Raw genomic sequence first — 57,671 nt, forward strand, 5'->3', positions numbered from 1 at the left:
CCCCCACCAGCTCGGCACAGTCCGCCAGTGAATGAGCACCATCGGGATGACGGCAGATATGGTTGCATACCCGCTGAACGATTAGGCGGGTGGATCGGGTGCGCAGGTCATGGCTGATTTCCTGGTACAGCGGGAACAGCACGCCGATGAACCAGTCATGCATTTCACGGGAGGTCTGGTTCTCCTTCAGCTGGTCGAACAGGTTACCCCCCAGCAGCTCCAGCACGCCGGGACCTTTCTCCTCCATCGACTGGACTATGGCCGAGAGCAGCACGTAATAGCTCTGGGAGGTCACGTTGTACGATTCCGACACCCGAATACGCCGGGAAAATTCATGAAGCGACGCCTCGGCCTGCGGAAGATCCCCGTTCCACAAATATTCGATCATCTCCGATTCGATATCCTTCGGATACATGAACACGGGATTACGCTCGATTCGGATCATGTCTTCATAAAACAGTACGGTATCCGCATCATGGAACAGGCGATATTGCAGAGCAAGCTGCGCCTCCTTATAGGATTCAGCCGCCCGGGGCAATGTTCCAGTATTGCCAATGCCGATGGACGCGGAAAATGAAAGATAGCGCGCCAGGGACTGGCTGACGGATTCCGCATAACATGCGAGGAGGTCGCGGAACTCCTGGGGGGAAGCCTCGGGCTCTCCCGGCCTCAGGATCGCCGCCGCTTCACGATCCTCCCGGTCCACCACGTAGCCCTCCAGCTGCCGGTTGTTTGCCAGCAGCTCAGACATGACGTTTTTGACCGCAAACACGATGACCGGACCTTCGTTAGGCAAGAATCGTTTTTTCACCGGATTCTCGACTTTCACCACCATCGTGGCATATGGTCCGCTCATCGGGATCTTGTGCTTCGCGCACCCCTCCTCCAGTGTGCCGGACCGCCATGAGCTTCCGGACAGCAGCAAACGCTGCAGAAACCGTTCCCGTAAATCCGGTTGAATTTTTCGAATGTAGCTGTTCAGGGATTCCGCCTGCTCGTTTAAGTAGCTGAGGGAGGAGCGGATGTATTCGATTTCATTCTCTTTGACGGAGCTCTCCACCCCGCTCCTGCCGTTTCTTCTCAAATGCTCCCCGTAACGAAGGAGCTGCTGAATCGGATTGTACGCGATTTTGGACGAGAACCAGGTGAGCAATACCGCGATCAGCATGAAGACGGTCACCGACATGACGATCAGGACGCGGATCCACCTCAATTGCTCGATCATCTCCCGCTCCGGCATCCGGGACACGTATAGACGGCCCATAGACGTCTTGTAAAAGGCGATCAGTTCCTTGCCGTCCTCCCCGGTCATGACGTCATGGCCGGACGTTTCCCCGTTCTCTACCAAAGATCCCAAAATGGGGTCTTCATCCGCGGTTTTGCCGATCATGCTGCGTCCATCCGTATGCAGCATGACCCGGCGATCGGAGTCCAGAATGGCCAGCGACTGCTCCTCCAGGGAAAGGGAATAATTGTTCAAAAGGCTGCGAAGCGATTCCTCTTTCACGTGTATTAGGATGGTGCCCCTCGGTTGGCCCTGCACCATAACGGGAAGATGGCGGACGTAAGAGACGTATCCGTTCTCCGACGACTTCGGGAGGTGCATCCACCTCGCTCCCCCTTCCTTCGCCAGGGCTTGCTCAATATCTTCTTTTCCTTTATACCCGTCCAGGTGGACCAGGCCATAGGAATGCGACAGCAGCAGCCGGTGCCGAACATCGTAAAACAGGATGTCTTCGATCAGGTTATTAGTATTTTTGTGCAGTTGAAACAGCTTGAGCATATCCAATTGCTGCATGTAGTCCGTCTCATATTCGGGATTTTCCAGCGCGCTGCGAATCAGCGGACCGCTGGCAAGCTGAAGCGATTCATGCTCGATGCTTGTTATGATATTTTCGACGCGGTCCTTCAGCTGCATCAAGGAAGCCATATTATTTTCCTGGAACTGGACCGTCAGCTTTTTCATGGAGAAATGGTAGTACGCGCTTCCGGCTAGGATCACCGGAATTACGGCCGACAGACATCCGAGCCAAATCAGACGCTTCAGATAGCGGTTCGCGGAGAACCAGCGGAGGAACGATGCCTGAATATGCTGCCAAAGAGACCTCACGATTTATCACCTCCGGTTCCCGCGGCAGGAACTGCCCTGCGGATCACTGTGCCATCCGCAACTCTCTACGGATGATCCTACACCTGTTATACTTCGTCCTCCCGCTTCCTCTATCCTTCAACAACAGCGTTAACGGTGGGATTCAGCGGAATCCGAATGCACTCCCAAACCTCCAGCCGCGGCAGGGTGAAGTTCAATTCGTCGTTCGCTGCGAATCCTTCTATACAGCCTCCGCCGATCAACATCTCCAGTTTAAAGACGCTCCCTGTAGGCCATCTAGTCCCCGGTCTCAGCCGGACCTCGATGTCGTGCAGAGGCAGCGCCACTGCAAGCGGCCGGCGGCCGGCTCCGTTCACGAAGTGGAGCAGCAGATCACTGCCGCTTCGGAACAGGGTCGTCTGCAGTCCGGGATACGAAGTCGTTACAGACAGCAGCGGCCTCCCGTCAAGCAGGTGGTCAATCGCGTTAGCCAGCAGCATCTCATGCTCGGGCAGCCTGAATTCGCGGAGCAGTGCGCCCAGCGAGAACGCGAAGTACATGGCGCGGCCCGATCCCCACGAATGCTCCAAAGCCAGCGGCAGATCGGTGCGGGAAACGGGCAGCGAAGCCCGCTCCGGAGGAGCTCCCACGCTTTCCGGCGGAGAAAACGGCGGTACGAGCGTCGCCAGTACCCGAACCGCTTCACTGTGCGGCTGAACATAAGCGACATGGCCGCGGTGAGCGATCAGCGCCGTCGTATCCATTCCCTGCTGAAGCGGGTTGATCTCGCACGGCAGCTCCTGAAACCGCAAATAGGAGGCAATCAGGTATTCGCTTTTGAAGGCTTCCTCCGAAATGCCTAGCAGCTCATGGAGCGGCTTGACGCCGGCGTCGGCTGCAGCGGAAGGAAGTGCCCCTTCCGTTAGCAGTTGTCCCCCACCATGTACGTACGAACGCAAGTCGTGGATCAAGGACGGGGTATATTCCGTTCCTTCGGGAATCATTACAACGCGGTAGCGGTCCAACTCCCAATCCTTCCTGCTCTGGGGAAGCAGCACGTCAAACGGGATTTGCCGGTTGATCATCGTTTCGGCCCAGCTCTGCGCCTCGCCGCGCTCGTTCCAGAGCAGGGCGGTTTCCGCAGCCGATACGGCTCCGTCCATATAGGCATCCAGCTTGGCGGCATGATGATTCAGCTCGGCTACGGTTTTCATAATCCGCTTGTCTTCGATCGTATCGGGTATGCCCGTGACGGAGTGCCAGATCTGACCGCCGTTGGCCGGAATTTGAGCCAGCCAGAAGCGGTATTCCGCTACCGGAAGCCCGGTATGGCGCCAATCCATGCCCGGGCAGGAATGCACGATGCCAAACGGAGCCGGCCTGCCCGGAACCGACCGCCCCACCTTGATGCTGAGAGCCGGCTTCCAGAATTCAGGGATCCGGGCATGGCCGAGCGAGAGTACGTCCTGCGGCTCCGTACACAGCATATCAGTGATCTGAACGCGCTTGGACAGATTGTCGCGGTGGAGGTTGTAGTATAGGATCATGGGCACCTCCGGCCTCTCCAGCTTGATCAGGTCATACATCGCTTCCATATTGTCATCGAAGCATCTCGCCGCGAAATCCGGCTCCAGCTCCCGCGAGGAATCCGGCAATTCCTTGCCGTACTGCTCAGCGTATTTACGCCTGCATCGCTCGCATCGGCAGAACACATAACCGGGGTTATTAAAAAAAATGCCATCGATCGGATACCGCGACAACGCTTCGCGGAGCACCGGAGCGGCGACATCCGCATTGCGGTAGCCGCCGTTGATGCAGGTGGACATCAAGAGCGGCCACGGTCCGGGCCGTTCAGCCCCGATGATCTCCGGGCGGCCGCCCTCCTTGCGGACGAACCATTCCGGCCTTCGGAGATACGCACTGTCATCCGCTTTGCTGAAGTCGAACCTGGCGATAAAGCGAAGGTCCTCACGGTGACAGGCCGTGATCAGTTCCCCGAGCAAATCGCGCCCCTCAGGGAGATATCCGTTCACGGTATGGTACGGAACCTGCGTGTCATACCAGGCATATATGCCGCCTGTATTGAAGACCATCGCATTCGCCCCCATCTCCTTCAGCTGCGCGGCAAGCCGGGGTGGGTCGATGCAGGCGGTATCCTGGACCTGCATATTGGGCTGTATGACGCGCAGCGGCTTGTGCCACCAGAAGCGTTCCTCATTAACCTTCGTCATTGCCTTACCTCCTTCTCATTTCAAACTGGCAACAAACGGGCGATTCGCAAGGCGGAGACAGCCGGTTTGAACAGAGGCTTCAACGATGCTGTCTCCTCCCGTTCTTCAACATATTCGCTCCAGAATGCGAGACCGCCCGAGCCGACTGTCCGTTACTCCCCGTTGAACTGCTTGTATGCTTCGGCCATTTGTTGGTACGCTTCCTGAATGTCCGGCTGGTTGTTCAGCTGATCAACATATGCGCGGAACTCCTCCATTGGAATATGCCCGACGATCGCCTTTGTCACCATGGAAGCATATTCGTCGCTGTATTTAGGCCATGTGCTGCGCCAGCCCTCGGACGTGATGACGCGATAGTGGTCGATTTTTCCGATCTCGTCGTAATTTTCCACCTCTTTGATTTTGGCATCGTTAAAGGCTTTATCGCCGGAAGCGCTGATCACCTTGCCCCACTTGGCATAAGCCAGTACGCCCGCTCCCTTGCTCGTCGTATTGACTTCTTTGACCCCTTGTTCCGTCAGCACCTTTTGCCCGTCCTTTTCGGTGTAATGGACGCCTTCAATGCCGTAATAGGCAAAATCGGTCATTTCCTGGGACGCCGTCTGGTCGAAATATTTGAGCAGCTGCTTCACCTTCTCCTCCGGCACCTTCTTGGAGATGTAGAACCCGCCGGCTACGCCGGTTTCCAGACCGACCGCATAATCCCCTTTCGGTCCCTTCAAGGTCACGTTCAGGATTTTGGCATCAGGCTGACCGGACTTCTTCATCGCCTGCTCCCATTCATGATCCCACCAGATCGGACGGCCATAGGAAGCGGCGCGGTTCGTCTTGAAGAGCTCCTCCGCCTGGCTTTCCTTCATGACCGCGTATTCCTTGGACATCAGGCCGTCCGCGTACAGTCCGCGCAGCCATTCCACCATCTCGACGTACTGAGGCGTAAGGGACGGGCTCATCAGCCCGCCATCATCGGTATAGGTCGGATTGTATACGCCGAAGCCGGCCTGGAATGATGCGGGCGGGTTATTGATATATAGGAGACCTACCGTATCCTTCTTCCCGTTGCCCTCCATATCGGCATCGACGATCTTCTTCAATGCTTCCTTGTATTCTTCGAAATCGGTCGGAACCTTGATGTTCAGCTTCTTCAGCCAGTCCTCGCGTATTTTCAGCCCACCGTCGATCCGCGAACGGGACCGCGGCACCGCATAGATGCTTCCCTCGACCGACAGATATTTCAAGGCATCCGGGGCCAGATTGTTTTTCAGATTCGGGTATTCGCTGAGATCCCCCAGGAACGGGGTCAAATCCCAAAACGCGCCGTTCTGGATAGCCGTAATCAGCGTAGGGCGGATCGGGTTCTGATAGGCCACGACTTCGGGCAGATCGCCGGAGGCCAGCAGCAAATCCAGCTTCGTGTCCAGATCCCCCGACGGCACCCATTCCACGTCCAGCTTGACATTGGTGCGGCGCTCCCATTCCTTCCAATAGTCATTGTTCATGTCGGGGATCTCGTTATAGAGCCCGGCAAACATTTTGATTGTCATCGGCTTGCCGTCATTGCCTTCTGCTTCCGATCCTCCGGCGTTCTGCGGTTTCTCGCCCGCCTGCCCCCCGCAGCCTGCCAGCATGACGACGGCCATGAGGGCCGCGAGCCAGGGCTTCCAGCTTCTATGCGAGCTCCCCTTCTTTGATGTGTTTTTCATGTAAACCCCTCCTTATGGATGCTCATCATCCATGTATTGTTCTTGAACAAAATCCTAACTCCTTCCCGTCATTCGCGGCGGGATAACGCTTTCAACCTAACCGATCGCATTTTGATCGCAATTCCGATGCGTAAGGGGATCGTTGCCGCATCCTTCCTCAACCTTTAATCGACCCGAGCATCACCCCTTTAGCAAAATGCTTTTGCAGAAATGGGTAAACAACCAAGATCGGTACCATCGCTAGTACAATTGAGGCCATCCGGATGGTCTCTTGCGGCACCACGTTTTCGTCGCTTGCCCCAGCCTGGGCCACCGCCACCGAATTGGAATCGATGACCAGCGTTTTAATCAACAGCTGAAGCGTCCACTTGCTGGAATCCGATAAGTAAATCAAGGCGTTAAAATAGGCGTTCCAATGCCCGACCGCAAAGAACAGGGTGAAGGTGGCGATCGCCGGCATCGACAGCGGGATTATCATTCGCAAAAAAACGCCCATATCCGAGCAGCCGTCCATTTTCGCGGAATCCTCCAATTCGGATGGAAGCGAATCCAAGAAGCTTTTGATAACGATCAAGCTCCAGGCGTTGGTCAGGCCCGGCCAGATCATGGACCAGTAGGAATTCAACAGGCCTAGTTCCTTGACCAGCAAGTAGTTGGGCACGATACCCGGGCTGAACACCAGCGTGAAGATGACGAGCCCCATTACCCAGCGATTCCCGGGCATGGACCGTTTCGTCAGCGCGTAGGCCATCGTAAAGGAAACGACGATGTTGAGCGCGGTACCGACGACCGTAATGAAAACGGTGCTTTTAAACGCATTCATAAAGCTGTTGGTCGATAGAATGTACTTGTAGGACTCCAGGGACCACTGCTCGGGAAACAAATAAAATTTAAGCGGAACATAGACCTCGGGATCCGTAAAGGAAACGCTGAACACGTATAGAAACGGAAACAAGCATGCGACCGAGAACAAGGTGATTAGACTGTAGTTGACCCAATCGAACAAGCTTAGCCCTTTTTTTCGGATAACGAAGCTCACGCGGAATTCCTCCTTTCGTTTAGCATAATGAGTATTCGGCAGACGCCTTTGGAGGCTTAATAAATGCCTTCATGGCCGAGCCGCTTTACGATTTTGTCGGCGGCCACGATCAGGACGAGCCCCACCAGTCCCTTGAACATGCCGACCGTCACCCCTACGCTGATTTTCCCTTGAAGAATGCCGTGCGTGTAGGAGTACGTATCGAACACCTCCGCCACCGAGCGCACCAGCGGATTCATCATCAGCAAAATCTGCTCGAAGCCAGTGTCCGCCATGCTGCCCAGCCGAAGAATAAGCAAAATGATGATCGTTGGCCGGATGGCCGGAAGCGTGATATGCCAGATCTGGCGGAACCTGCCCGCCCCGTCCACGATGGCGGCTTCGTAGCGCTGGGGATCCACGCCCGCCATGGCCGCCAGGAAGATAATCGTTCCCCATCCGGCCTCCTTCCACATGCTTTGCGCGGTCAGAAGTCCCCAGAAGTAATTGGGGTTGGACAGAAAGGAAACGGTATCCCTGCCGCTTTCGGCAATCAGTTTATTGACGATCCCCACGTCCGTCGACAACAGAAAGAACGTCATGCTGGCCACGACGACCCACGACAGGAAATGAGGCAGGTAAACTATGGACTGGTTCAGGCGCTTGAAGCTCTCATGCCGGATTTCATTCAGCATCAGGGCCAGCAGGATTGGGAGCGGAAAATGGAAGATCAGCGCGATCATATTGATCGCAAACGTGTTCCGCAACATAATATAGAAGTTGGAGCTCGAGAACAGATCCGCAAAGTGCTTAAATCCAGCCCATTCGCTTCCGGCAAAGCCAAGAAACGGATTGTAATCTTTGAAGGCCAAAAGCAGCCCCCACATCGGAGCGATTTTGAACAGCAAGAAGAAGAGCAGCCCGGGCAACAGCAGCAAATAAATGACGCGGTGCTTGACGATGCGGGACGCGAGACTGCCCGGGCGAAGCGTTAGGCCCGGCTTAATGACCCTGCCGGCCCCTTGGGCAGGTATAGCAGATTTAGGCTTTGGCATCGCTGGTGATCAGCTCCTTTCGATCGCCGACAGGCACGGCCTGAAGCCAAACCGCTTCATAACGGCCGATTTTCGGCAGCGTCACCGTCACGCGATCTTGCGAGGTTTCCACCTGCGCATCGGATTCGGCACGGAGCAGCCTGCCCTTCGCTACCGCGTTTCTTGGCAGCATCCACTTTTGCGGCCAAGACCCCGACGCATTCGCTACAGCGGTTTCGTCCACGCGATCAACGGTCAGTTCCACCTGAACATCATATAACGGAAGGGGATTCATAAAAGTCGTCCCGTTATATCCGGAGAGATTCAGCAGCTGAACCAGGCATCCGCCCTCCTTCAAACGGTGAACGAACAACTCTAGACATGGGGGTGCGTTCGTAGTTGCAACCCGATTCGGCACGATGTCATGTAGAACGTCCGCCATTACCTGCCTGTAGTCCTCGAACCCGTGGCGATAGTAGAGCTCGCCTGGATTCCAAGGCATATACACGCCGGTTCGGACCGTTCCCTGCTTGCCGACCCGCCTGTGCAGCCCCAAACCGTAATCTGCTCCGATGCGGTGGCCGTAGGCACGCTCCGGCGGCCCGAACGTGGACGGTTCGATGAATGGCAATCGGCACTCGGTCGTATCCGGGTCAAAGGCAACGCGGGCAAAGCTTCCGCCCGCGACGATCCAGTCCCGGCCATGGGCAAATCCGGGGAAATGCGACTTGTCCGAAACGTCCAGGTAAGCGCCCGGCTCCGATTGTTTCACGCCGGCGAACGAGGCCGCGAACCATTCCTTAAGCAGCTCCGGCTGCCGCTCCAGCGCGGTTCCCGTTGCGACCAGCACCGCGCCGGCATCCGCCGCCCGATGCAGCGCTCGCGCCGCCGCCACCGACAATCCCTGAACGCCGGGAAGAATAACCGCTCGCATATGCATTAGTTTGGACTCCATGGCCACCAGCTGTTCTTCCATCACCACGTCGAAGAGGACGTGCTCTTCCTTTAGCATTTTGAACATACCGTGATACTCCGCTGCTGCTTCGGGGGCCGCCGGCTTGACGAGCGCCGCTTCAGCCATGGAGCCGAGCTGTCCGAACAGCTCCTCGTGCTCCGCATGGTATCGGAAAATATCCTTTACCGTTTCGAAGCTTGCCCGGTCCGGGTATCCTTCGAATGCCCCGATAATACAGAAATCCAGCCCCGATCCGCTTCCGATGCTTTGATATAAACGGATCGCATTTTCATTCTCGGATACTCCTGTGAAACGGTAAGTCAGGTCGATGGCGTTAATGCTGCAGTTGCTGACCAGCTTGTCATCCCAGCTGTCTTGTATGGACGCAACATTCTCCGAGGCTGAATACAGCCAAGGCTGGCCGCTCCTTTTCAGCGACGTATTCGATTCCTTGCGGACGATATCGACCCGGTGTGGGTGATACGTGCTAATGGCCACATCGGACCGCAGCGACTTCACGAATCCGTGAATGCGCTCCAGCATTTCCCTTGACGTCCGTTCCTGGAAGGACCTGTACAGCTCGTGCATCGGATGCTCGGGACCGGTATACGCAAGCAAATCTTCGCCGGTTACTTCGCGAAACCGCAAGCGGCAGTTTGGGCAATAACAAGGACCATAGAAATTTCCGCTGTAATCCCAATGCTGGTAGCCGAACATATTGAAGAAAATCCCATCCACCGAATAACGCTCCAGCACTTCTTGAATGCTCTCCAGCGACTTCACCTGCTGATAGACTCCATTCAGGCACGTATGAACGATGCCGTGATAATTGACCTCCCGCCCCTCCCGGTCCCGGTAAAACCATTCGGGATACCGCATCCACAACGATTCATGCGCTTTACTGAAATCGAACCGTGCAATAAATCGCAATCCATTAGCATGGGCTTTTTCTACCGCTTCCCCCAGAAGGTCCTTGGTTAAATAAGGCGTTACATATTGATGCATAAGCGATGATGGATAGAACGCAAATATGCCTCCTGCATTCATCATGAGCACATTCGCTTGGAACGACTTGAGCTCGCGAATCAAAAGATCCACATCCATATCGGCGTCCGTCTCGCGAAGATTATTTTGAATCAATCGGAGACGGTTCGTTGACCACCATTTCATCCCCATTCCCTCCTTTGCTTGTGGTGTATGTCTACCATAATGAAGCTGAGGTCAGCAGAACAGGGACAATTCTTGCATGAGCACGTTAGGAAAAATATGTCCGATCCGGCATGGGGCGATATCCAGCCCGAGGTCCCCTATACCTGACAGAGCCGCAAGGTAAGAACAGGAGTTTATTGGTCATTTCTTGTTTGGCAGGAAAACTGCAAAAAATGTCCCGTTCCAACCTTCTCTTGTACGGCGGATTATGTCTGCATGATCGATTGAGTTTACGGTTAGGCATCCAAACGATGGGTATGTATTTTCTTTGTACTCGCAACAAAAAAACTCACCCTTGGGTGAGTTTTTTCAATCATGCGCGATTAAGCGAGAATACGTCTCCGGCTACAATTATGCCAGATTGATGCCTCGGATAGCTTCCACGTTTACTTTCGGTTTACGGTCTTCCGTCAGCAAGCCGTTCACTTCCTGCTGCACGTCCGTAATTTGCGTATAACAGAAACCGCACACATAAGGCAAATTCTTGATCGCTTGTGTGATTCCTTCGTACCGCTTCAAGAATTCGTCCTCGCTGCGAACCTGATTGCCGTAACCCCAGCCCTCTTCGCTTGTAAAAGCGATGCCGCCGTATTCGCTGATGATGACGGGCTGGCCCCGATAGCCATATCCCTGCGCGAATGGATAACGGTGTGTATTATGCGCTATTTTGTTGCCTAACAGCGCATCCTTGTCCCGATACCGCTCTTCCAGCATAGCGCCGATTTCTTCATAATCATGGAGCGTAATGATATCCGAAACCGTATGCTCCCAGCCGTCGTTCACGATCACCGGCCTCATCTGGTCGAAAGCCTTGGTCAGATGATAGATCGATTCCGTAAATTGCTGCTGCTTGCGGTTGGTCGCTATATCGGAAATTCCCCAAGACTCGTTGAACGGTACCCAGGTGATGATGGAAGGATGGTTGTAATGCTGCCGGACGACGTCCATCCACTCTTGCGTGAACCGCTCGACCGCATCGTCTCCGAATTCGTAAGTCGACGGCATTTCCGACCATACCAACAATCCTCTGCGGTCACACCAATATAAATAACGGGGATCCTCCAGCTTCTGATGCTTGCGCACGCCGTTAAAGCCGAGCGCAATCGTTTTGTCGATGTCTTCCAGCAGCGCTTCCTCCGACGGAGGGGTCAAATGCGTATCGCTCCAGTATCCTTGATCCAACAGCAAACGCTGATAAATCGGCGTATGGTTCAAGATAATTTGATCCCCTGCGATCCGAATGCTCCGCATGCCGAAATAAGAATAGGCGGTGTCGATCGGCTTTCCATTTTGCTTCAGAATCATCTCGACGTCGTATAAATTCGGATGGTTCGGATGCCACGGCTTGACTTTCCATTCGCCCACGGCTTCGTTTACGACGCTCACATCGACCGTTACCGTTCCGCGTTCCACGCTCGTTTCCGTCGAACGGATCAGCTTCCCGTCAAACCGGATGATGGTCTGGAGGGTTAACCCGTCGTAACCGTGCGCGGCATTGCCCAGTTCATAACCGAAATTCGCCGACCCGCGTTCCAGTTCCGGCGTTATCTTCACCCGGCTGATGTGAATCGGATTCACGTATTCCATCCACACGGTTTGCCATATTCCGGTCGTCTGCACGTACCAGCACCCGAAGTTGTCCTTCATCCATCGCTGCTTGCCGCGCGGCTGCGTACAGCTGTTGCCGTCCACGACTTGAACGGTAATCCTGTTCTCGCGTCCAAACTCGACTGCTTCCGTAATGTCGAAGGAAAAGGCCGCGTATCCGCCTTCATGCATGCCGATTTTGCTGCCGTTGACCCATAGGGTCGCCGCGTAATCGACCGCTTGAAAATGCAAAATGATCCGTTTGCCTTCTGCCTCGGCAGGTACGGCTACACTACGTTCATACCATACGCAAGGATGAAATGTTTCATCCGCGATGCCGCTTGCTTTGGTCTCGTACGCAAAAGGCACCGTGATTTTACGGTCAGCTTGAAGGCGTTCGTACCACTTGGCGCTTTCTCCTTCTAGAGCATCGTCGAAGCGAAAATCCCATTCCCCGTTCAGATTTACCCATTCCTCGCGTACCAATTGCGGTCTGGGATAGTCCTTTATATATTTGTGCGAGCTAGACATTATGTTCCACTCTCCATCTTCTGTTAGTTTATCGTTTCTATTTGGTTCCTATGGATTCCACCGTTAAATCGCCAAGCCCGATCTGTTCAGCATGAACCGATCGAATGCCGACCCTCCCCTGCATGAAGGCCTGGGGATCGTCATACGTCAGGACAGGCTCTTCTCCATCCTCGACGAAGACGCGGATCGTCCCGTGAACTGCTTCGATGCGCAAGCTGACGGGCTTGTTCCGTTCCAGCTCAACTTTGATGCTTTGAAGCAGCTCGGAATCGTAATTATGTTTGTACAGTTCCAGTTTCGTGGCGGTGACCGCGAGGAAATATCCCATCAGCGAATCGCTCACTTGATCCCTGAAATCCGACTCGTTTGTCACCCGGAAGAGTACGCCCGCTTGACCGGACGGATCATCGCCCAGCGTTACGGTCGTCCGGATGCGGTAGTCGGACCAAAGGCGGCTGCCTCCATACATCTTGGCATCGGCATCGGCTGCTCCGGCATAACTTCCGGCGGTTTCGTTCCAACGGCCGTGAACATCCTCGGAACTTGCTTGTTCCAATAAACGTTCGATCTTGAATGCTTGATCATCGACCAGCTCGAATTCCATCGTTTTCCACTCCAGCTGCCCATTGTCCAATTGAATGGCGAGGCTATGTAATCCCTTTTCGAGCTTTAGGGATCCTACCCGAATTTTTACCCAGGGTTCGCTGCTGGCGTCATGGCTGCCGTCGATTTTATAGCTTCCGGCTTTTTGATCGTCCACGAGCAGCTTAAAGGCTGCCGGCCCCGCGTCAGCCTTGACCGACAAGTCCAGCGCATAGGTGCCCGATTCCGAAACGTTTACTGCATAACGCAGCCAATCGCCTTTTTCCGTAAGCGCAGCCGAATAGCTGCCATCCTCCGCCTGCCGGATCGCCGTTCCGTCCGAATGACGCCATGCGGCGGTTTCCGACGGTTGACGAACCGCATACCCCCTGCCTTCGCCGCTAAGATAATGCACGGCTTCCATGCTGCCGGGAAGCGGCTTGGCCGTTTCGAAGTCACTGCTGCCGTCGGCTTGATTCGAGAATGCGGTATACGACAATCCCGGTACGCCGTTATCGTACCGATACCCGATACGGCCAGGTCCGAACGTTTCCGAAGATTCATCCAGCTTCACTACGCCGTCCAGGTATACCCTAAGCCGCTCGTTCCCTCGTTCGATACGAATCGTGTGCAGCTTCGACCAATCCGTATCTTCCGGAAACTCCGCGGTGGCGAGCACTTTACGGTTGCCATCCTCCATCCTGCCCAAGGATAGTCGGTTTAGTTCCGGTTCGATTTCGGCGAACCCGAAACGGTTGGTCTCCTCATAGGCAAACAATGCGGCGACCCGCGTCTTTGACGGCACCAAATTATATTCCGCCGTATAGATGCGATCCGTGCTCTCCTTGGTGATGATTCGAGCGCCTCCTTCCGATTTCTCCGACTCCCACCGGCTCTCATCGATGGCGTCTGCGTCCAGCCGATCGGCAAAGACCGGCCCTCTCGGGATAGGCTGATCGTAATTCGTAGGACCCAGAATCTCCATCTTGTCTCCGTTGAATACCAGCCGGTCGATGTTCATGCGACGGACAGGCGGGCCTTCCTGGGATCTTCCCGTCAAGTTATGATAGACGAGATAATAAGAATCCAGATCGGGCCCCATCACCGTCGAGCTGTGGCCAAGCCCGTAAAAGTCCGGCTTAGTGCTGATGACGAGCGGATTGTTGGCCGGAATGCTGTACGGACCGAGCGGCGAATCATGCGATACGGCATAATGAATGCGGTAGCCTTTGCTGAATACATGATTCCCGGTATATGTCATGTAATAGGTACCGTTCCGCTTGATGATCATGGACCCTTCCGTCCAATGCCCCAAATAGGGCCCGGGAATCGTCTGACCGACGCCGAATTCGGCGGGTCCGTCCATCGGAACGCCGACAATGCCCGACGATCCAGCATGGGTAAACAGCCAGGAGCCGTCATCGTCGATAAAGACCGAGCCGTCGATGCTCATTCCGACATTCTCGGAGATTCTTTCGAACGGGCCTGTCGGCGATTCGCTTCGGAACACGTAATGTCCCCTTCCCGCCGGAGAAGTGTATAGATAGAACCACCCGTTCGAGTAAATCACTTCGGGGGCATAGGCTCCGGTCGATACAGGATCTTCCGTCACAAGCCCCGCATAGCTCCAATCGACCAGATTGTCCGACATCCAAGCCTTGATTCCCGTCCGATGATCCTTAGTGCTCACATACAGGTAATAGCGGCCGTCATGCCGCAGCACATACGGATCCCCATTGCCGTAATCCTCCCATTCTTCCTCCAACGACGGAAAGGGATTGGCATACATTTCATTGTATATTTCCATATCGACCGCCTCCGGTTTCGTGGTTGTATCGCATCCCGACAATGCCAATCCGGCCGCTAAACCTAACGCTCCGATACAACATGCGATTTTTGACAGGCGCGGCATTCTTATCGCCATGCGCCTCACCCCTTGATTCCGCTGATTGCCATCGATTCGATAAAGTATCTTTGGCAGAAAAAGAACACGATGATCACCGGCACCATGGAAATGATGGCTGCGGCCATGATCATCGGATAATCCGACTGGCCGATGTACATCGCCTGCATGGAAGCGATCAGCACTTGAATCGTTTGCTTCTCGGGCGTATGCAGGTAAATCAGCGGGCCGAGGAAATCATTCCAGATGCCCATAAAGCCGAGAGCGGCTTGGGCAGCGAGCGCCGGCTTCATGATCGGCAGCGCGATTTTGAAGAAGATGCCCGGAAAGCTGCAGCCGTCGATCTTCGCCGCTTCGATCAATTCGGTCGGCATCGCGCTCTGCAAATATTGGCGTATGAAAAAGATGACGACGATGTTGCCGAACAGGCCGGGTACGATGAGCGGCAGCAAGGTGTCTACCCAATCCAGCCTGGAAAACCCGATATACTGCGGTATCATTACCACCGAATACGGAATCATCATCGTTCCGAGCAAGCCCATGAAGAGCATGCCTTTGTAAGGGAATTCGAATTTGCCGAATGCATAGGCCGACATTGCGGATACCAGCATTCCTATGGTCAGGACGATCACCACGATGATCAAGCTGTTCATGAATCCATGCAGCAAAGGCGACTCCAGCCAAACCTTCGCATAGTTGCCGAACGTAATCGGTTCGGGAATCCATTGCGGAGGAATTTCGAATACGTTTCGCCGATCCTTCAACGAAGTCGAGATGGTCCAGATGAACGGAGCGATCATAAAGATCGATCCGAAAAGCAGCAGCAGCAGCGACCAGAGGTCCGTCATTTTTTCCCGTTTCACAGATTTCCCCCCTAGTCTTGGTAAACCCAGCGATTGGAAAGCTTGAATTGTATAAGCGTGACAACAAAGATGAGAATGCCCAGCACCCAGGCAACCGCGCTTGCATAACCCATGTTAAAGTACTGGAACGCATGCTGGAAAATATAATAGACCACCGTGGCCCCGCTGTATTCAGGCCCGCCGTCTACCGCCAGCACGTAAATTTGGCTGAACGACTGGAACGCCCCGATGATTCCCATGACCACGACGAAAAAATGAATAGGCGTGAGCAGCGGGATGGTAATCCGCGTCAGCTTGTGCCATGCGCCAGCGCCGTCGATTTCCGCGGCTTCATAATACGTCGAGGAGATGGATTGCAGGCCTGCAAGGTACAGCACCATGTTGCCGCCGATGCCGCTCCAAAGCCCGATCAGGATTAACGAAGGCTTCACCCACTCCGGCTTACCCAGCCAGTTAGGGCCGGCAATGCCGAACGTTTCCCACAGAAAATTGTTGAGCAAGCCGTAATCCTGATTTAATATCCACTGCCACAACAGCGATACGGCGATGACCGGCGAAATGACCGGAAGATAATAGATCGTGCGCATGAACGAGATGCCGGCGAATTTACGGTTCATCAGGATGGCCAGCAGCATCGAGAGCACCATGCCGATCGGAATGCCGATCATTAAATAAATCGTATTGTACATTGATTTGTACACTTTCTCGTCGCCCATAAGATCCTTATAGTTGGCGAGTCCCGCCCACTGCGGATCGGATAGCATATCCCATTTGTGAAAGCTGATATATATGGAGAACAAGATCGGCACAAGGCCGAACAAAAGAAACCCGAGAACCGGCGGAGCGACGAACAGATACAACCATGCCAGTTCTCTTCTGCGATACCCGCCAAGCTTGGTACCCATAATCCATTCCACCTTCGCCAGTATTCGATTGATCAGGACGTCTTGATACGGCGGGAGGCGCCGATATCCATGGCTGGCGCCCCGCCTGCTTCATTATTTATTGCCTTTGTCGTACAGCTCCTGCATCTTCGGCTGGATTTGGGCCGTAAAGTCTTTGGCCGACATCTCGCCGTTCCATACTTTGCTCGCGTTCTGATTGAACGTATCCATCCATTGCGTATCCTTGGAGAAAGCTATAACGTTAGGTCGTCCGTAATCTTGGATAATGTCCAGAAAGACTTGGCGCGTCTGCGGTCCTTTGTCCATTTCCTTAAATTCGCCTTCGGCCATGTTGATCAGGTTGGGAACCGCCTGGCCGAGCTGGTAGTTTTCGCGCTGGCCTTGCTCATCCAGCGATAAGAAGGCGGCCAAATCGAACGCTTCCTGCGGGTGCTTGGATTTTGCCGATACGGCAAATCCCATTGAGCCGAGCCAGGTCGCCGTTTGTCCCGTGTTCGGGCTTGCAGGCCATGCCGCAATATCCCAATCGAACGGCAGCTCCCAAAATGCCGGCTGATCCCACGGACCCATCGCAAACATGCCTAGCTGTCCGTTAATGAAGCGCGTATACGCATTCATCGCTTGTTCGGCTTCCTGATTCGGGCTGACCTTATACTTCAGGTTCAGGTCGGCAACAAATTGCATCGCCTCGTAGAATGCGGGCTCGTTGACCTTTACCGTGCCGGTGGCGTAATCGATGAATTCGCCGCCGTTGCCCCAAACCGCCGATTCCAGACTGTAAGCGCCTACACCATACTGTTCAGGCTTTCCGTCGCCGTTGTTGTCGACCGTCAGCTTCTGGGCAGCTTCCAGCATGTCGTCCCAGGTCCATTCCCCGGCTTTGGCCGAAGGATACGGCACATTCGCTTTGTCAAACAAATCTTTATTGTAGACAAAAGCCCACGGACCTACGTCCTTCGGCAGGCCGTACAAATCGCCCGCCCCGACCTTGCTGCCGTCAAAACGATAGCGGTCCATGGCCTGCTTCCATACGTTATCGGGATTAAACAATGACGTCTGATCCAGGTATGACTGGATGTTGAGAAGGGTGCCGGCTTCGGCGAAACGGTAAAACTCCGGACCGCCGACATAGAATACGTCCGGCACTTTGCCTGAACTGATCAGCGTTGTCATCTTCTGCGAGTATTCGCCCGGCGGCACCGAAGTGTATTTAACGGTGACGTGCGGATACTTCTCCTCAAAGGAAGCGATCAGCTTTTCGAAAATCTTTTTTTCGTTCGGATTGCCGTGGCCCATAAACTCAATCGTGACGGGTTCCTTCTGGTCCGTACCGGTGGACGCTTCCTGACCTGGCTTCGACGCGTCCGGGTTGCTTGTAGCAGTCCCTCCGTTTGTTCCGTTGCTGCCCCCGCTGCAAGCCGATAGCGCAAACACCAGCAGCAGCATCAACATACCTGCAAATTTGCTTTTCGTTTTCATGCGATCCCCCTCTTCTTTAACAAATGATTTGGTTGTAAGCGCTTTACGGAATCATAATAACTTATATTATTATAATTTTATATACTATATTTATTATAAAATTAGTGGTTTTCAGCGGCTTCACGGACGAACCTTTCATTCGTTTACCAGCATGACCGGCACCATAATCCTTCTTGCCTCAAAGGCTCCTTCAATTTGCTCGATCAGCAGCTCGACGGTCAAGCGGCACATTTCCTCTTCATTTTGACGGATAAACGGCACGTGCGGCAGATCCGGCGGATCGAACGTAATCAGCTCCAGATCCTCCGGTACGCGCTTACGGGATGCAACCGCCGCTTTATATGCACTTCGGCATAGCTCCGTATTGGCCGTAACGATGCCGGTAATTTCGGGATTGCCGTCTAAAAACTCCCTGATTTTATCGACGGAGTTCCCCGAGGCGATCTCCTCTAACGGGATTAGGCACCATAAGCTTTTGTCGATCGACATCCCGCGTTCCAGAAAAGCCTGCTCGAACCCTTGGGCTCTCTCGTCCGTCACGGTATTCGTAATCTCCGGTGAGATGAACGCGATCGACGAATGGCCATTGTTAATTAAATGCTCCACGGCTTCCTTTGTCCCGTTGACGTTGTCCGAGCTTACGCTGTACGTCTTGATTTCCTTCAAAAACCGGTCGATCAGGACAAAAGGGAAGCGGTCCAGCGACAGCCTTAAAATCGAATCGTTGTATGTCTCGTTTTCAACCGGAAAAATGATGATGCCGTCCACCCCCTGGTTCAAGAAGGACGAGATGACCTTGGACTCCTCGACCTGGGATTCTCGCGTAATTCTCAGCATCAGCTCAAAGCCGGCGGCGGTGGCATATTTCTCGATGTTGTCCAAAAATCGCTGGTCCACTTTCGTTTTCATCGTGGGCAGTACGAGTCCGATCCGTCCGCTTCTGCCCGGACCTGCCGTCCATTCGCCTAACTGATCGAGTGCGGAAGCGTTCTCCGGCCTGCTCATCACGAAGGTACCCTTGCCCTGGATCCTGACGAGCAAACCTTCCTCCATGAGTCCGACCAGCGCGTTTTTGCTTGTAATTTGACTGACGCGGTAACGTTCAGACAGTTCCTTCTCGGAAGGGACCCGGTCCCCTTCCCGCAGCTTGCCGATGGCGATCAGCCGCTTGATGTCTTCCTGAATTTTTTTATATAGCGGCAACGATTTCAACGCGCATCACAACCTTTATATTGTAAATAGTATATTTAGTATATTATTATAATATAACGTTCGAAATGTAAATATAAAACTGAACAAACCAGTGATTTGCCTCAAAATATACGAAAAAAAACGGCTGAACGAAGTTCAGACCGTTTTCACGATGATATTTCTCCTGTGTATCAAGCCAGTATCCTTGATGAACTTTGATCATTCCGGCCAAATCCATTGGACCGGGACGACCTCCCTTCGAGGCTCGTGCTTACCGGCCAGCTGTTCCGACAGCAGATCGACGGCACGCCGGGATACTTCATCCGGTTGCTGACGGATATAAGGAACGCCTTCAATATCAGGATCGTCAAAGGCGGCGAGCTGCGGTTTGCTCTCCGTCGCCGGCCAAATTTCCCGCATGGCGTAATGGGCATAGCGGGCCAGCTCCGCATTCACGCAAAAGACCGCGGTTACATCACTGCAGCCCTGCAAAAAACGGAGGACCTCCTGCGGTCCGTGCCCCTCCTGAATCGTAACCAAATCCAGCAAGCACCATAGCCTTTTGTCTATCGGCAAGCCCTGCTCCAGAAATGCGGCTTCGAAGCCTTTGGCTCTTTCGTCCGTAACCGAATTCGTGATCTCCGGAGACAGGAAGGCAATGTGCCTGTGCCCCTCCGCAAGCAAACCGGATATGGCTTCGCGTACGCCCTCGTAATTATCAGAGCTGACGCTATAGGTCCGAATCTCCTTCAAAAAACGGTCGACCAGCACCAGGGGGACCCGATCAAGCGACAAACGCAATATTGCGTTATTGTAGCTTTCCTGCTCGACCGGAAATATCAAAAAGCCATCGACTCCCCGTTCCCGGAACTGCTCGATCGCCCGGGATTCTTCCTCCTGTGATTCGCGTGAAATACGAATCAACAGATCGTATTCTCTTTCCGCGCAGTAGCGTTCCAGGCCGTCCAGCAGCTGCTGATCGATCTTGGTTTTCATCGTTGGCAATATGATCGCAATCGTTTTTTTCGTATCCGTCCGGGGCTGGGGTCCTTCCGAAGAGCCCTGCTCCCTAACAAAGGTGCCTTTTCCCCGGTAACGCACCAGAAAACCTTCCTCCACCAAACCGTTGAGCGCGTTTTTGGATGTAATCTGGCTTACGCCGTACCGCTGAGCCAGCTCCTTCTCCGACGGTACCAAGGCACCTGCCGGAAGCTCGCCGCTCTGAATACTGCGCCGTATATCGTTCTGTATTTGTTTATATAACGGATGCTCCATGTCATACCTCGCTTTTTACGACTGTCCAAACTGAAAAATAATATATATTTAGTATATCTTAATTTATACTAACTGCGATACAATCCATTTTAGAAAGCGCTTTCTAATCTGGATTGGAAGGATTGTTGCTTATGGAACGGAACAAACGCTTTTGGAAGAAACCGCTTGCCTTTATCGTGATGCTTGCGCTTGCTTTAACGTCATTTCCGTTGTCGCCGGCTCATGCGGCCTCTTCCGGGATGGCATGGGCTTCGCAGAAGATTGCTGTCTATACGCCGCCTTCAGGCGGTGTATGGTATCCTCGGCTGCTCAAACTAACGCCGAGCGAATGGCTCGTATCGTTTGACACAAACGCCGGCGGAGGGAACACCCGCATCGTGGTTTCCCGGACGCAGGACGGCGGCTACACATGGAGCAATCCGGCTACGGCCGTCTCAAGCAGCGCGGGAAATGTTGGGAACGGACAGATGATGAGGCTGCCGAGCGGAGAAATTTGGTTAGCCTACCGTCATGTCGTGCAGAGCGGCTCGACCTATGATATCCAGCTAAACGTCCGGCGGAGCGTCGACGGCGGGTATACTTGGAGCGATTTGCCTGGCGGCTTGATCGGAAGTTCAACCGCCTCCAGTTTTAAAGGTCTGTGGGAGCCGCATTTGGAAATGATTAACGGCACGATAGCCGTCCTTTATGCAGATGACAGTCCGGCGGCGGTAGGTACGACCGGGCGGCAAAATTTGTACATGAAAACGTGGAACGGAAGCGGCTGGGGCAGCCGGATTACGGTCAGCGACGGCGTTGCCACCGGTTCTCGCGATGGCATGCCGGTCATCACGCGGATGCAAGACGGCCGCTATATGACCGTATTCGAAGCGTCGGACGTCGCAGGCCACCCTTTTGTCATTAAATATAAAATATCCCCGGACGGCTTGAATTGGTCGGTTCCGCGCCAAACGCTGTACGTGCCGGTCGGCAACGGCAAAAAAGCCGGCGCTCCTTTTGTCGTAACACTTCCCGACGGCCGTCTGATGGCCGCATTCCAAACCGATGAGAGCAGCGCCAATACAGGGGATCCCTACACTTCGATGTTTACCATGATCAGTTCCGACAACGGTGCGACATGGCAGTACAAAACCAACGTTTTTCCGGTATCCGATACGAAGTCTTCCAATTGGAACTCCCTGATGACCGTCGATTCGACCCGCGTCGCAGCCGTGACGAGCGCGACTGATCCGGTTAGCGGAATCTATCTGCGCTTTGGCTATACCGTTACTCCTTCGCAGACGAATCTCGTTAACAATCCCGGATTTGAAACGGCGAACGTAGCTGGCTGGACCACGTACGGCGACGATTACCCGAACCGCATCCTGATTCACGGAGCCAATGACGGCGTCGGGCTTCCCGCGGCGGAAGGCTCTTACTTTGTTGGACTTGCGGGCACGAGCGGGCCTGCAACCGCCTACGTCGGCCAGACCATTACCGGTCTCGATAACGGTACGTATACGATGCGGGCCCGCATGCGTAGCAGCGGAGGCCAGAACAGCTGCGTCATGGAAGTGAAGGACTATGGCGGCGGGATGCGCCAAACGGGCTGCCCGGTCACGACGGCGTGGACGCCTGTCACGATCTCGAATATCCAAGTGACGGCGGGCAAGGCAACGATCGGGTTTTACGTGTCGAACTCCTCCTCTTCCCAATGGGCAGATATCGATCAGGTTGAGTTTTTTCGGAACTGAATGAGTTAGCCCTCTGCCGAATCCCATCCGGGTCAAACAAACATTGGCAGACTGTCGCAAAGGGACACGCCAGATAATAAATCCTTGAACCCGAATAATGAAAACTAAAAAAGCCGCTCTAAGCGGCTTTTTAGTTTCCTCTTTTCCCAGTCAGTCTGATAATCATGATGGTTCCCGCACTTCACGCCCCTCTTAAATCTCCTCTAATGTTGCCTCCGCCACAAGAAACGTGTTCCCGTCGTATTCGTAGCGCAGCCGGACCTCTGCCGGAAAGTTGCCCGGCGATACCTGGATCGGCACCGAAGCATAGAGGGTGTTTTCTTCCACGGAATACCTGACAATGCTGCCAAGTGCGGGCTGGTCCAGCCAAAAACCGGCGTCCTCCTCTTTGTATTCAAAGCTGCGGGTTACGCCGCTCAACGTAAGTTGAAATATCCTTTTCCCGTCTTCCGCCGTCATATGGTAGCTTAGTCTGGATTGTGACGCAAGGACCGGGTCGGCTGCCATCACTTCGATGAGATCGTCGGTAAGAAGTTTCAATGCGGATTCGCGCATCCCTGTTCCGTAACCGGTTGTCAAAACGATTGCCAGTATATCCTTCTCCTTCCCGCTGCTGCCTGGGGACAGTATCGCGGTTTCCGGATAATAGGATTCGTTACTCACGCTGCTCCAATCTGCGAAGGTTCGTTCACTGTCGCCATATTGAACATTGATCGAACGAATGGTTCCTGCCTCCTTGAACAGAGTACCCGTAATCTTCAGATCCAAGGCTGCATCTTCCTTTAAAGTAACGGTTGTTCCTTGATCGTCTCCAGCCTCGAAATCGTCCCGTGGTGTTCCCTTTTCGTCAGTGCTTATTAGTTGGATTTGCGAGATTCGGTGGGTATCATTACGAATCGTTACATCTATCGTTTCCTCATATACCATCGGGATCGAATCCCGGAGCAGCAGACGGAGCTTGTATACCGTTTGTTCAGCATCTGTCGTAATCTCGTTTACGTATATTTCATAAACCCAGGGACTGGACACATCATAGCGTTCAAGCGGCCATTTAACCTCGGGATGCTCCCAGATGTCCGGCGTCGGGCCGCCCCAGATGCCAATCTCCCGCTTTAAAAGCGCTGTTGCCAGCGTCACGATCGTACGGTCACTCTCCTGCGAGACTTCACGGTCCGCAAGGTTCCACCAATCGAAATCGCCTCCTGACCCGGATACGAAGCCGGATTGGAACGTCCCGCCCTTTGGTACAACCGGACCTGGGCTTACCGGATTAGCGTTGGGTACAGACTGGTAACCGAACCAGATTCCAACCCCGAACAAGAGCAGCACTACGGGAACAAAGGCACCGATAGTTCGGATCCAGTCCCTGCGGAATCGTTTCTTTTCAACAGCCTGAAGACGTTCCTCCACGGCCTCCATCATGTCCGTCCGGAAACGCTGGTTCTTAAATGGCGGATCAGCCAGCCTTCGATTCCAATCCGGTCTCCAATCATTCATCCTCGATCGCTCCTTTCCATGCGGCGGCCACCTTCTGTTTGGCCCTGAAAATTCTGGACTTTACCGTGCCTGGCGAAAGGCCTGTAATGGCGGATATTTCATCTATGGATAGCTGATGATGCAGACTAAGCACGAGCGGATCTCGAAATTTAGCTGGCAGCTTCAGTACCTGCTTCCACAATTCATCGGCCTCTGCCCGTTCCAAATATTCCGCTTCGGCTGATGGCGAAATCGGGGTCCGTATCGTCCCCTTCTGCCCGGTCCCGGGAGGTTGCTCGCCCATCAGCACCACTCTGCGCAGGAACGCTCGCTTCAGATAGGAAAGCGCGGTGTTGCGCGTGATTTTCAAAAGCCAGGTCTTGACGGAAGCCTCCCCCCGAAAGGAAGCAAAATGTTGATAGGCTTTAATAAACACATCCTGCGCGACATCATCTGCCGTGTGCGTGTTTCTAGTTATGACGAAAGCATAGTTCCAGACGTCCTCCCCGTAGGATTCCATAAGCATCCGAATGTCCGAAGTTTTCAGCTCCGCGGAATGCTGCATCTGCATTTCCTTCAAAGCAGTTCTCCCCCCTCACCAAAACAGACTCCTTAGGGTCGATGAAAGTTCCCGAAATTATATAAATTTGCATAGGTTCATACATATTGGTGCATTGTAGTAATGCAGCTTTTTACAATGGATATATCATCACATGGAGGGATCATTTTGGCAAAGAGCAAACAACAACAGGAAGCACATGGGATCGGACAAGTCGAGCAGCAGCTCAATCATCAAATGGAGGCTGCCGAAGAAATTCAAGGAACGCCGAAATTGGACCGGGAAATTAAAAAAGCCGTTAACCGGCAGGCTGATCCATTGAATGACCTTTCGGAATAAGGAGAATTGTCATGAATAAACAAAGAGCGATTGAAATTTCGGAATCGGCCATTATGAAACATGTAACTTATCAGGATACCCCCATCTATATCCAGCATGTGAATGAGGATGAAACCGCTCGGGTTTATCCGATCGGCAACTCGGAGCAGGAAATGACCGTCCCTTTATCCAGTCTCACGGAGCATCCGTAAGATAGAAGATATAAGCTTCTACAGCCCATTCAAACCTTCAAAAAAAATCCCATCCAGATTCAGTGGATGGGATTTTTTATTTCTAAAACGCCTTTCTTATAGGCATCAAAAAGCTTGGGACCCTGTTCTGGTCCCAAGCTATAATAAGGAATATTATCTAGTCTTATACGTTGATGCGTCGCTCATAAACTCTTCTTATAAGTTCTTCAATAATTTCATCAGGCGACCGGTCACCCAACCAGGTTTGACCATACATTTGCAATATTTTAATGAGTGGACCATCTTCCCAAAATCCGACGAATTCATCATTGAGGTAAATCTTTTCAACGACATGCTGGTTCATCTCATCGAGGCATTCTTCCAAAACTGATTTCGCGACTGGATCGCTAATCCAATCGCTAATCAGGCTGAATTTATGAAATGATACTTCTTCCTTTCCAAAATCACAATACAATCGCTCCGTAATTCTTATATCGCGAGAAGAGCTTCCAAGCGCAATTTGGAAATAACCGCTCTCCGCTACCCAGCGGTTATACTTGGTGTTGTAATAAGCAAAGTCTCTTTCTTCAAGTTCAAAAACAATCTGCTGTTTCTCCCCAGGAGCCAACTCGATTTTAGAAAATGCCTTCAATTCTTTCTCCGGACGCGTCCAGGTGCATTCTTCGTCATGCACGTAAAGCTGAACGACCTCTTTCCCTGTTCGGTTCCCGATATTCTCCAGCCAGAAAGAGACCGTGATCCCTGTCTCTGTTTGAGTTGTCTTCATATCCCTATAGGCAAACGAAGTGTAGGATAAGCCATGGCCAAACGGAAACTGCGGAGCGAGTTCCTTTCGATCGTAGTATCGATAGCCGATGAACAGCCCTTCACGATAATACAGCTTGCCGTTTTCACCGCGAATCCTCATATGTGAAGGATTGTCTGAAAGCTTAACCGGAAACGTCTCGGACAGTTTACCGGAGGGACTCACCTCCCCAAACAAGATTTCAGCAATCGCTTTACCCATGCCTTGTCCGGAAAGCCATGAGTGAATGACAGCGGGAACATGCTGAACCCAAGGACGCATCGCCAAAGCTGTACCACTGGTGGTCACCACAATGCACTTCGGTTGTACGGCTGCAATCGCCTGAATAAGCCGAACCTGCTGTTCCGGCAAATCAATGCCCTTCAAATCACGCATCTCGGATTCTGCGTATTCAGGCTGGCCAACGAAGATAACCGCAACATCAGATTTTGCCGCCAATGCAACACTTTCCTTAATCACTTCCTCATGAACGGAGTCATCTTCAGGATAGCCCTCGGCATAACTCAACTCAACGGAAGCTCCAGCCAACCGCTTCATTTCATCAAATGGAATATCAACGCGCGTAGGCGTAACTTTTGCGCTGCCGGCTCCTTGAATTCTAGGTTTTTTGGCAAAACGGCCGATAACTGCAATGGAATGGGTTGATTCTGCTTGGATCGGAAGGATGCCATTCTCATTCTTCAACAGCACAATGCTTTCTGCCGCAGCTTTTCTCGCAAGATTGTGGTACTCCATAGGGGATGCCGGAACAGCTTCTTCCATACCGGTTACACGTTGTACGAGTTTTAGAATACGGGCAACGCTTTTATCGAGCTGCTCTTCTGCAAGCACTCCGCTCTCAACGGCTTTGATAATCGCTTTCGTGTTATAGCCGGCAGGTCCCGGCATTTCGAGATCAAGTCCTGCTTTCAACCCACGAATCCGATCATTCACGGCCGTCCAGTCCGAGATGACGACCCCCTCGTATCCCCATTCTTCTCTCAAAATATCATGCAATAAGTGTTCATTCTCGCTGGTATACGAGCCATTAAGCAAATTATAGGAGCACATGACGGTCCAAGGATCCGATTTTTTGATAATTCGTTCAAAGGCGCTTAAATAAATTTCGCGCAGCGTTCGTTCGTCTACTTCTGAACTCGTCACCATCTTCTCGAATTCTTGGTTATTGCAAGCAAAGTGTTTAAGTGAAGCCCCGACTCCTTTGCTCTGGAGGCCATTAATGAAAGCAGCGCCCAGTTCCCCTGTCAGGCAAGGATCTTCGGAGTAATATTCGAAATTTCTTCCCCCAAGCGGAGTCCGTTTCATGTTGATCCCTGGGCCGAGCAGCAATTCTACGCCCATCTCTTTGGATTCATTACCGAGTGCTTCCCCGACTTCGCGCAGCAGTTCCGTGTTCCACGAAGAACCGATAGCTGAGCCAGTGGGATAACATGTTGCCGGAACATTCTCAGTCGTAATCCCCATTTCATCGTCACTGTTCGTTTTGCGGATCCCATTCGTTCCGTCATACATATGAACCGGCGGAATGTTGAGTCTCTCGATCCCCTTGGTCATCCACATGTTTAATCCCGCGCAGAGGGATGCTTTTTCAGTAAGTGTCATTTCCTTTATCCATTCGTTAATCGATGCATTCATTTGTATCCACCCTTTCATATCAAGCTTCTTCTTGGTACTCCCGCTCTTTCTTCAATTCCTGCGCATCGTACAGTTTAAAAAACGGAAACCATACGGCAAACACAATCAGTAAGACAACGGCGAGCAGAATAAGTCCATTGAATCCGGACATGAGGTAAGTCGACACACCGATCGGCGTATACCACAGCTGGAAGATTTTACTCGGAATTTGTGCAAACCCCATATCAAGAGCTAGGTAGACGATGATGGGTGTAATAAGACCATTGATCCACATAGGCACCATCAACAGCGGATTAAAAGCAACCGGCGCTCCATACACAACAGGCTCGTTAATATTAAATAGAGAAGGAATCAAAGTGGCTTTACCAATGGTTTTCAGCTTCTTGGATCTGGCAAACAGGAACCATATCACAAGCGGCAAGGTTGCGCCCATCCCTCCGATTCCAAGCCATCCGGAGAAGAATGTTTCAAAGGTATTAATGTTGACGGGATCCAGTCCCTGCGCCACCAATGCGGCATTTTCCTCAATCGCCGGAATCCATATGGCATACCAGATGGGCATCAGAACCCATGGGCTAACTCCGAAGGAGTACAGTACAACTCCAATAAAGTTGAACAGAACAAACCCGATCAGGCTTTGCCCCATAGCATTAATAGGCTCAAACACGCTCACAATCAGTCCAAAGATATCAAAGTGAAGCTGATATACAAGAACCCAGCCGATGCCCATGATCACGGCGATCGGTACCAGGAAGTCAAACCAATCCATAATAAACTCTGGCATGGAAGACCCTTTTTTAAAGAAAGAGAACTTAGCGCAGACATTCATGATGACGGCGATGAAGACGCCTACAATGAGTGCCGTTACCATACCCGCAGGACCGAAACGCTCCAGAACGAACTGAACGGTTCCATCCTCGTTTACGACGGGATTAAGCAGCATGAGGAATAAGGATATGCCGGTCATTCCCGCCAGCAGCTTGATTTTATGTCTCTCCTTCTTCTCCATGACCGTATACGGCGTTAGAAATGCAATAAACAAACCGAGAAGACCGAAGCTGAATGTCGTAATTGGCGTTAAATCCGGCATTCCAGGAATGAAGTCTTGCAAAATTGAAATCAAAGTAATAATGGAACCAATAAAGATCATTGGGATGGCAACCATAATGGCTTCTTGAATCGATGCTATCCAAATGTTATTTGTAATCGCATCCAATCTTGGCGCAAAGGATTCCGTCATCCATTTCATGAAACGCTTCATCTGTTTATTCCCTCCTGTGTTTCTGTTGTGGACATAGCTATAGTATAGATTTCATTGTTAACGCTTACTCGTTGTATATTGCCTCGTCTATGGTCGTTTTTTGTTTATTTCTCGTTTTTGCAGCCGGCAAATCGAAAGCGCCTGGAATGGACAGCAAAAAACACCCCTCTCTTATAGAGCGGTGGTGTTCTTGAAGCCTTTAGTGTTTAAAACTGTTTCTCTAAGGTGAGCAATAGGACACCATGCGGTGGAAGAACGATCTCTTTATACCAACCCTGATCCTCTATAGTCTCTGTTCGGATGACAGGGCCGCTTCTTCCGCGAAGATACGCGAGTTCCTCCTCTGTCAAGATTTCGGGTGCTCCCATACGGACCCACTCGTCAAAAACGGATCCATGATCTCTGTCCATCTGATAAGTCGTGCACTTATAGGTTCCTGAAAGATGAGGAATGACTTGAAACACCTTGCTGCCCTTCTCTTCGAACACGCCGTAACGGTTAAGATTGGACATCTCCGACCAGTCTCCGCTTGAAAACATATGATCCAAATGGACGTAATGATACAGCAGAAGCTGCATGCTCCCATCTTGATTCTGAGTGCCCACATAGCCTTCACCCTTAACGGTTATCTCTTCACCCAATTTCTGAAGAAGCTCAAAGGCGTAATAACTCGGCTTCTTAAGTCCATCCCGATTCATTAAACCAAAACCTCCGTAAAACGGAGAGGATGGAACAAGACTTTCCTCAAACACATCCGTAAAGCACCAAAAAGCCATGGCCTTTACGTCTCCCAGTGTATTCATCGCATGATACATCACAAATGGGGCCATAAACATGGTATCGTGCAGCAGGTGCCGGTCATAGAGCGAAAAGTTCCATTCGGTAATATGCAGCTCCATATCCCGGAAAGAGGCCACCTCCATTTTTTCCTGCAGTCGATGGATGCTCTCTTTATAAAAGGTTGGCGGCATCATTCTCGTCAATATGTTCTGCTCTGCTTTAAGCTGAGGATATTCCGAATAGATATGAAAGGAAAAGAAATCGACCGGAACTTGGTGCCTTTTGCAATATTCCATATACTCCTCGGTCCATGTGTCGTTCCAAAGTGACCCATAACCTAAAGCCGGGCCCCCTGTTTTTAGTTCAGGCAGAACCGACTTGATCACTCGAACGGTAGACTCATAAAACGAGAAGTATTCCTCCTTGCTGCCTGCCCAGCATACGCCTGATAAATCCGGTTCGTTCCAGACTTCAAAATACCATTGTTTTACTTCCTGAGCCCCATAGCGGTTTAAGCAGTGCTGGACGAACTCACGAACCAGCGCCTCCCATTTTGCCTGATCGGCCGGTGGGGAAATATTCCCTCTCCACCAGAATACCGTTTCGCTGGAGCGGCTGAGCAGGGTCGGCATGAAACCAAGCTCCACGAACGGCCGGATGCCCAGCCCAATAAGAAAGTCATACAGCTTGTCAACATAGGCCCAGTTATAGACAGGGGTCCCGTCATCCTGTTCGTTATACACCATCATCTCATCATTAAAGATGCCATGGAAGCGTATGTATTCAAAAGGAATTCGGGCTTTAAGCTCGGTCAGCTGCCGACGCCAGTCATCGCGCAGCCCTTCAACTGCCCTGCCCGCTGTTGTAATAACGTTCCAGTGCTTTTTGTACGCTGCTGACGACATCCCCGGCTTAATCTGTATTTGCTCATGATCCGTAACAACCGCTGTTAAAGGGATTGCTCTCTCCCGTTCTTGATCCGGCTTCACTTCCAGGTACCGATATAACGACCCCATCGCATTGATCGTATCTAATTCATAATAGTCTCCGCTCGAGGATTCTTCATAGGTAAGCGGTTTTCGATTAGGCTTATCCTGAAGCGAGGCAGCGGCTTCACGGTACGAGCTCGGTGTACAACCGTACTTCTCCTTGAAGTACTTATTGAATAGCTTTACGTTCGCAAAACCGCAATCCATCGCAATTTCGGTAATGCTCTTTTCACTTCCCGAAAGCTCCGACTGGGCCTTCTCCAAACGGATCAGCGTTAAATACTTTTGAAAAGGAATACCGATTTTATCGGTGAAGAAGTGAGAAAAATAATGCAAACTTAAGTGCTCTTGCTCCGCCATCGTCTGCAGTGTAATCTTCTCTTTGTAATTTTGATCGATATAGGTTAGAACCCGATTCAATCTTTTATAGTCATAGCTCTTGCCGCCTTCTTCAGCTTCCGGGTTGATTCCTTCCGAAAAATATCGCAATAAATGTCCACATAACGTTTGCAGCCTTCCCAAGGTAAAGCTTCGATAGCCTGGGGACTTCTTGTTCATTTCCCATACCATCTTCGCAAGCTCTTGCTTGATCGTGTCCAATCGGAAACCGACCGGCTCAGGCTCATTCGCTGAATTACAAGAAATAAAAACGTTATTTTGAAGCCATTCCGGCCCAAACTGAAGCGTTAATAATATATTGTCATGGTCATTCTGCTCAAACTTATGGATCGACATGCTGTTCACCACTACGACGTCGTCCTGATGTAGAACATACTCCTTCTGATCAAGATGCATGATAACAGAACCTTGGAGAACATAGACAATCTCCACCTCTTTATGCCAGTGAAATGGAACATGTTTCACGCTGTTGACAAACAGTTTAAAGGGCATATCCTCTTGATGCTCGATAAATTCATAAAGGTAACGCATAATTTGCCCTCATTTCTAATGAACTGAAACGATATAGCTTTGTTTTAAGTAGCGATTGGATTATTCAGTGTCTCATAGATTACAAACATATTCTTAGATTTTAGAAGCTTATCATTATAGCATGTATCGTTTACGACTTATACATACATTAGAAAACAGGCCATCCGGTACTAGTTTGACGGCTTATCGAATGAAAATCCTCGTTAAGATTAAGATTGCTGTCTAAACTCCTGCGGAGAAACTTGATATACTTTTCTGAACATTTTGGAAAAATGCGAGAAATTATGATAACCAAAGGTCTTGGCTACTTCGGATATGGGGATGGTCGATGTTAAGATCAAATCCTTAGCCTGCGACATCCGGACATGCAATATGTAATCTGTAATCGATTCGCCCACCTCGCGTTTGAACAGACGGGACAGATAAGCTGGATTGAGATGTACGAAGCTGGCAAGCTGTTCTCTTGTGATCGATTCGTGCAAATGTTCCTTAATATAGGATTGTATGCGTTGAATCACGGAGCAGCTTGGATGGAGCTGATCATGAATGACCTGAACGACTTGGAGAACCGTTGCTTTCAATTGTTCAATATTTCGCGGTTGAGCATACAGATGAATTCCTGCCTGATCCTGAAACAACTCCAACGCGGACAGTCCATTTTTATGAAGAATATAATGCACCATTTGCATAAATTCTTGCCGGAAGCCTTCAAGCTCACTAACCGAAAGCTGCGGGTATCGGCTCAGCTCTTCCATGCGTCCATGTATCTCTCGCTGCATTTCTTCGAGTTGGCCATGCTCCATAAGGAGGGTCCAGGTGGATATTCGCGGAATCATCGTCTTCATGGATTGGGTGCCTAGTGAAGCCAGCCTGTACACTTGGTTGGATTTATTCAGATTGTTGTATTCCATCTCCAGCAGCTGCCTGTACGTATCGGCAATTTCATACAAAGTGGATCGATTGCCGATATAACAGGAAATATTACAGCCAAAGTAGGTATAACAGTCCTGAATGTATGTTTCACAGCGCAAATTCAGTTCATGTGCAGCATCCCCCACCGTCCCCTCTTCTCCAGCAATAAGGACGACGTTCACCCCCTGCTTGGTCTGAATAACCTCTCCATGGCCGGCGGGCAGCAGCATTTCGGATGCGCCTTTGCGGATAGCGTATTCCATAATCTCTTCATCCTTTGTGCTGAGCTCGCGAAGCCACGATTCCACGCTCACCAGAACAGGCATGAATACAGCCTCTTGCAATCCGCTAAGCTCATGCTCCTCAAGAACATCCGTAACATTAGCTGGGGTGCAGACGATTCTTCCCGAAAATACATCATTCCAAAACTTATCCGTGATCAGGCTTTTTTTCTTCCGCCACAGCTCATAATACGGTTTGTAAAGCTCGCGCATATGACGGAGTTCCCGCTCCTGCTTAATCGAATGCAGCGCTTTGGCTATGGTAGTCTGAAGCACATCAAATTCGATCGGTTTTAACAAATAATCGAAGCCATCCAGCTGAATCGCTCTCTTCATGAAGTCATATGCGGAGTGAGCGGTTAGAAAAATGGTCTCTGTATCGGGAGAAATATCATTCACCCGCTCGAGCAGCTCGATTCCTGTCCCTTTGGGCATTTCGATATCACAGATCATAATATCAATCGGTGTGCGTTCAAAAACCTGTAATGCATCGCGCATATTATAAGCCTCATACACTTCAGATACCTGCAGTTCCTGCCAATTGACGCCGCTCTTAATTCCCATTACCGCATAGATCTCATCATCTACAATAAGTGCCTTATACATGCGACTACCCCCATACAGATCATCAATATGAAGTAAACTGCTCTACCGTTCGGAAAGGAAGTACAATTCTTATTCTGGCGCCTGAATTCGGAGCATTGTCAAACTCCAGGCGAGCCATATGTCCAAAGATATGCCTAAGACGGTACAGTACATTGGTGATTCCTAGATGCTCCCCTGTCTGATTCTCCATGTAACCGCCCGATTGTAATTTCTCCAGCACTTCCCGGGAGAAGCCGCTCCCGTTATCGGAAATCACGATCTCCAATTGATCATGGATAGGAAGGCTGATATGTATGGCAATATGAAAAGGATGATCCATGAAATCAAATCCGTATTTGATTGCATTTTCAATAAACGGCTGAATTAAGAGCGGCGGAATTGCCGCTTGGTCTGCCCCCTCCGAAATGTCGATTTCATAGGTGACTCGCTCTGGAAAGCGGACCTGCTGGATTTTGATATAACTCTCCATATGCTCCATTTCTTCGGCAATCGTTACCGCGATTTGATTCGTCTTCGTTGTAAAACGGAAGTACTTGACGAGGTTCATGCACATGAGCTGGATCACGCTATAATTCTTGATTTCAGCCAAATTGTAGACGATATTAATGGAGTTCAATAAAAAATGGGGATTGATTTGGAGCTGTAAATGCTTAAGTTCGGCCTGATGCGCCTTGATCTGTTCCTCGTAAACGCTGATCTTCAGCTCATGAATCTCGGAGGCCATGCTGTTGAATGTTTCGTTGATCATGGTGAATTCCTTCGCTTTAGACGCATGAAGCCGCGTGTCCCAGTCCCCGTGCTTGATCCTGCGCATCCCGCGGACAAGATTGTTCATGGGCTTCAGGATAATCTCATTGAGATAAACCAAATAGATAATCAGAATGATGAATGCCACGATGGATATGATGATAATCCCTCGACGAAAGTGATACAGATTCTTCAGCATTTGGGACTCGGGTACAAAAGCGCTGAGTATGACATCCGTGCCCTGAATTTGATTCATGACTACGATATATTTTTGATCATCCTTCTTTACGATTTGATAGACTTCGTTGGATTCAGAGGCAAGAGCGGTATTCAGGCGGTTCGTTCCGATAGCCGACGTATTGGTAATCAATTCACCCTGCTCATTCACAAAGCTGGCAAAGCCATATTCCAGATGAATCAAGTCCAGCGGAATCATCAGGTTCTCCAGTTCCACAAACGCCCCGAGGTAAAAATCATCTCCCGTATCCACCAGTCTGATCAACGCGTATTTTTGCTGGCTGTACTCTATCGCCTTCCATCCTCGGAAATAGGCGCTGTCCGGTCCAACCTCCTTGACCAGCTGTTCAATGGTCGTTTTGATGGACAACCACTCATCGTAAGATTGGGTCTTGATCGGTGTATTGAATAAATCCTGCTTCTGCACAGAGTAGATAAATTGAAGATCGACGCTGTTGTCAAACCGGTGATAGCGCGTAAGCGTATTCAAAATTCTGGCCTTGGCAAGAAAGTACTCGTCAGGATCATTGAGAAGCTGTGAGAGCGCCGCAATATTCGGATCTTCAACAGCAATGTTGTACAAAAAATTCGTTTCCTTGTTCAAGGCTGCCTCGATCTGGTGCGAATAGAGTATCATCGAATTTTTATTCGAGTCAGCTACCTGCTCCCTGATCGTATTGGATGCATAGTAGTTGTTGTAGAGAAGCAAGGCAACAAGAGGAACCGCGATCGTAACGAAACCGATGATTAGCTTAAAGCGAAGCGAGTCTTTAATATTCAACATAGGCATACACTACCTCGGCTCCATGGAAAGGTTGGCAGAATGTGCTTCTGCAGTATAGCAGGACATCTACACTCTGAGTATAGTCACATACAGGAAGAAAGGGAATCCCTTCTAGGACATACAACGATAGTCCCGATTCGGAATCCCCCTATTCCCTTAGCTTCGTTATTTCTGAGTTTCTGCCCATGCGGCCAGCTGCTTTTCAACCTCAGCTTTAACCTTGTCAAAGCCGGCAGATTTCCGTTTTTCTTTCCACTTGGCAATGATTTTCTCCGGATCAACGGCTCCCGATTTTAAAGTAGCCCCGAACTCTTTCTCGACATTCGCAATGGATGCCATCTCCGATTTGACGGGCTCTTGATTAAAGGCAAATCCGAGCGCGATGGAATGCTCCGCTCGTTCATTAAACTTCTTGAACTCTTCCCATTTATTCGGATCTTCATTTACCCATAAATAAGAATTGAACTGGTTCCCGAACATCCAGCCTCCCGGATTAGGATAGCCTTGCGTGTCCGCGTTCACGCCTTCAGGATAATCGATCACGTTATCCGATTTCTTCACATAATGTTTGCCTTCGATCCCCCAGTACAGCATATTGAGCAGCTTAGGATCACTGTACAGCAGATTAAGGAACATCATGGCTCTTGCAGGATCCTTAGAGGTTCGCGAAATTCCGAGCATCGCCCCCTGCGCGTCACCTGTCGTCGTAAACGGCTCCGCCGTCTCTACCTGCACAACTTCTACACCCGATGTTATGCTCATTTCCTTGTCTTTCCCCGGCTTTAAGGATTGGGCAACCGCAAAGGCTTTGCCCGCCTTAATCATATTCATGCCCTGATCCGCGTCTGATGTCAGGATATCCTTATCAAACCAACCGTTCTGATTCCACTGATGCATCCGTTTGTAGAATTCGATGAATTTTGGATCCTCCAGGGTATCGACGGCTTTCAACTCCGTACTTCCCCGCGGAATCGAAAGATTGGCAACGATGCCATCATAATTGGCTGCATCCCAAATATTCGTAAACTTGCTTGAAACAATTGGAATCACGCCAGGCTCATTGTCTTTAATCGTTTGGAACATCGCTTCCATATCTTCCAGGGTCTTAACCCCATTAATATCGAACTTGTATTTATCTACAAGCTTCTTGTCGAGAAGGAATCCGAATCCCTGTCCGAATTCTTTCTTGGTCGGAAGCGCGTACAGCTTGCCGCCGATTCTGGAGCCTTTAATAAAATCCTCCCCCAGAATGCCCGGAATATCTTTGCCGTGTTGGGCCATTAATTCGTCGAGGTCCAAGTACTGCCCTTTGGCGACATCTTTCGCGTATGAGAACCAGCTGGCTGTGAACATCAAATCAAAAGGCTCATTGGAGATTTTCATTAAATTGGTTTTATCATCCCAGGAAGCCCATTCGATAGGCTTGAGCTCAATCGTCGCATTGATCTTCTCCTTCAGATATTTGCTCATTTCTTCCTGAACAAGCTGCAAGTCTTTGGGAGCGGTTGCCGGATATACGAGCGTTATTTTATAGGGTTCCGTTTGGGCTTGTTTCCCCCCTGTATACGTAGCATTTTCGGTCCCCCCCTTACTGCAGCCTGTTAATGCAAGCATTCCGCAAAGCATGATCATAAGCACCAGATAATGCGCTTTTTTCATATCCCTAAGTTCTCCTCTCAACAATAAACTTTAATCTAAGGCATGAAATGGAGTGCAAATCGCCTAACCTGCCCCACCTCCTCTATTGAACGATCAAATGACTGCTAACCTTTCACGGCACCGGTTGTAATCCCGCTGATGTAATACTTCTGGAAGAACGGATAGGCGAACATCAAGGGGGCAATGCCGACAATGGCAAGTGCCATGCGGACGGTTTCCCTTGGCATCTTGGCGAGCAGGTCCCCGACTTGAGCCGAACTGTTAGACTTCATTAGAAGATACTGAATGTTCGTGAGCGTCTTTGTCATCAGATATTGGATGTTATACAGCTCGGGTTTATCGATAAACAGCATGCAGTTGTACCAGTCATTCCAATAGGACAACGTGTTAAACAGTCCAATCGTGGCCATAATCGGCAAAGAAAGCGGAACGACGATTTTAAAGAAAATCTTCAGTTCGCTTGCACCGTCAATCGTCGCGGATTCAACCACGGATTCCGGGATGGTCGAGGCGAAAAAGCTTCGCATGAGTAGGACATTGAAGGCACTTAACAGCAGGTTGGGAATGATCATGGCGAATATCGTATTTTTCAGGTCAAACATATTCACATACGTGATATACCAAGGTACCATACCGCCGCCAAACAGCATAGTGAAAAAAATATAAAAGGAAATGGTACGGCGAAACGGCAGCTCGGGTCTGGATAACGGATAAGCAAAAAGCGCTGTTATCAAAAGGCTTACGACGGTTCCAACCAGCGTGGTCAAAATCGTAACGCCGTAAGCTTTCGCTATTTCCGAAAAATCATTGAATAAAAATTGATAGGCCGCAAAGCTGATTTGACTGGGAAACAATGAGTACCCGTTCTGCAGGATGGAATCTTCACTGGAGATCGACACCATAAAGACCAGGATGAACGGAATTAACGAAGCAACTGTAAATGCCCAAAAGAACAGGTGAATCGATGATGCGCCGATCCATTTTTTCGTACTCAACACTTTCACCATCTCTGCCTCCCTCTCTGTTAAAATAAAGCGTCGCGTTTATTAATGCGCCTTACTGCCGTATTCGCTACCAGGATGAGCACCAAACAAACGACGGATTGATAGAATCCAGCCGCTGTCGACATGCCGATATCTCCGGATTGAATCATGGCACGATAGACAAAGGTATCGATGGTATTCGTGGTCGGGATCAAAGCGCCTGTATTCATAGGTACCTGATAGAACAATCCGAAATCCGACCGCAGAATGCCGCTGACGGCGAGCAGGGTCATGGTGGTGATGACTGGCAAAATAAGCGGGATGGTGATCCGGGTCATCTGCTTCCACTTGGTTGCACCGTCAATTGTGGCGGCTTCATAATATTCTTTGTCTATTCCGATAATGGAAGCGAAATAGATGATGGATAGATAACCAACGTTCTTCCATGCATTGACGATGACCAGGATGTAAGGCCAATACTTCGGTTCCCCGTACCAAGATACCGCCTCAGAACCAAACCAATTGATCAATAATCTGTTCACAAGACCGCTATCCACGTTCAAAAAGCTGTAGACCAGATAGGCGACCACGACCATCGAAATGATATGCGGCAGCAGGAATGTGCTTTGATAGAACCGGCTGATCGCTTTATCCTTAATTTCATTAATCAGCAGCGCTACCAGAACGGCTAACACCAGGTTGAGCACAATAAAAACGAAATTGTAAAGGAAGGTATTCCGAGTAATGATGTACGCATCCTGTGAGTTGAACAAGAACTTGAAGTTATCGAACCCTGCCCACGCACTTCCCCATATACCATCGACATAATTATAGTTTTTGAATGCTAGAATCACGCCGTACATGGGGACATAGTTGTTGATGAACAAGTAGACGATCCCCGGCAATGTCATTAGCAGCAGCCACTTATACTTCTTTAGCCTCTTTTGTAAATGAGACGAACCCCTCATGTTCCAGCCCCTTCTTATCACGTCATGTAAACCTTTACATCCTCATTCTATAACCGATGTTTCCGGTCAACCACTATCCATATGACTTTCTGATACCACAATGGTGACTTCTTCTCACCCGGCTTCAAATGGCAATTGACAGCTTCAACCAGACTCATTATGCTAGGGGCGTAATCGCTGTCATGGCTCATATGAAGATCCGTACAGATGGTATGAATAAGGGGTGTTGGCGCAAATGAGAAAATCATTGCATTTTAAGTCGAATGGCACGTTTAAGATCGTACAGTTTACCGACACGGAATTTTGTGAACCGGATGAGGAAGAAATGCAGATGAAGGCCATGATGAAGAGAATTCTGGAGAAGGAACAGCCGGATTTGGTGATTTATACCGGGGATGTCATTGCAAGCAATAAAAGTCCGAATCCCATTCAAGCTTTTAAAGATGCGGTATCGGTCCCCGAAGAAATGCACATTCCATGGGCCGCCGTATTCGGCAATCATGATTCCGAAGCTGCTGAAATGACTCGTGAGCAGCTGCACTATCTCCAGCTATCACATCGGTACTGTTATGCACAGCCCGATCCGCCGAATGTCCACGGGGTAGGCAATTATGTGCTTGAAATTCTGGACGGGCTTCACCAGCCGGCAGCCGCCTTGTTTTTTCTGGATTCGGGGAGCTACTCACCGCTTGAGCATCTGCGGGTTGGATTCTATGACTGGATTCGCCGAAGTCAGATCGCATGGTATACGGAAGCGTCTCATCGTCTGACCGCTAGAAACGGAGGTGAGCCCCTCCCTTCACTCGGCTTCTTTCATATTCCTCTGCCGGAATACAATGATATCTGGGATTTCTCGGTCTGTTACGGACAGAAGTTAGACGCCTATTGCTGCGCACCGCTCATCAATACCGGATTTTTTGCGGCCATGCTGGAAATGGGCGATATCGTTGGAACTTTTGTAGGCCATGACCATGGGAACGATTTCTGGGGAACGCTGCATGGAATCCGTCTTTGTTATGGTCGTACGTCCCGCAATGCTTATCTGGATCGACCATTTCAACCTGGAGCAAGGGTGATCCAATTAACGGAAGGCCAGCGGAGCTTTGAAACATGGCTTCATCTAGAAGATGGAAGCATCGTTCATGATCAGCCTGCGCATATACCCGAAGGGCGTGCTCTTAAGATCGAATCGACTTAGACTGAATTGTCTGTATCTATTTATATCGCACTAAAAGGCTGTTAAAGTTTTGGATGCAAAAAAAGGGAGTGCCCCAAAAGGTCCATTGACCTGGGGCGCCCCCTGTCTGTCGTATGATAATGCGTGAATGAATAAGAAGTTACGTGTCCTTCATTGGTACATGTTACCCTCAATCATCGTCCACTGCACTTGATACCTTTCATCCATCAGAACGAGATCCGCATCGTATCCAACCTCGATTTTTCCTTTGCGAGATAAACCTAGAATATGGGCAGGCGTTGTTGAAGCCATGCGCACGGCATCCTCCATCGAAATGCCGTTGGCTTCGGTCAGACGCAACGCTTCATTCATAGTTACGGTACTCGATGCTAAAGTGCCATCCGCAAGCCTGGCAATCCCCTCGGAAACGGTGACGTGATGACCACCAAACATATAATTTCCATCACCTAATCCCATCGCCTGAAGCGCATCCGTAATAAGCACCATGCCTTCCGGCCCTTTGAGACGATGCATTAATCTGACAATGGCCGGATGAAGATGGACTTGATCGACAATCGCTTGCAGGCTTACATGCGGTTCTTCGAACGCGGCTACAATCAGTCCGGGATCTCGATGGTGAATCGGTCTCATGCCGTTAAAGCAATGGGTTACATGACTCGCTCCGGCTGTAAAAGCCAGCTTTGCTTCCTCGTAAGTAGCATCGGAATGAGCTACGGCAATCACGACACCCTGCTCTTTCAGAAAGGATATAAGCTCCAAGCCTCCAGGCAATTCCGGGGCGATCGTTACCATTTTGATCAGCGAGCCCGCTTCCCGAATAATCAACTTCATTTCTTCCAGATTCGGGTGGCGAAGATATTTCTCGTTTTGCATCCCTTTACGCTTCGGATTCAAATAAGGGCCTTCCAAATGAATGCCGGCGATCCTTGCCCCTTGTTCTCGTCCGATGACAGCTTTTACGCTGCGGATCATGTTCAACAGATCCTCTATCGTAGAACTCACGGAAGTTGCCAGAAACGAGGTGCAGCCGGTTGCCGCACAAGCGCGTGACACTTCTTGAATGCTGTCCTCGGTTCCATCCATCATGTCATAGCCATTGGCCCCATGGATATGAACATCAATCATCCCCGGTATAAGCCACATTCCGTTTCCATCAATCCGTTCAGCATCGCCTTCGATTGTTTCAATTTCTTGCGTTGGTTCTATTCTCTTCAACTTTCCGTTCGAAATCCAAACCGTTGCAGAAGGAAGTATTTGATGAGGCAGGTGGACTTTGACATGTTGAATGATTTTGTTGTTCATTATGGCTCAACTCCGTCCTGTGGATTATGAGTCTGACATTCTATGAGCGTAATATTTTTCTGGTCTAATATTTCTTGTATGTCAGCGGGGATCGATTGATCGGTTACAATAATATCCACATGATCAAAGTCCAGCTTGAACCTTGATTTCACCGTGAATTTGGTATGATCCGCAACAAGTATGACCTGATCCGAGCGCCGGGCCATCTCCCTCTTCACCCGGACATCGTCTTCATATGGATAATAGAGTCCGTCAGTCTGGATTGCCGTCGCACCGATGAACGCTTTGTCGGCGCGGATTTCACTGATTTTATCGATGACGGAAGGACCGTATAATAATCGATTTTGGGTATGCAGATAACCGCCGAGCACGTAGATGCTCAGATCTTCTCGTTTGGAAAGTATCCCTACATTATCTATGGAGTGCGTAACCGCTGTTATCTGTTTCGCTTGAATATGCTCCGCAACAAATTGTACGGTCGTAGATACGTCCAAGAATACCGTTTCGTGGTCCCGAATCAGTTTAGCGGCATGCTTGCCGATCACGTTCTTGCCTGTGGGCTCATCAATAAGTCGTTCCTGATATGAAGTCAGTTCCTTTTGCAGATCAGGCAAGGCTACCCCTCCGTGTGTTCGAACAACCACTCCTTCTTGTACTAATCTGACAATATCCCTGCGTGCGGTATCCCGCGACACTTGAAAAAACGAGCATATCTCGCCAACACTCATCGTTTTATGTTGTTTTAAATAATCCAGGATTTTTACGAGTCGTTCTTCTTGGAACACATCTCATTCCTCCTCTGTTTAAGCATTTGCATTATATTTATAAGTATATATAAGCATTTAAAAACAAACAATAAGTATTTATAAGTTTATTCGTGTTATTACAAACACTAAAAAACCACGATCATCGTGGTTTTTTAGTAGACATATGTTAGCTCTTCGACATTTCCCGTTCCGGTAATCGCGATGTAAGTCACTACTCATAGCTTGGATGATGATAGACTCCTTCTTGAACGGAAGCAGCCTGCCCTTACCGTCGATGCATGGAACCCGTTAATAAGTAAATGATTGCTGGATTGTACCGATCCTTGCATTTAAATATTGATTTTCTTGATATCTCATATTTTCGAACGCCTGCACAGCGGCATTGGCTACATCGATGTCTTGTGCGCTAGTTCCTCCGCTTACACCAATGCCGCCGACAACCCTGCCTTCGTGAACGAGCGGAATCCCTCCGCCAAGTATGACGACTCTACCCTGATTCGTTGTATTAATGCCAAATGTAGCTCCGCCCGGAAGCGCAGATTGCGCTAAATTCGCCGTCGGCATTTGCATCGCTACGCTGGTCCAAGCCTTGCCAATGGCGATATCGATGCCTGCTATTCTCGCGTTATCCATCCGATGAAAAGCAATGAGGTTCCCCCCTTCATCAACGATCGCTACATCAGAATTAAGACCCATTTGTCGTGCTTGGTGTTCAGCAGTTTCCAATAACTTCTTAGCCGCAGTTAAAGTGAGTTTGTACATGGTAGCTCTCCTTTGCTTAAAAGAAATACTACATTATATTGCCGTTGCCTATATAGGTGAATTGCCCAATGCCAGTACTTCCGGAATACGGCGACATTAGAACAAGCTAATAACAAAAAAAGCCGCGATTTCCGCGACTTATTTGGCACCATGTTGAGTTCCTCCCGCTTTGAAAGAAGGCTGCGTGCTCCTGGTGCAATGCTATTCGACTAGTGTGGCAATACTGAAGCCTGTGTTAGGCATAGGCAAATGCCGGTCCCAACCGTTCGATAATTCGATCCAATTGTCCGGTTAAATAAGGCGAGACCTCACCCAGTCCGGCTAATGCTTCTAACAAGGGGAAGGTTTGCCCACCCCAAGGGCCATGTGGATCATGGACCTGCCTGCCGATCCGCAAGCCATCCTCTTCAATGTAAATCTTCAATCGTTCCACACCTTCCACAAGCAGGTCGACCGGCAGCGCTTTGTTTCTGCGCCGGGACCATTCTGCCAAGAAGGACATCCCGCGTAGGATATCATATTCAAAAAAACGCGGAAAGCAGGGCTTCAGCCAATCCATATCCAGAACGCCGCCATGCTGTTTCGAACACACCAGACGATGCTCGATCAAATACCGGGCGCCTTCATCCAAGAAAGCGGCTTCCTGTTCGGTGAATTCACGGTCTGTATGCCATAAGATCGCTTCCAGCGGGGGAAGCGTTGAAATGATAGAGCTTTTTCTTGAATGAATGTAAGCTTCCGGCTCGCAGTTCAATCCGCCGTCGGGCAGCTGATGCTTTAAGAGCCATTCGCGAATCCAGGGCAGCTCCGTGTCCACATCACAGCCATACGCTTTCAGAATCATATAGAATACGGCAAGTTCACAATGGCAGCAATCCATCTTCAACCGGTCACTTTCGTTGGTTGGCTGGTCATCGGCTGTAATGACGAAGGTCCGCCAAACCTGGGTTTCGAGTAGATGTTTAGCCCTGGCGATAACTGATTCCGGGATCAGTCTCACCTCTCCCATTTCATATAGAGCGGCCATATGCCACCAAGCTCCATCCCATTTATGGCGGCTGTTCTCGCCGTGAGCCGTCTCCCATTGCGAAGTAGATTCAAGGAATTGGATCGATTCTTCAATTGCCAAACGGATTCTCTGATTAGCTTCCATTCTACATCCCCTTCATGGACATTTTCCGGTTCACGCTTCCGTCATTCGGATTTCGATTTCCTTAATCACCCTGGCTGGATTGCCCTGACGACCACGTTATCGGGTATATCCTTGGTATCGGGGCATCCACTTCCTATTTCAAGTGTCTGCTAGCCCGTCTAATGAACATTGCATTTTCATTTTTAGGATCATGTTGGAAAATTCCCTTTAAGATAGGAGTCCCATAGGTTATTGAGAAATTCAATCTGAATGTTGTTCTCCAGCGCCGTGGAAATCAGGCCCCAGTCATCGGATACATAACCCGCCAGTTCAGCATTCCGTGTGATCCTGAACGTTTGCTTGAATGCATATTCCCGAATATCTCGGGTTGTCTGACTTTCAGAGGGACAAAGTTCATGCAATTTCTCGTAACATGAATTCCATGCCGAGTCAAATTCATGCGTGTCCCGCACATCTAATTCGGCATTCCAATCCACTTCTTTATCAAAGACATTTTCAAAAAAGCTGCCTGCGCTGATCATCGAAAACATCTCGGCCGCTGTCATCAAGACTTCTTCTCTCCTCCTTCTATGCTATGTGCCGATATACAGCTTCTCGCCTGAGAAAACAGCCGAATACCCTAACCTGTGCAGCTCGAAATACGGCGCGAACGGGTCTCCTTTTAGCCCGTAACGGTGCCACTGCAAATAGTAGGAGATCCAGTAATCGCAGGCAATCGAATAATAAGCCTCATCCAGAATCTCTATAGGCTCCTCTTCGTTTTTGTGCTCAATAATCACTTCGGACAGCGCCTCATAGACATCGGGATCATAGGATTCGCGAACGCTGTCTATTTTCCCTGGAGGAAGAAGCTCGATTTTTTCGATTCCATCCAGGTAGGCGACCGCTTCCGCTGCACGTTCCCATTTCGCAAAAATATCCAGCAGCTGCTTTAACTCCCGAATAAACTGCTCGCCATAACCTCTCAATACGTCCTCGGATACCTCATCCCCTTTGCCGTTAAAATAGGCCGGCACTGTTCCTCCGGTAAAATCCTCCGGGTCCAGCATCTCGTAAATCCGGGAAATCCGCCGCAAGTAAGCATGTCCATCCTCAAGCGGCTCAAAAGTGGCCTCCACCCCTTTTCCGCTAGGCATATACATTTGAAAATATCCATATAACGCTGCTTCTTCAATCACGGCCTCATCGGAATCTGCTTCTTCATCCATCAGGTTGAGCAGATACCGTGCATAAGCCTGCTTATCCATATGTACCCTTCTCCTTCTCGCCGTTAAGCTGGTTATTAAGGTTCTGGTATCAAAAGTTCACCGACCGAATGCCCCTCAGCTCCTCAGCTAAACACGTTACTATATTAACACACAAATCTCCTTCATTGGCTTCGGTTAACAATAAGCCATCACCTTAGACGGCTGTGTTGATAGGTTCGTCTCTCTTCTTATCGTCCAAAGGTAAGCACCTGCATCGCAGGAACAAAAAAAGTCGCCAGTTTGGCGACTTTTGTCATGAAAAATTCCGTTATGGTTGCGGTAATTTCAACCTACCACCATCTCCTTGATTCAATCAGGACCATTCATCAATGAACGCTTGAATGCGCTGCTTCACTTCCGAACGCTTCTCTTCGGTTATCCCGCCGATTTTAGCTTTATTCAGGTGCTTGAGCGCATCATTCAGGTGCTTCACGGCCTGTTCCTGCTTCCCTTGCTTCTGCTTCAGCTCCGCTTGTTTCAGCGCATTGCCGATCTGCTGGCTCAGCGGATGGCTGATATCGCCTTGTTGCTTCCAGGACTGAACATCGTCCATCAGTGCCCCAATCGTATCCGATGCTGCAGCATCCGACACTTCAATCTTCATCAATTGCGTATCATTCGTGTAGTAAATATGGCCGTCGTGTCCGAGATTCACATGCTGGGATTCCGCCAGCGTCTGAAACTCCATCGTAACCGGGTCAACCACGGTGACGTGACCGGCAAGCGTCAGATACATGAGGCCGTCCTCGCTCCAGCGAATATACACCGGACGCCAGTTGCCGTATTTCTCCACGCCTTCGTATATCGTTTTGCTTTTTACGATTTCCAGGGTATCCGGATCTACGGCAAAGAGCGTCCCGTCGTAAGCCGCCCACAGCAGTCCGTCCGGACCGAAGCTGGTTCCGCTAATAATATGCGGCGTTGGAGAAGCACCTTCAATAGAAGGAACCCATTCCTTCACCGCCTTGCCCGTCGCGATATCCCAGACAAACATTTTGGCAGCCGGTTCGGAAGGCGTGATGCCCAGCCCGCCGGCAACGGTGGTTGAGCCATATACCTTGCCGTCTTTTACCGCAATGCCGACAATCGATTGATTGTTGATGACGTTTTTGAATTCGGTATACTGGCTGCCGTTCGCCGGATCATAGATCGTCAGGGAGCCGCCCAGCTTGCCGTAATCCGGAATGGTGCCGATGAACAGTTTACCTTCCGCTGCTCTCATGATGAACGGACGGTCCTGACCGGTAATTTTGAACAGGCTCTTGCGCTGGGTCGGATTTTCCGCATTGTATTCGAAAATATCCGCACCCGGATATACGCCCATATACATCTTGCCGTTCATGGCGACCATGCCCTCCGACTGACCCATCGGGAAGGTCTCGAAGGTTCCGGTGTCGATGGAATACGCGGACCCTGTGCCGCCAGGGTAACCGCTGATAAACAGCCGTCCATCCGGACCGTTCTCCATGGTTTGAACAGGAATCGGATTGCCTTTCACCGGATAAGGTACGGCTTTGACCTGCTTGGTCGTCAGATTCATGTAAGCGACGCTGCCTCCGAATTGAACGGTTGCAAGCGAAACACCCGGTAGATCCGGATCGTTCGGCACCTCCACCCAGGCCGTATTGCGCAGGAACGTTCCGTACACGACGCCGGTGTCAACAGCAGCAAGGGTATTCAAATCCACTTCCATCAGATGGTTATTCTGGACGAAATAGATTTTATTGCTGCCCTCCGGCCCGTAAGAGAGGCGGATGCCTTTATTGTTCAGATGGTAGGTATCGCTCCATTGCTGCAGCTCCAGGTCATAGAACAGAAGCCCGCTGTTCCCTTTGCCGATGCCGGCAACCAAATATTTGCCCGCAACGTCCAGCTGGTTCACCATACCGATGTCTACCGCTCCGTTATAGGACGGAAGCTGGATGTTTTCCTTCTCCCCAGTCGCTACGTTCACTTTTACAATGCTGCCTTCAATCCCGATGCCGACATACAGATATCCGCCATGATATGCCGTGGAACGGCTGTAGCTTTGGCCCGTGCCTACGATGCCGTAGTCCTTCATTTCCCCTGTAGCTGGATCGTATCGGCCCGCTTTCGCATTCGGGTAAGAACCAAAGTAGACACGGCCCTGTTCATCGTGAGACAGGCCGTACACAACCTGCTCACCGATGCCGCCCAGATTTTTCAGCTGTTTCGTGACCGGAGAGTAGGCGTACAGCGTGCCGTTGCCCCCGATATACACCGTGCCGTCCGGGGTCGTCAAATGCGTCCACGAGCTTTCGGAACCCGTAAGCGGATGCGTGCTCAGCACCTCTTTGGTTTTCAGATCAATGACATGAAAAATAGCCGGCTTGCCGGACACCGTCGTATAAATAACCTCCCGTCCGTCTTGTATGCCAAAGGCCCCGTCATATATGGCAACGCTTTGCATCGGGGAGCCCAAATCGATAGGGTCGCTGTAAGTTTTGCCGATTTCCGCCGAGGCGCTTGCCGGGAAGAAAACCGCAGTCAGCAATGTGATGCAAATGGCGAGACATAGATGACGGAGTCCCTTCTTCGCTTGAGATTTGCTGTGGGTAACGTTCATCAATTCATCCTCGTTTCTGGTATGGAATGTACTGCCAAATCAATCAAATGGACCGACCTATAAGGGCAACTCGAGCGTTTACCTAGCAAGGATCGCGGCATCCCTCCTCCGTTATGAAGTGTTGTTCATGCTTCTCTGGTATTTATGTAGTTCATATGTTCGCAAAGAATTTAGCATACACCCCACCGTCTGTCAACTGGTTCTTATCTGGTTATTCAAATGGAAAACGATAACTCAAAAAAAAGCCGCGACCTCATCGGTCGCAGCTTTCGTAACCATTTAGGTTCCTGCCGTTTTCCTGCTCAGCACGGATATCAGTTCCCTTTCGTCTACAAGGTAGGAGAAATATTGCTTCAGCCGTTCCCGGAACAGCAGCATCTCGTCCAGGCTAAGCCCTACATCTCTGCAGGTCTTATACAGCGGGGCTATTTCTCGATGCAGGTTGAGACGGGACGGCCGGCCTTCCATCTCCGGATCTACGTTCTCGGTGATGTAACGGTTCGCCGGAATGCTGTAGGTATGCCTGCGAATGTATTCCTGCACTTCGTCAGAGACTAGGAAATCGGCAAAGCTCTGGGCCAGCTCCCGCTCCTTGGAGCACGCGCTGACCCCGATTCCGGTGCCCAATAGCAGGGTTGTCCCATGATCAAAATGCGGCAGCGGCGCGACGTCATAATCAAAGGTCGCTCCCTTCAGCTGGTTGAGCAGATAATAGGTCGTCAGAATGACAGAGACCTTTTGCTCGCGGAACAGCTTCTCTGCTTCAAAAGCCCCTTGGGCCAAGGCCAGCGGGAACATGCCGTCCTCGTGAATCAATCCGCGAAGCCAAGACAGCCCCTCGACCGCACGGCTCCACGAAGCATCAATCTCAGCATTGCCCCTTCGCTGCATGAGGAATATCGGCCAGCGGTTCAACGAGTACAATTGCAAGGCCAGGCTGTAGCGCCCGGGGCTTCTCAGCTCACGCAGCATTCGCTGGAGATCGTCCCAGCCCCAACTGCTGTCCGGCTCAAACTGGCGCTTTTCCCGCAGATGCTCTTTATTGTAGGCCAAGAGGACGGGAGAATGAATGAACGGCTGCGCCGCCAGCCGGCCTTCGGCATCCATGAACGGGCTGTGCAAAAAAGTATAAGTAGACGCGCGCGGCTCCTGACGGTAAAACAGACCGGTACTGCCGTTCTCCTGAAAATGCATCATATCCTGGATGTTGACGGACAGCACATCCACAATGCCAAGCCTCATCAGATTGGCGATGCTTTCCGGATGTTCGTAGGGAAGGTCCACAATCTCCACAGCCACCCCCGGATGCCGCTCCTGAAATAAGGCGAGCACATCTTCCATTTCGGCCTCCGCATATAGGGAAGGGTACAAACCGAAACGAATCTTACGGGTTTGCCGGGAAGCTGCAACTACTTGGGTGCCTACGCGAGGCACTTTCACGATCAATTCTTCCTGAACCAGCCGATCCAGCGCCTGCCGGACTGAATTTTTGCTCAGTCCATACAGCTCGATCAGGGTCATCTCCGATGGTAGATATTCGCCTTGAGCGTAAGTGCCGCGTTTAATTTGTTGGCGCAGGTCGGTGACCATGTGCTTCATTTTATTTTGATACGTATACCGGTCGGATTTAGCCATATGAGACCACCTTTATTTACCATAACTGGTTTGCTGCATCAATCCATTCTTATAGTATAATCACTCTTCAGTTCGTTTGGCAAAATGAAATCCTGTGGAAGCTGTATCCAAGCAGACAATCTTGAATTAACAATACTAAAAAAGCCGCCATGGTAGGCGACTTTACTCTTCAACGTTATTTTTCCGATATCGCTTTAAGTAAAAACGGGATACTTCCGGGCATATTGTTTGGACACCCGGTATAATTGCTCGATCTCCAGCCGTTGGGTGGCACTGAATTCCTCATGATTTTTCGAACGGCAGCGATAGTTTGTCAGTATGCCCTCCAGCATGAGGTAATACTTGGCATTCACCGGGTAGAGCTGCTTCTCAAGAAATGACGACACACTAAGAAAATCAGACAGTTCCCCTGCCGCTTCCGGTTGGCTTTCCCAATTCCTGAACAGCCATGTATACAACTCGGGGTGGAAGTTGGCCATCACGCCGCTGAAGCCGAAAGCGCCGAGCCGGTAGCTGTCCAGAAGCGTCGCCGTATTGGCGTTGAAGATTTTCAGACTTCCGCCCCGGACCGCCTTGAGTTTATCCCCGATCAGCTGCAGGTCGCAGCTCACGTCCTTGATAAACCTGAAGCGTCCGGTATCGGAGCATTTCTTCAGCATCTCGGGCGTCAGAAGCCGCCGATACGGGGCTGGACACTCATATAATCCGAGGGGGACCTGTTCTGGTAAACGCCCGAGCAGCTTATCGAGATTCGCCAGCCACACATCATCGGATTCCTCAGCGGCGGCAAGCCTGTTCGTGATTAGTACGACGGCGTCGACGCCGGTTTCGGCCATGGCGTTCAGCTCTGTTACCTGGTCCTCAAACGCATCCGATACATGACCCGATGCAATGACCGGTACCCGGCCGGCAGCCTTCGCTTTGACGAAGGCTGCAATCAATACGCGCTCCTCCAGAGTCAATGTATACATTTCGCTGGATTGACAGACGGCAAAGAGTCCGTCTGCCCCCCGTTCGATATACCAATCGATAAGGCGCTCCAAGGCCTCGTAATCCACATTGTTCTGCTCCGTAAACGGCGTTAGCATAACCGGCCAGTTGCCACCTGTGATGATCTGATACATATGCGTCCCCTCCTGAATGGTTCGTATCATTGGTTGTGCTTTATTCTTTTGCAGTCAGTATATTTTGCGGTTCCCTTCCTTCGAATATATCCAGCAATGCCTGAGCGGTAATCATGCTGACCCGCGTATAGGTCTCGAAAGTCTCGGCTGCGGTGTGCGGCGTCGTTATCAGGTTCCCGATTTGCAGAATCGGATGGCCGGGGGTTATGGGCTCTGACTCGTAGACATCGATGGCCGCCCCGGCGATGACTCCAGACGACAGCGCCCGGGAAAGCGCCTGTTCATCCACGACGGCTCCTCTCGCGGTGTTGATGAACATGGCGGATGGTTTCATCCTGGCAAAAGCCTTGTCATTCATAATATGGTGCGTCTCTTTCACGCTGGGTAAATGCATGCTGACGATATCGCTATGCGCCAGCACATGCTCGAAAGTTGTCATTGTAACGCCGTATTCCGACGCTTTAGCTGTATCTGGATATTTATCATAAGCGATAATCTCGACATCAAAGCCCTTCAACTTCTTCGCGGTGAGCTGTGCGATATTCCCGAAACCTAAAAGGCCGATCGTTCCTCCAGCAAGCTCAGAGCCGACAAAACGTTCCCAGCCGCCGTTCTTCGTCGATCGATCCAGCTCGGGAATGTGACGACGGACCGAGATCATCAATCCGATCGCCAGCTCGGCCACCGCGTTGGCATTGCCTCGTGGTACATTGGTTACTTGTATCCCATACTTTCTTGCAGCCTCCAAATCGATATTGTCCACGCCAACGCCGAAACGGGCGATGCCTTGAAGCTGCGGCGCAAGCTTGAATACCGCCTCATTCCAAGTATCCACGCCGGCAATGACGCCGTCGACCGATCCCACCACTTCCTTCAGTTCCTCGAACGTCAGCGGACGTCCGAAACGATTCTCGATGATCTCGCATCCATGGCTTTCGAGCAGCCGCTTCGCATCCGCGCACAGTTTGGAGTAATTCGTAGCCGTTACTAACACTTTTTTCGCCTTCATTATTTAACTCCTCCTACCGTCATTCCGCTTACCATATATTTTGATGTAAACAGATACATCACGATGACCGGAATCGATGCAATAATGGAGCCACCCATCAGGGGTCCCCATGCGAAGACGTCGCCGACGATCATATCCGACAATCCCAGCGTGATCGTCTTGTCAGCGCCTTTTGTGACAACAACCAATGCATACAGATATTCGCTCCAGCATAACGTGAACGAAAAAATGAAGGTAGCCGCAATGCCCGGAGCCGATAACGGAAAAATGATCTTGGTCATCGTACGGATTCGCGAACATCCATCGATCATGGCCGCTTCCTCGATCTCGTCCGGGATGGATCTAAAATAGGAAATGAGCATCCACGTAGCATACGGAATCGTGATCGTCGGATAAATCAGCATGAGGCCGTAAATGGAATTGTTGATGCCGATGGCCGTCACCAGCATGTACAGCGGGATAAACAGAACGGCTCTCGGCATCAGGTACGCATACAGAATGCTTTTGGAGATGAAGCTTCTTCCTCGAAACCTGAGCTTGGAGATCGCATATGCAGCCAACATGCTGACCGTGATCGAGAACAAGGATACGATCAACGAGACGAACAAGCTGTTTTTGATATTCGTCATAAAGCCCTTTTCGTTGATCAGCTTATCGTAGGCGGTTCCGAGAAATTCCTTCGGCCAAAACGTAGGCGTCATGGAATAGATCTCCCCGTTGGATTTGAAGGAGGTAATCACCATCCAATATAAAGGGAAGAGCGCGAATATTAGCAGCAGCGCGAGCGTCGAGTATACCGTAATTTGCTTGCCGAGCGAGTTCTTCATTAAGATCACTCCTTACTTGTCGGACGCCAGCGAACGCTTGGTCACATAATGAATCAGCATGATCAGCGGCGGCAGCGTAATGAGGGAAATCGCAATTGCTTTGCCGAGACTCATGTTCAGAAAGCCGACGGTATAGCTAAGCGTGGATAACACCTGCGTGCCATTGTCTGGACCGCCGCGTGTCAGCAGCCAGATAATCTCGAAGTCGTTCAGCGTCCAGATGGTGGTGATGACGGAAGACAGAATGGTCACTTCTTTTACCGAGGGGAGCGTCATGTAGAAAAAGCGCTTGATCGCTCCCGCTCCATCCAGCATAGCGGCTTCATACATCTCTTTGGACACCGTCTGCAGGCCGGCCAATATGGCAATGCCCATGAACGGAATGCCCCGCCACACGTTGACGAGAATGACCGAGAACATGGCCAGGTCCGGTGTGGCCAACCAGCCGACGGGACTGTCGATGAGCCCTGTTTTGAGGAGCATGGCATTCAGCACGCCGCCGACGTCGGAGTAAATCCACTGCCAGGTAAATACGGAGACGATCGTGGGAATGGTCCACGGAAGAAACAGCATCACCCTGAAAAAGTTTCGAGCAACGATATTCTCGTTAAGCACGAGCGCCATAATCATCCCGAAGACCGCTTTCAAAATGACGGCCACCATCGTAAAGACAACCGTATTCCATACCGCCTTCCAAAACACGGAATCGGTAAACAGCTCCGTATAGTTTCGCAGGCCGATGAACGTTTCGGGAACGCCGACCACTTTATTCGTCAAGCTAAGATAGACCGCCCAGCAAAAAGGGAGCGCCATGACAGCCAGCAAATAGATTAGCACCGGACTCATGAGAAGATAAGCCAGCCTGCTGCTTGTATCACTTCGTTCCCGCCTAAGCGCCCGGGTTTTCCCCGGCGTTGTTTGGACTTCCAAGCTTTTCATTGAGAGCACCTTCTTTCTGACGCCTCAGGCTCATCCGCAGCCACGGACCTTGCATCGATGCCTTGTAATCGGACTGCGGAGCCTGATGCGCGGTTAAGTCATAACCCTACTTCGCGTATACCGCCTCGATCTTGCTCTGTAATTCGTCCACTGCTTGTTGAGCCGTGAAGCCGGAATCCAGAAGCATCTTTTGGAAAACGTCGTTGACATATCGAAGGTTATAAATCTCTCCAGCCTTCGGGCTATACTCCGCAGGGTATCCAAGGAAAGCGAAATGTGCGATGGAGTCGACGAATCCTTTGTTCTTCTCCTCCTGCCATACGGATTCGTTTGCCAGGTCCGTGTAAATCGGACCGGTCAATGGAGCTCCATTCTGCACCCACTGGCCGTACCACGCTTTGTCCGTCATATATTCGATGAAGGATTTGGCAAGCTCCTTGTTCGCAGATGCCTTGAATATGCCTAGATTGTTGCTAATGCCAGGCACTACCGCTCCCTTCGGTCCTGCGGGCAGCATGGCGATCCCCGTATTCTCGTACAATTCGGGATTATCGTTCTTGATCGTCGCAGCCAAGCTGCCGACGTTGAAGATCATGGCCGACTGGCCGCTTAAATACGATTTGTTGTTGCCGCTGTCATCCCATCCGATGGAGCTCGGAGGCGTTACCTTATCTTCGATGAAAATGTCCCTGATCAACTGAACCGCCTGAAGAGTTTCGGGCGAATTCACCGCTACATTCTTGCCGTCCTCGGTATCGAGGGAACCTCCGTAGGACCAGATGATCGCCCGGGTCAGCCATTCGGCATCCGAATTGCCTTTCCCGTACCCGAGTCCAGCGCCGTATATCCCTTTGGAAGAATCCGTGAGTGCCTTCGCCATTTCGCGGAATTCCTCCCAGGTTCCAGGCGGCTCGCTGTAACCGGCTGCCTGAAGCATGTCCTTGCGATAGTATAAAGCCGTGGACTCGGTCCAGAACGGCACTCCGTATAACTTGTCCTCGAACGTCACGGAGGTTTTCAGGCTGTCCTGTATTTCCCCGTTTGCGTTCTCCACGCTGCCCACAACGTCGGTAACCTCCTCAAGAACGTCCTTGGCATAGAACTGTCCGACTTCCTGGTAGCCGAAGAAGGAGACGTCCGGCGTAGTACCCGATTCGATGGCTGCCGACCATTTCGGATAAAAGTCCTCGTAAGCGATAAACTCCACGTTGACATTCACATCATGCTCTTCCCCGAACTGTTTTGCCCTCTCTTGGATCATCTGGTTTTGCTCTTCGAACATCTGCTTCTTCATCCAGAATGTCAGGGTTTCCTTGCCCGGCTCCTCACTCCCTGATCCGCTGCCACCCGTTCCCCCTACGCTGCATCCTGCCATCAATATCATGACTAAAGCTGCCGTTACCCATCGTATGGAGTTTTTCTTCATCTTCATCATGTTCACCCCTCAGCATATAGTGGAATGTCCTTACACCATTCATTGTAAGGGCTTCATAAACTGGGTTAAATGATATAGGCTTAACATCCGCTCTCCTTACTTAACATGATGCCGCAATCGAAAGCAGCGGCCGAATTAGACAAAAAAAGCCCGCTTCCAGCCCACATGCATGGCTGAAAACGGACGGTATTACAGGCTTTATTACGGCATTCCGGTTTCCAAACTGTTTCGGTATTCTTGCGGCGTAACGGAATAATACTTTTTGAACACCCGAATAAAATAATTCGGGTTGTGGTATCCCAGCTTCAGGGCAATTTCGAAGTTTTTCAAGGAGTGGTCGGCCAGCAGCTCGGCCGCTTGCTCCATTTTCAATCGGAGCACATAATCGCTCACGTTCGATCCGGTCTCCATTTTAAAGAGGCGGGACACGTGAACCGGATGCATATACATATGGTCCGCAATGGCTTGCAGGGAAATATCCTGAGACAGATGATCCCGTATGAACCGTTTCATCCGGGACACGGCAGCGCTCCGGTCGCTGCGCGTTGCCTGTTCGGCGCTTGACTCCAGTAGAGGCAGAACTTGGCCCACCCATTTGCCGAGCGTGGCCGCAGTCGTGCATTGCGAGAGTCCCGTTACATCCGCAAGGGACGCTCCGACGATATCGGCCAGACTGCGTCCGTTCTTGTGCGCATATGCGCTTAGCGAGGAATATATATAGAAAAAGGCTTCGGTTACATGCTCTTGCGATTGGCTGTGCGCGAGCGACAATTCCTTCAGGATCTGCTCAAGTTTCTCTTGGATTTGCTTCCAACTGCCGGATTCCAGCAGATGAGGGAGCAGCGGAGGCTCATAACACTTTTGCAAGGAACGGACCGGATGCAGCTCCTCCTCATCTTCTGCGTAAACGAACATATCACTGTGGCTGCCGATATGGCGGCGCAAAGCGAAAAGACTGTCTTGATACAGCTTTCGGACATCTTCCGGGAAGGAACCTCGCTTTCCGATCAGGACGGAGATTGTTCCTTTCAGGTAACGGCTGACATTCATCTGCAGCTGTGCAGCGAAATGCTTGAGCTCATTCTCCTCCGTATGCTCATGAGGGTGCATCCTAGCCGCCGAATCATCGCTTTCAAAAACAAAAAAGACGAGATATCCATGTATGTCCCTGCATCGCCACAATCGAAACCGTTCCCCGAAGATCTCGTCCGCCATGTTACCGATCGCGTACTCCATGATGGAGGAGTCATAAGGGCTCATTTCCGTCAGACGGTCCTCCATGCGTACAAGCATCAGAGCCGCTTGGTTTCCGTTGGCGGATTTCATTTCAAGCAGCTCCAGTTTTTCGGCCCAAACGTTCTTTGGTGATTTCATGCCTTGAAGCAGCTGATTCAGGAATTCGCCTCGAATATGTGGCAGATTAACCCGAAAAGCCTGAACCGCGCGATTATAGGTTTCGCTGGACTCACGCTCCTGCCGCAGCGATTCCACAGCTCCGCCTACTTTTTCAAGAACGACTTCGTCGCTGACGGGTTTTAGCAGGTACTCATAAGTGCCAAGCGTAATGGCTTCCTTCGCGTAAGCAAAATCGGCATACCCGGACAGCAGGATCGTTTTGATATGCTTCCATTTTGATTTCGTGATCTCGACAAGCTCGAGGCCGTTCATCCGTGGCATCGTGATGTCGGAAATCATGATGTCGACCGGCTGCGTCTGCAGTATTTCCAGCGCTTCGAAAGCGGAGTATGCCTTGCGCACCTCATCGATTCCGATTTTCTGCCAAGGTATCGTATGCGCAAGCCCCTCCACCACGCTTGCTTCATCATCAACGATCAGCAATGTATACAACGTTATCCCTCCCTTCCCTACTCGGTATTTCCCAGCATATTTCCACGCGAAGTCCTCCTGACGGCGATTCTGAAAAGGACAAGCCCGCATGTTTGCCGTACCGGGTGACCAGTCTCTGATGAATGTTCCATAGGCCGAATCCCCCGCTTTCGTTCAAAGGCTCTTCGACCTGCCGCTTCAGTTTGTCGATGATGCCTACGTCCATGCCCTGGCCGTTGTTGTCAATTCTGATCCTGCATCGACTCCCTTCGATTTCTCCGGAAATATGAATCATCGCGAAATCCAACTGATCCTCAACACCATGGATGACGGCATTTTCCACGATAGGCTGAAGCAGAAGACGCGGAATCTCGAGCTGCATCATGCTGTCAGGAATCTCGATCTCGAAGGTTAGTCGCTGAAGCCGCAGCATCTGAATCGTTAAATAATTGTCAACCAGCTTCACTTCCTCTTCAAGGGGCGCGGTCGGTTTTTCCAGTCGCGTCGTGTACCGGTAATACTCCCCCAAGTTCAGGGCCATGGCCACGACAGCTTCCTTATCGCCAAGATTGGCCATGTTTTTGATGTAGAACAGGCAGTTATACAGGAAGTGAGGGTTAATTTGCGATTGGAGCTGCTTAAGCGTGGCTTCCTTGGATCGCAAAGACTCTTTGTACACCCGTTCGATGAGCTCCTCGATTTGCTCTGCCATGTTGTTGAAGGAGTGAAACAGATACATGAACTCGTTCTTCGGCACATCCTTCAGGCGCGTCATGTATTGACCGTCCCTGATCCTTCTCACCGCATGAAGCAGGCGGGAAATCGGACGCTGGACATTGCGGTACAACAACAAGGTCAGCAGTAAAACGAGAACAAGCAGGAGCGATACGGAAATATAAAAGAGGGCGCTGCTTAAAGTGATCGGGGAATATACGCTGTCCAGGCGGACGAAATCCACCAGATACCAGCCCAAACTGCTGGACAAGACGTAATTCATTACATATTTGCCCTGCCCCGATTGCACGATTCGGCTGCCCTCTTCCCCAAGCTGCAATTCGTTCAGGGTGCCGGCGGCCATTCGTATCGTTTCTTCGACCGATGTGCTGTTGGCAATAACGGTTCCGTCAGGTGCATACAGGAATGGCTCGCTGTCCCCGTCCTGTTTCAACCGATTCAGCATATTGACCAGATTCTGGTCGGTGAAACGGACCTCCACGATCAGATCCTGCGAAGAAGCGGACGTTCTCATCCAGCTAAAAAAAGCTTGTCCTCGCGAATCCCGTTGATAAGTCCAGTTCTGCTTATGGGCATGAGCCAAGTATTCGGCATCATACCTTGCCGACAAGTCGGTTGTCAGCAATTCACGATACTGCGTCAGGTACATTAAGATTTGGCTGTCCCAGCTGCTAGTTGCAATCTGCATGTTCAA

General features: G+C 50.7%; 42 protein-coding genes (2 of these 42 running past the window's edge). 4 read left to right on the forward strand and 38 right to left on the reverse strand.

What is annotated here, in order from left to right; all coding sequences use genetic code 11:
• From RB297_RS06300 to RB297_RS06360, 13 genes are all read right to left on the reverse strand, one after another.
• Positions 1-2,110: the 5' portion of a helix-turn-helix domain-containing protein gene (locus RB297_RS06300; RefSeq protein ID WP_375120059.1), read on the reverse strand. It extends 227 nt beyond the left edge of the window; 2,110 of the gene's 2,337 nt are visible here — the first part of the coding sequence; it begins with the start codon at positions 2,108-2,110; the stop codon falls past the left edge of the window.
• A 110-nt stretch (positions 2,111-2,220) separates the two neighbouring features.
• The gene (locus RB297_RS06305; RefSeq protein WP_375120060.1) at positions 2,221-4,320 is read right to left on the reverse strand and encodes a hypothetical protein; all 2,100 of its coding nucleotides are present in this window, start codon (positions 4,318-4,320) and stop codon (positions 2,221-2,223) included.
• Between the two features lie 152 nt (positions 4,321-4,472).
• Positions 4,473-6,023, reverse strand: coding sequence for an extracellular solute-binding protein (locus tag RB297_RS06310; protein WP_375120061.1), 1,551 nt, complete (start codon positions 6,021-6,023; stop codon positions 4,473-4,475).
• Positions 6,024-6,180: 157 nt separating this feature from the next.
• Positions 6,181-7,062 (reverse strand): carbohydrate ABC transporter permease, encoded by an 882-nt coding sequence (locus RB297_RS06315; protein ID WP_096774075.1) that lies wholly within the window; start codon positions 7,060-7,062, stop codon positions 6,181-6,183.
• 56 nt (positions 7,063-7,118) lie between these two features.
• The gene (locus tag RB297_RS06320) at positions 7,119-8,096 is read right to left on the reverse strand and encodes an ABC transporter permease (protein ID WP_375120062.1); all 978 of its coding nucleotides are present in this window, start codon (positions 8,094-8,096) and stop codon (positions 7,119-7,121) included.
• On the reverse strand, positions 8,083-10,200 hold the full coding sequence (locus RB297_RS06325) for a family 10 glycosylhydrolase (protein ID WP_375120063.1): 2,118 nt from the start codon (positions 10,198-10,200) through the stop codon (positions 8,083-8,085). The genes RB297_RS06320 and RB297_RS06325 overlap by 14 nt, the downstream gene beginning before the upstream one ends.
• Before the next feature lie 390 nt (positions 10,201-10,590).
• A complete protein-coding gene (locus RB297_RS06330) occupies positions 10,591-12,357 on the reverse strand; it encodes a glycoside hydrolase family 2 protein (RefSeq protein ID WP_375120064.1) in 1,767 nt (588 codons plus the stop codon).
• 37 nt (positions 12,358-12,394) lie between these two features.
• A complete protein-coding gene (locus RB297_RS06335; RefSeq protein WP_483874349.1) occupies positions 12,395-14,746 on the reverse strand; it encodes a family 43 glycosylhydrolase in 2,352 nt (783 codons plus the stop codon).
• A gap of 122 nt (positions 14,747-14,868) precedes the next feature.
• Positions 14,869-15,705 (reverse strand): carbohydrate ABC transporter permease, encoded by an 837-nt coding sequence (locus RB297_RS06340; protein ID WP_015735774.1) that lies wholly within the window; start codon positions 15,703-15,705, stop codon positions 14,869-14,871.
• Between the two features lie 11 nt (positions 15,706-15,716).
• Entirely contained in the window at positions 15,717-16,610 is an 894-nt protein-coding gene (locus RB297_RS06345) for a carbohydrate ABC transporter permease (protein WP_015735775.1), read from the reverse strand.
• Between the two features lie 93 nt (positions 16,611-16,703).
• The gene (locus RB297_RS06350) at positions 16,704-18,089 is read right to left on the reverse strand and encodes an ABC transporter substrate-binding protein (protein ID WP_375120066.1); all 1,386 of its coding nucleotides are present in this window, start codon (positions 18,087-18,089) and stop codon (positions 16,704-16,706) included.
• Positions 18,090-18,224: 135 nt separating this feature from the next.
• A complete protein-coding gene (locus RB297_RS06355) occupies positions 18,225-19,301 on the reverse strand; it encodes a GntR family transcriptional regulator (protein ID WP_375120067.1) in 1,077 nt (358 codons plus the stop codon).
• Between the two features lie 198 nt (positions 19,302-19,499).
• The gene (locus RB297_RS06360; RefSeq protein WP_375120068.1) at positions 19,500-20,555 is read right to left on the reverse strand and encodes a GntR family transcriptional regulator; all 1,056 of its coding nucleotides are present in this window, start codon (positions 20,553-20,555) and stop codon (positions 19,500-19,502) included.
• A gap of 131 nt (positions 20,556-20,686) precedes the next feature.
• Between RB297_RS06360 and RB297_RS06365 the strand changes: the two genes are divergently transcribed.
• Complete coding sequence (locus RB297_RS06365) at positions 20,687-22,288, forward strand: sialidase family protein (RefSeq protein WP_375120069.1); 1,602 nt, start codon at positions 20,687-20,689, stop codon at positions 22,286-22,288.
• A 192-nt stretch (positions 22,289-22,480) separates the two neighbouring features.
• On the opposite strand, the gene RB297_RS06370 is transcribed toward RB297_RS06365, so the two are convergent.
• Positions 22,481-23,785, reverse strand: coding sequence for a hypothetical protein (locus RB297_RS06370; protein ID WP_096774084.1), 1,305 nt, complete (start codon positions 23,783-23,785; stop codon positions 22,481-22,483).
• Positions 23,778-24,344, reverse strand: coding sequence for an RNA polymerase sigma factor (locus RB297_RS06375; protein WP_228468897.1), 567 nt, complete (start codon positions 24,342-24,344; stop codon positions 23,778-23,780). The genes RB297_RS06370 and RB297_RS06375 overlap by 8 nt, the downstream gene beginning before the upstream one ends.
• 147 nt (positions 24,345-24,491) lie before the next feature.
• On the opposite strand from RB297_RS06375, the gene RB297_RS06380 reads away from it, so the two are divergent.
• Both RB297_RS06380 and RB297_RS06385 read left to right on the forward strand, forming a co-directional pair.
• Positions 24,492-24,662 carry a hypothetical protein gene (locus RB297_RS06380; RefSeq protein ID WP_228468896.1) on the forward strand — a complete coding sequence of 57 codons (171 nt, stop codon included), beginning with the start codon at positions 24,492-24,494 and terminating at the stop codon, positions 24,660-24,662.
• Between the two features lie 11 nt (positions 24,663-24,673).
• Positions 24,674-24,853: an H-type small acid-soluble spore protein gene (locus tag RB297_RS06385; protein ID WP_009592545.1), complete on the forward strand. Its 180-nt coding sequence runs from the start codon at positions 24,674-24,676 to the stop codon at positions 24,851-24,853.
• Positions 24,854-25,016: 163 nt separating this feature from the next.
• On the opposite strand, the gene RB297_RS06390 is transcribed toward RB297_RS06385, so the two are convergent.
• From RB297_RS06390 to RB297_RS06425, 8 genes are all read right to left on the reverse strand, one after another.
• The gene (locus tag RB297_RS06390; RefSeq protein WP_096774585.1) at positions 25,017-27,293 is read right to left on the reverse strand and encodes a beta-glucosidase family protein; all 2,277 of its coding nucleotides are present in this window, start codon (positions 27,291-27,293) and stop codon (positions 25,017-25,019) included.
• A gap of 19 nt (positions 27,294-27,312) precedes the next feature.
• Positions 27,313-28,554, reverse strand: a complete 1,242-nt coding sequence (locus RB297_RS06395; RefSeq protein ID WP_192571602.1) for a PTS sugar transporter subunit IIC — start codon at positions 28,552-28,554, stop codon at positions 27,313-27,315.
• 206 nt (positions 28,555-28,760) lie between these two features.
• The gene (locus tag RB297_RS06400) at positions 28,761-31,253 is read right to left on the reverse strand and encodes a GH39 family glycosyl hydrolase (protein WP_375120070.1); all 2,493 of its coding nucleotides are present in this window, start codon (positions 31,251-31,253) and stop codon (positions 28,761-28,763) included.
• Between the two features lie 209 nt (positions 31,254-31,462).
• Complete coding sequence (locus RB297_RS06405) at positions 31,463-33,052, reverse strand: response regulator (RefSeq protein WP_375120071.1); 1,590 nt, start codon at positions 33,050-33,052, stop codon at positions 31,463-31,465.
• A 22-nt stretch (positions 33,053-33,074) separates the two neighbouring features.
• The gene (locus RB297_RS06410; RefSeq protein ID WP_375120072.1) at positions 33,075-34,820 is read right to left on the reverse strand and encodes a sensor histidine kinase; all 1,746 of its coding nucleotides are present in this window, start codon (positions 34,818-34,820) and stop codon (positions 33,075-33,077) included.
• 165 nt (positions 34,821-34,985) lie between these two features.
• Positions 34,986-36,479, reverse strand: a complete 1,494-nt coding sequence (locus RB297_RS06415) for an ABC transporter substrate-binding protein (protein ID WP_375120073.1) — start codon at positions 36,477-36,479, stop codon at positions 34,986-34,988.
• A gap of 104 nt (positions 36,480-36,583) precedes the next feature.
• Positions 36,584-37,486: a carbohydrate ABC transporter permease gene (locus RB297_RS06420; protein ID WP_176502412.1), complete on the reverse strand. Its 903-nt coding sequence runs from the start codon at positions 37,484-37,486 to the stop codon at positions 36,584-36,586.
• A gap of 17 nt (positions 37,487-37,503) precedes the next feature.
• A complete protein-coding gene (locus RB297_RS06425) occupies positions 37,504-38,430 on the reverse strand; it encodes an ABC transporter permease (protein ID WP_375120074.1) in 927 nt (308 codons plus the stop codon).
• Positions 38,431-38,665: 235 nt separating this feature from the next.
• On the opposite strand from RB297_RS06425, the gene RB297_RS06430 reads away from it, so the two are divergent.
• Positions 38,666-39,628 carry a metallophosphoesterase family protein gene (locus RB297_RS06430; protein WP_375120075.1) on the forward strand — a complete coding sequence of 321 codons (963 nt, stop codon included), beginning with the start codon at positions 38,666-38,668 and terminating at the stop codon, positions 39,626-39,628.
• 150 nt (positions 39,629-39,778) lie between these two features.
• On the opposite strand, the gene nagA is transcribed toward RB297_RS06430, so the two are convergent.
• The 15 genes from nagA to RB297_RS06505 form a co-directional block, all read right to left on the reverse strand.
• Complete coding sequence (gene nagA, locus RB297_RS06435) at positions 39,779-40,930, reverse strand: N-acetylglucosamine-6-phosphate deacetylase (protein WP_375120076.1); 1,152 nt, start codon at positions 40,928-40,930, stop codon at positions 39,779-39,781.
• On the reverse strand, positions 40,930-41,715 hold the full coding sequence (locus RB297_RS06440) for a DeoR/GlpR family DNA-binding transcription regulator (protein ID WP_096774094.1): 786 nt from the start codon (positions 41,713-41,715) through the stop codon (positions 40,930-40,932). The genes nagA and RB297_RS06440 overlap by 1 nt, the downstream gene beginning before the upstream one ends.
• A gap of 270 nt (positions 41,716-41,985) precedes the next feature.
• Positions 41,986-42,459, reverse strand: a complete 474-nt coding sequence (locus tag RB297_RS06445) for a GlcG/HbpS family heme-binding protein (RefSeq protein WP_096774095.1) — start codon at positions 42,457-42,459, stop codon at positions 41,986-41,988.
• 235 nt (positions 42,460-42,694) lie between these two features.
• On the reverse strand, positions 42,695-43,612 hold the full coding sequence (locus RB297_RS06450) for a prenyltransferase/squalene oxidase repeat-containing protein (RefSeq protein ID WP_375120077.1): 918 nt from the start codon (positions 43,610-43,612) through the stop codon (positions 42,695-42,697).
• A 188-nt stretch (positions 43,613-43,800) separates the two neighbouring features.
• Entirely contained in the window at positions 43,801-44,157 is a 357-nt protein-coding gene (locus tag RB297_RS06455; RefSeq protein WP_375120575.1) for a hypothetical protein, read from the reverse strand.
• Between the two features lie 27 nt (positions 44,158-44,184).
• Entirely contained in the window at positions 44,185-44,859 is a 675-nt protein-coding gene (locus tag RB297_RS06460) for a hypothetical protein (RefSeq protein WP_375120078.1), read from the reverse strand.
• Between the two features lie 313 nt (positions 44,860-45,172).
• Positions 45,173-47,446, reverse strand: coding sequence for an FIMAH domain-containing protein (locus tag RB297_RS06465; RefSeq protein WP_375120079.1), 2,274 nt, complete (start codon positions 47,444-47,446; stop codon positions 45,173-45,175).
• 279 nt (positions 47,447-47,725) lie between these two features.
• Entirely contained in the window at positions 47,726-49,081 is a 1,356-nt protein-coding gene (locus RB297_RS06470; RefSeq protein WP_192571591.1) for an extracellular solute-binding protein, read from the reverse strand.
• A 194-nt stretch (positions 49,082-49,275) separates the two neighbouring features.
• Complete coding sequence (locus tag RB297_RS06475; protein ID WP_375120080.1) at positions 49,276-50,205, reverse strand: dihydrodipicolinate synthase family protein; 930 nt, start codon at positions 50,203-50,205, stop codon at positions 49,276-49,278.
• Positions 50,206-50,245: 40 nt separating this feature from the next.
• Entirely contained in the window at positions 50,246-51,214 is a 969-nt protein-coding gene (locus RB297_RS06480) for a phosphoglycerate dehydrogenase (protein ID WP_375120081.1), read from the reverse strand.
• On the reverse strand, positions 51,214-52,041 hold the full coding sequence (locus RB297_RS06485; RefSeq protein WP_015735795.1) for a carbohydrate ABC transporter permease: 828 nt from the start codon (positions 52,039-52,041) through the stop codon (positions 51,214-51,216). The genes RB297_RS06480 and RB297_RS06485 overlap by 1 nt, the downstream gene beginning before the upstream one ends.
• A gap of 12 nt (positions 52,042-52,053) precedes the next feature.
• Positions 52,054-52,980, reverse strand: coding sequence for a carbohydrate ABC transporter permease (locus tag RB297_RS06490; RefSeq protein WP_375120082.1), 927 nt, complete (start codon positions 52,978-52,980; stop codon positions 52,054-52,056).
• Between the two features lie 106 nt (positions 52,981-53,086).
• Positions 53,087-54,415, reverse strand: coding sequence for an ABC transporter substrate-binding protein (locus tag RB297_RS06495; protein ID WP_375120083.1), 1,329 nt, complete (start codon positions 54,413-54,415; stop codon positions 53,087-53,089).
• Positions 54,416-54,616: 201 nt separating this feature from the next.
• Complete coding sequence (locus tag RB297_RS06500; RefSeq protein ID WP_375120084.1) at positions 54,617-56,263, reverse strand: response regulator transcription factor; 1,647 nt, start codon at positions 56,261-56,263, stop codon at positions 54,617-54,619.
• Positions 56,241-57,671, reverse strand: partial view of a sensor histidine kinase gene (locus RB297_RS06505; RefSeq protein ID WP_375120085.1) — the 3' portion only. Its footprint extends 306 nt past the window's final position; only the last 1,431 of its 1,737 coding nucleotides appear in the window; the start codon falls outside the window, past its right edge — the gene reads right to left on this strand; its stop codon occupies positions 56,241-56,243. Before RB297_RS06505 ends, RB297_RS06500 begins: the two co-directional genes overlap by 23 nt.

It is taken from the genome of Paenibacillus sp. CR_12, assembly GCF_041953985.1.
Classification (GTDB): Bacteria; Bacillota; Bacilli; order Paenibacillales; family Paenibacillaceae; genus Paenibacillus_AQ; species Paenibacillus_AQ lautus_A.

Bases quoted from the DNA above. Each gene is read 5' to 3' on its own strand.
- RB297_RS06305 (WP_375120060.1), bottom strand. From the start codon at position 4,320: ATGACGAAGGTTAATGAGGAACGCTTCTGGTGGCACAAGCCGCTGCGC.
- RB297_RS06310 (WP_375120061.1), bottom strand. From the start codon at position 6,023: ATGAAAAACACATCAAAGAAGGGGAGCTCGCATAGAAGCTGGAAGCCC.
- RB297_RS06320 (WP_375120062.1), bottom strand. From the start codon at position 8,096: ATGCCAAAGCCTAAATCTGCTATACCTGCCCAAGGGGCCGGCAGGGTC.
- RB297_RS06325 (WP_375120063.1), bottom strand. From the start codon at position 10,200: ATGAAATGGTGGTCAACGAACCGTCTCCGATTGATTCAAAATAATCTT.
- RB297_RS06330 (WP_375120064.1), bottom strand. From the start codon at position 12,357: ATGTCTAGCTCGCACAAATATATAAAGGACTATCCCAGACCGCAATTG.
- RB297_RS06335 (WP_483874349.1), bottom strand. From the start codon at position 14,746: ATGGAAATATACAATGAAATGTATGCCAATCCCTTTCCGTCGTTGGAG.
- RB297_RS06345 (WP_015735775.1), bottom strand. From the start codon at position 16,610: ATGGGTACCAAGCTTGGCGGGTATCGCAGAAGAGAACTGGCATGGTTG.
- RB297_RS06350 (WP_375120066.1), bottom strand. From the start codon at position 18,089: ATGAAAACGAAAAGCAAATTTGCAGGTATGTTGATGCTGCTGCTGGTG.
- RB297_RS06360 (WP_375120068.1), bottom strand. From the start codon at position 20,555: ATGGAGCATCCGTTATATAAACAAATACAGAACGATATACGGCGCAGT.
- RB297_RS06365 (WP_375120069.1), top strand. From the start codon at position 20,687: ATGGAACGGAACAAACGCTTTTGGAAGAAACCGCTTGCCTTTATCGTG.
- RB297_RS06370 (WP_096774084.1), bottom strand. From the start codon at position 23,785: ATGAATGATTGGAGACCGGATTGGAATCGAAGGCTGGCTGATCCGCCA.
- RB297_RS06385 (WP_009592545.1), top strand. From the start codon at position 24,674: ATGAATAAACAAAGAGCGATTGAAATTTCGGAATCGGCCATTATGAAA.
- RB297_RS06390 (WP_096774585.1), bottom strand. From the start codon at position 27,293: ATGAATGCATCGATTAACGAATGGATAAAGGAAATGACACTTACTGAA.
- RB297_RS06395 (WP_192571602.1), bottom strand. From the start codon at position 28,554: ATGAAGCGTTTCATGAAATGGATGACGGAATCCTTTGCGCCAAGATTG.
- RB297_RS06400 (WP_375120070.1), bottom strand. From the start codon at position 31,253: ATGCGTTACCTTTATGAATTTATCGAGCATCAAGAGGATATGCCCTTT.
- RB297_RS06405 (WP_375120071.1), bottom strand. From the start codon at position 33,052: ATGTATAAGGCACTTATTGTAGATGATGAGATCTATGCGGTAATGGGA.
- RB297_RS06410 (WP_375120072.1), bottom strand. From the start codon at position 34,820: ATGTTGAATATTAAAGACTCGCTTCGCTTTAAGCTAATCATCGGTTTC.
- RB297_RS06415 (WP_375120073.1), bottom strand. From the start codon at position 36,479: ATGAAAAAAGCGCATTATCTGGTGCTTATGATCATGCTTTGCGGAATG.
- RB297_RS06420 (WP_176502412.1), bottom strand. From the start codon at position 37,486: ATGGTGAAAGTGTTGAGTACGAAAAAATGGATCGGCGCATCATCGATT.
- RB297_RS06425 (WP_375120074.1), bottom strand. From the start codon at position 38,430: ATGAGGGGTTCGTCTCATTTACAAAAGAGGCTAAAGAAGTATAAGTGG.
- RB297_RS06430 (WP_375120075.1), top strand. From the start codon at position 38,666: ATGAGAAAATCATTGCATTTTAAGTCGAATGGCACGTTTAAGATCGTA.
- nagA (WP_375120076.1), bottom strand. From the start codon at position 40,930: ATGAACAACAAAATCATTCAACATGTCAAAGTCCACCTGCCTCATCAA.
- RB297_RS06445 (WP_096774095.1), bottom strand. From the start codon at position 42,459: ATGTACAAACTCACTTTAACTGCGGCTAAGAAGTTATTGGAAACTGCT.
- RB297_RS06450 (WP_375120077.1), bottom strand. From the start codon at position 43,612: ATGGAAGCTAATCAGAGAATCCGTTTGGCAATTGAAGAATCGATCCAA.
- RB297_RS06455 (WP_375120575.1), bottom strand. From the start codon at position 44,157: ATGACAGCGGCCGAGATGTTTTCGATGATCAGCGCAGGCAGCTTTTTT.
- RB297_RS06460 (WP_375120078.1), bottom strand. From the start codon at position 44,859: ATGGATAAGCAGGCTTATGCACGGTATCTGCTCAACCTGATGGATGAA.
- RB297_RS06465 (WP_375120079.1), bottom strand. From the start codon at position 47,446: ATGAACGTTACCCACAGCAAATCTCAAGCGAAGAAGGGACTCCGTCAT.
- RB297_RS06470 (WP_192571591.1), bottom strand. From the start codon at position 49,081: ATGGCTAAATCCGACCGGTATACGTATCAAAATAAAATGAAGCACATG.
- RB297_RS06475 (WP_375120080.1), bottom strand. From the start codon at position 50,205: ATGTATCAGATCATCACAGGTGGCAACTGGCCGGTTATGCTAACGCCG.
- RB297_RS06480 (WP_375120081.1), bottom strand. From the start codon at position 51,214: ATGAAGGCGAAAAAAGTGTTAGTAACGGCTACGAATTACTCCAAACTG.
- RB297_RS06485 (WP_015735795.1), bottom strand. From the start codon at position 52,041: ATGAAGAACTCGCTCGGCAAGCAAATTACGGTATACTCGACGCTCGCG.
- RB297_RS06490 (WP_375120082.1), bottom strand. From the start codon at position 52,980: ATGAAAAGCTTGGAAGTCCAAACAACGCCGGGGAAAACCCGGGCGCTT.
- RB297_RS06495 (WP_375120083.1), bottom strand. From the start codon at position 54,415: ATGATGAAGATGAAGAAAAACTCCATACGATGGGTAACGGCAGCTTTA.